This window comes from Halalkalibacter sp. HAAS-P013 (genome assembly GCF_056619925.1).
This window is the reverse complement of record NZ_JBWQTU010000001.1, coordinates 1-57,671: the sequence shown is the minus strand read 5'-3', so window position 1 is coordinate 57,671 and position 57,671 is coordinate 1. Positions and strand designations below refer to the sequence as shown.

General features: G+C 36.5%; 62 protein-coding genes, 3 pseudogenes and 1 riboswitch (1 of these 66 running past the window's edge). Of the genes and pseudogenes, 19 read left to right on the top strand and 46 right to left on the bottom strand.

Annotation, left to right across the window (positions count from 1 at the left end):
• Nucleotides 1-410, top strand: the 3' end of a protein-coding gene (locus AC1FXP_RS00325; RefSeq protein WP_480057956.1) for a 2-hydroxyacid dehydrogenase. Its footprint begins 571 nt before the window's first position; only the last 410 of its 981 coding nucleotides appear in the window; its start codon lies beyond the left edge, outside the window; it ends in the stop codon at nt 408-410.
• A 79-nt stretch (nt 411-489) separates the two neighbouring features.
• Here AC1FXP_RS00325 and AC1FXP_RS00320 read toward each other — a convergent pair whose 3' ends face one another.
• Both AC1FXP_RS00320 and ssuE read right to left on the bottom strand, forming a co-directional pair.
• Complete coding sequence (locus AC1FXP_RS00320; protein ID WP_480057955.1) at nt 490-804, bottom strand: hypothetical protein; 315 nt, start codon at nt 802-804, stop codon at nt 490-492.
• A 140-nt stretch (nt 805-944) separates the two neighbouring features.
• Nucleotides 945-1,487, bottom strand: coding sequence for an NADPH-dependent FMN reductase (gene ssuE / locus AC1FXP_RS00315; protein WP_480057954.1), 543 nt, complete (start codon nt 1,485-1,487; stop codon nt 945-947).
• A gap of 376 nt (nt 1,488-1,863) precedes the next feature.
• Between ssuE and AC1FXP_RS00310 the strand changes: the two genes are divergently transcribed.
• From AC1FXP_RS00310 to AC1FXP_RS00295, 4 genes are all read left to right on the top strand, one after another.
• Nucleotides 1,864-2,421 (top strand): CBO0543 family protein, encoded by a 558-nt coding sequence (locus tag AC1FXP_RS00310; protein ID WP_480057953.1) that lies wholly within the window; start codon nt 1,864-1,866, stop codon nt 2,419-2,421.
• Nucleotides 2,422-2,648: 227 nt separating this feature from the next.
• Entirely contained in the window at nt 2,649-3,497 is an 849-nt protein-coding gene (proC, locus tag AC1FXP_RS00305; protein WP_480057952.1) for a pyrroline-5-carboxylate reductase, read from the top strand.
• Between the two features lie 32 nt (nt 3,498-3,529).
• Nucleotides 3,530-4,669, top strand: a complete 1,140-nt coding sequence (gene proB, locus AC1FXP_RS00300; protein WP_480057951.1) for a glutamate 5-kinase — start codon at nt 3,530-3,532, stop codon at nt 4,667-4,669.
• Between the two features lie 21 nt (nt 4,670-4,690).
• Nucleotides 4,691-5,956 carry a glutamate-5-semialdehyde dehydrogenase gene (locus AC1FXP_RS00295; RefSeq protein ID WP_480057950.1) on the top strand — a complete coding sequence of 422 codons (1,266 nt, stop codon included), beginning with the start codon at nt 4,691-4,693 and terminating at the stop codon, nt 5,954-5,956.
• 100 nt (nt 5,957-6,056) lie between these two features.
• Here the strand turns inward: AC1FXP_RS00295 and AC1FXP_RS00290 are convergent, their stop codons facing one another.
• The 6 genes and pseudogenes from AC1FXP_RS00290 to AC1FXP_RS00265 form a co-directional block, all read right to left on the bottom strand.
• A complete protein-coding gene (locus AC1FXP_RS00290; protein ID WP_480057949.1) occupies nt 6,057-6,284 on the bottom strand; it encodes an alpha/beta hydrolase in 228 nt (75 codons plus the stop codon).
• Entirely contained in the window at nt 6,269-6,436 is a 168-nt protein-coding gene (locus tag AC1FXP_RS00285; RefSeq protein ID WP_480057948.1) for a hypothetical protein, read from the bottom strand. The genes AC1FXP_RS00290 and AC1FXP_RS00285 overlap by 16 nt, the downstream gene beginning before the upstream one ends.
• Nucleotides 6,437-6,549: 113 nt before the next feature.
• A pseudogene (locus AC1FXP_RS00280) lies at nt 6,550-6,699 on the bottom strand (IS110 family RNA-guided transposase); the annotation flags it as partial.
• 212 nt (nt 6,700-6,911) lie between these two features.
• A complete protein-coding gene (locus AC1FXP_RS00275; RefSeq protein WP_480057947.1) occupies nt 6,912-9,719 on the bottom strand; it encodes a PAS domain S-box protein in 2,808 nt (935 codons plus the stop codon).
• 123 nt (nt 9,720-9,842) lie between these two features.
• Nucleotides 9,843-9,929: riboswitch (cyclic di-GMP riboswitch) on the bottom strand.
• Nucleotides 9,930-10,232: 303 nt separating this feature from the next.
• On the bottom strand, nt 10,233-10,619 hold the full coding sequence (locus AC1FXP_RS00270) for a restriction endonuclease (protein WP_480057946.1): 387 nt from the start codon (nt 10,617-10,619) through the stop codon (nt 10,233-10,235).
• A 219-nt stretch (nt 10,620-10,838) separates the two neighbouring features.
• Nucleotides 10,839-11,894: a DUF3900 domain-containing protein gene (locus AC1FXP_RS00265; RefSeq protein ID WP_480057945.1), complete on the bottom strand. Its 1,056-nt coding sequence runs from the start codon at nt 11,892-11,894 to the stop codon at nt 10,839-10,841.
• Nucleotides 11,895-12,069: 175 nt separating this feature from the next.
• Here AC1FXP_RS00265 and AC1FXP_RS00260 point away from each other — a divergent pair, with 175 nt between their 5' ends.
• Nucleotides 12,070-13,497 carry a hypothetical protein gene (locus tag AC1FXP_RS00260; protein WP_480057944.1) on the top strand — a complete coding sequence of 476 codons (1,428 nt, stop codon included), beginning with the start codon at nt 12,070-12,072 and terminating at the stop codon, nt 13,495-13,497.
• Between the two features lie 97 nt (nt 13,498-13,594).
• On the opposite strand, the gene AC1FXP_RS00255 is transcribed toward AC1FXP_RS00260, so the two are convergent.
• From AC1FXP_RS00255 to AC1FXP_RS00245, 3 genes are all read right to left on the bottom strand, one after another.
• Entirely contained in the window at nt 13,595-14,650 is a 1,056-nt protein-coding gene (locus AC1FXP_RS00255) for an ion channel (protein WP_480057943.1), read from the bottom strand.
• A 72-nt stretch (nt 14,651-14,722) separates the two neighbouring features.
• Nucleotides 14,723-15,385: a potassium channel family protein gene (locus AC1FXP_RS00250; RefSeq protein WP_480057942.1), complete on the bottom strand. Its 663-nt coding sequence runs from the start codon at nt 15,383-15,385 to the stop codon at nt 14,723-14,725.
• Between the two features lie 65 nt (nt 15,386-15,450).
• Nucleotides 15,451-16,101, bottom strand: coding sequence for a hypothetical protein (locus tag AC1FXP_RS00245; RefSeq protein WP_480057941.1), 651 nt, complete (start codon nt 16,099-16,101; stop codon nt 15,451-15,453).
• A gap of 83 nt (nt 16,102-16,184) precedes the next feature.
• Between AC1FXP_RS00245 and AC1FXP_RS00240 the strand changes: the two genes are divergently transcribed.
• The gene (locus AC1FXP_RS00240) at nt 16,185-16,616 is read left to right on the top strand and encodes a CBS domain-containing protein (protein ID WP_480057940.1); all 432 of its coding nucleotides are present in this window, start codon (nt 16,185-16,187) and stop codon (nt 16,614-16,616) included.
• A gap of 111 nt (nt 16,617-16,727) precedes the next feature.
• Here the strand turns inward: AC1FXP_RS00240 and AC1FXP_RS00235 are convergent, their stop codons facing one another.
• The gene (locus tag AC1FXP_RS00235; protein ID WP_480057939.1) at nt 16,728-16,928 is read right to left on the bottom strand and encodes an alpha/beta-type small acid-soluble spore protein; all 201 of its coding nucleotides are present in this window, start codon (nt 16,926-16,928) and stop codon (nt 16,728-16,730) included.
• Nucleotides 16,929-17,089: 161 nt separating this feature from the next.
• Nucleotides 17,090-17,227 (bottom strand): hypothetical protein, encoded by a 138-nt coding sequence (locus AC1FXP_RS00230; protein ID WP_480057938.1) that lies wholly within the window; start codon nt 17,225-17,227, stop codon nt 17,090-17,092.
• A gap of 155 nt (nt 17,228-17,382) precedes the next feature.
• On the opposite strand from AC1FXP_RS00230, the gene AC1FXP_RS00225 reads away from it, so the two are divergent.
• Nucleotides 17,383-17,787 carry a DUF4395 domain-containing protein gene (locus AC1FXP_RS00225; protein ID WP_480057937.1) on the top strand — a complete coding sequence of 135 codons (405 nt, stop codon included), beginning with the start codon at nt 17,383-17,385 and terminating at the stop codon, nt 17,785-17,787.
• A 453-nt stretch (nt 17,788-18,240) separates the two neighbouring features.
• Here the strand turns inward: AC1FXP_RS00225 and AC1FXP_RS00220 are convergent, their stop codons facing one another.
• Complete coding sequence (locus AC1FXP_RS00220) at nt 18,241-19,164, bottom strand: acyl-ACP desaturase (RefSeq protein WP_480057936.1); 924 nt, start codon at nt 19,162-19,164, stop codon at nt 18,241-18,243.
• 236 nt (nt 19,165-19,400) lie between these two features.
• On the opposite strand from AC1FXP_RS00220, the pseudogene AC1FXP_RS00215 reads away from it, so the two are divergent.
• Nucleotides 19,401-20,438 (top strand): annotated as a pseudogene (locus AC1FXP_RS00215) (IS1380 family transposase); the annotation flags it as partial.
• A 33-nt stretch (nt 20,439-20,471) separates the two neighbouring features.
• Here AC1FXP_RS00215 and AC1FXP_RS00210 read toward each other — a convergent pair.
• Nucleotides 20,472-20,621: pseudogene (locus AC1FXP_RS00210) on the bottom strand (IS5/IS1182 family transposase); the annotation flags it as partial.
• Nucleotides 20,622-20,957: 336 nt separating this feature from the next.
• Here AC1FXP_RS00210 and AC1FXP_RS00205 point away from each other — a divergent pair.
• Nucleotides 20,958-22,193: an MFS transporter gene (locus AC1FXP_RS00205; protein ID WP_480057935.1), complete on the top strand. Its 1,236-nt coding sequence runs from the start codon at nt 20,958-20,960 to the stop codon at nt 22,191-22,193.
• A gap of 57 nt (nt 22,194-22,250) precedes the next feature.
• On the opposite strand, the gene AC1FXP_RS00200 is transcribed toward AC1FXP_RS00205, so the two are convergent.
• The 3 genes from AC1FXP_RS00200 to AC1FXP_RS00190 form a co-directional block, all read right to left on the bottom strand.
• Nucleotides 22,251-23,117: a 5'-3' exonuclease gene (locus AC1FXP_RS00200; RefSeq protein WP_480057934.1), complete on the bottom strand. Its 867-nt coding sequence runs from the start codon at nt 23,115-23,117 to the stop codon at nt 22,251-22,253.
• A 218-nt stretch (nt 23,118-23,335) separates the two neighbouring features.
• Entirely contained in the window at nt 23,336-24,820 is a 1,485-nt protein-coding gene (zwf, locus tag AC1FXP_RS00195) for a glucose-6-phosphate dehydrogenase (protein WP_480057933.1), read from the bottom strand.
• 1,074 nt (nt 24,821-25,894) lie between these two features.
• Nucleotides 25,895-26,599 carry a class I SAM-dependent methyltransferase gene (locus tag AC1FXP_RS00190; protein ID WP_480057932.1) on the bottom strand — a complete coding sequence of 235 codons (705 nt, stop codon included), beginning with the start codon at nt 26,597-26,599 and terminating at the stop codon, nt 25,895-25,897.
• A gap of 157 nt (nt 26,600-26,756) precedes the next feature.
• On the opposite strand from AC1FXP_RS00190, the gene AC1FXP_RS00185 reads away from it, so the two are divergent.
• Nucleotides 26,757-27,008, top strand: a complete 252-nt coding sequence (locus AC1FXP_RS00185; RefSeq protein WP_480057931.1) for a hypothetical protein — start codon at nt 26,757-26,759, stop codon at nt 27,006-27,008.
• A gap of 79 nt (nt 27,009-27,087) precedes the next feature.
• Here AC1FXP_RS00185 and AC1FXP_RS00180 read toward each other — a convergent pair whose 3' ends face one another.
• Nucleotides 27,088-27,216: a YjcZ family sporulation protein gene (locus AC1FXP_RS00180; RefSeq protein ID WP_480057930.1), complete on the bottom strand. Its 129-nt coding sequence runs from the start codon at nt 27,214-27,216 to the stop codon at nt 27,088-27,090.
• Between the two features lie 197 nt (nt 27,217-27,413).
• Between AC1FXP_RS00180 and AC1FXP_RS00175 the strand changes: the two genes are divergently transcribed.
• Nucleotides 27,414-27,692, top strand: coding sequence for a hypothetical protein (locus tag AC1FXP_RS00175; RefSeq protein WP_480057929.1), 279 nt, complete (start codon nt 27,414-27,416; stop codon nt 27,690-27,692).
• Nucleotides 27,693-27,821: 129 nt separating this feature from the next.
• Here the strand turns inward: AC1FXP_RS00175 and AC1FXP_RS00170 are convergent, their stop codons facing one another.
• The 5 genes from AC1FXP_RS00170 to helD form a co-directional block, all read right to left on the bottom strand.
• Nucleotides 27,822-28,517, bottom strand: coding sequence for an MgtC/SapB family protein (locus tag AC1FXP_RS00170; protein ID WP_480057928.1), 696 nt, complete (start codon nt 28,515-28,517; stop codon nt 27,822-27,824).
• A 155-nt stretch (nt 28,518-28,672) separates the two neighbouring features.
• On the bottom strand, nt 28,673-29,305 hold the full coding sequence (locus AC1FXP_RS00165; RefSeq protein WP_480057927.1) for a CAP domain-containing protein: 633 nt from the start codon (nt 29,303-29,305) through the stop codon (nt 28,673-28,675).
• Nucleotides 29,306-29,406: 101 nt separating this feature from the next.
• Nucleotides 29,407-30,390: an aldo/keto reductase gene (locus AC1FXP_RS00160; protein ID WP_480057926.1), complete on the bottom strand. Its 984-nt coding sequence runs from the start codon at nt 30,388-30,390 to the stop codon at nt 29,407-29,409.
• 72 nt (nt 30,391-30,462) lie between these two features.
• Nucleotides 30,463-31,296, bottom strand: a complete 834-nt coding sequence (locus AC1FXP_RS00155) for an aldo/keto reductase (protein ID WP_480057925.1) — start codon at nt 31,294-31,296, stop codon at nt 30,463-30,465.
• A gap of 49 nt (nt 31,297-31,345) precedes the next feature.
• Nucleotides 31,346-33,637, bottom strand: a complete 2,292-nt coding sequence (gene helD / locus AC1FXP_RS00150) for an RNA polymerase recycling motor HelD (protein WP_480057924.1) — start codon at nt 33,635-33,637, stop codon at nt 31,346-31,348.
• Between the two features lie 151 nt (nt 33,638-33,788).
• Between helD and AC1FXP_RS00145 the strand changes: the two genes are divergently transcribed.
• Nucleotides 33,789-34,040 carry a hypothetical protein gene (locus tag AC1FXP_RS00145; protein ID WP_480057923.1) on the top strand — a complete coding sequence of 84 codons (252 nt, stop codon included), beginning with the start codon at nt 33,789-33,791 and terminating at the stop codon, nt 34,038-34,040.
• Between the two features lie 74 nt (nt 34,041-34,114).
• Here AC1FXP_RS00145 and AC1FXP_RS00140 read toward each other — a convergent pair whose 3' ends face one another.
• The 8 genes from AC1FXP_RS00140 to AC1FXP_RS00105 form a co-directional block, all read right to left on the bottom strand.
• A complete protein-coding gene (locus AC1FXP_RS00140; RefSeq protein ID WP_480057922.1) occupies nt 34,115-34,726 on the bottom strand; it encodes an alpha/beta hydrolase in 612 nt (203 codons plus the stop codon).
• A 6-nt stretch (nt 34,727-34,732) separates the two neighbouring features.
• Entirely contained in the window at nt 34,733-35,713 is a 981-nt protein-coding gene (locus tag AC1FXP_RS00135) for a ring-cleaving dioxygenase (protein ID WP_480057921.1), read from the bottom strand.
• Nucleotides 35,714-35,741: 28 nt separating this feature from the next.
• A complete protein-coding gene (locus AC1FXP_RS00130; RefSeq protein WP_480057920.1) occupies nt 35,742-36,182 on the bottom strand; it encodes a MarR family winged helix-turn-helix transcriptional regulator in 441 nt (146 codons plus the stop codon).
• 198 nt (nt 36,183-36,380) lie between these two features.
• On the bottom strand, nt 36,381-37,169 hold the full coding sequence (locus AC1FXP_RS00125; RefSeq protein WP_480057919.1) for an HAD family hydrolase: 789 nt from the start codon (nt 37,167-37,169) through the stop codon (nt 36,381-36,383).
• A gap of 126 nt (nt 37,170-37,295) precedes the next feature.
• Entirely contained in the window at nt 37,296-39,245 is a 1,950-nt protein-coding gene (locus tag AC1FXP_RS00120) for an ATP-dependent DNA helicase (protein ID WP_480057918.1), read from the bottom strand.
• A gap of 125 nt (nt 39,246-39,370) precedes the next feature.
• A complete protein-coding gene (locus AC1FXP_RS00115) occupies nt 39,371-39,634 on the bottom strand; it encodes a YciI family protein (RefSeq protein ID WP_480057917.1) in 264 nt (87 codons plus the stop codon).
• Between the two features lie 18 nt (nt 39,635-39,652).
• Nucleotides 39,653-40,087: a CBS domain-containing protein gene (locus AC1FXP_RS00110; RefSeq protein ID WP_480057916.1), complete on the bottom strand. Its 435-nt coding sequence runs from the start codon at nt 40,085-40,087 to the stop codon at nt 39,653-39,655.
• Nucleotides 40,088-40,204: 117 nt separating this feature from the next.
• On the bottom strand, nt 40,205-40,456 hold the full coding sequence (locus AC1FXP_RS00105) for a sporulation protein (RefSeq protein WP_332629038.1): 252 nt from the start codon (nt 40,454-40,456) through the stop codon (nt 40,205-40,207).
• A gap of 438 nt (nt 40,457-40,894) precedes the next feature.
• Between AC1FXP_RS00105 and AC1FXP_RS00100 the strand changes: the two genes are divergently transcribed.
• The gene (locus tag AC1FXP_RS00100; protein WP_480057915.1) at nt 40,895-41,893 is read left to right on the top strand and encodes a DoxX family membrane protein; all 999 of its coding nucleotides are present in this window, start codon (nt 40,895-40,897) and stop codon (nt 41,891-41,893) included.
• A 105-nt stretch (nt 41,894-41,998) separates the two neighbouring features.
• Here the strand turns inward: AC1FXP_RS00100 and AC1FXP_RS00095 are convergent, their stop codons facing one another.
• The 7 genes from AC1FXP_RS00095 to AC1FXP_RS00065 form a co-directional block, all read right to left on the bottom strand.
• On the bottom strand, nt 41,999-43,072 hold the full coding sequence (locus AC1FXP_RS00095; protein WP_480057914.1) for a branched-chain amino acid aminotransferase: 1,074 nt from the start codon (nt 43,070-43,072) through the stop codon (nt 41,999-42,001).
• A gap of 124 nt (nt 43,073-43,196) precedes the next feature.
• On the bottom strand, nt 43,197-43,697 hold the full coding sequence (locus tag AC1FXP_RS00090; RefSeq protein ID WP_480057913.1) for a hypothetical protein: 501 nt from the start codon (nt 43,695-43,697) through the stop codon (nt 43,197-43,199).
• Nucleotides 43,698-43,975: 278 nt separating this feature from the next.
• Nucleotides 43,976-44,443 (bottom strand): SMI1/KNR4 family protein, encoded by a 468-nt coding sequence (locus AC1FXP_RS00085; protein WP_480057912.1) that lies wholly within the window; start codon nt 44,441-44,443, stop codon nt 43,976-43,978.
• A gap of 115 nt (nt 44,444-44,558) precedes the next feature.
• On the bottom strand, nt 44,559-45,608 hold the full coding sequence (locus AC1FXP_RS00080) for an FUSC family protein (RefSeq protein WP_480057911.1): 1,050 nt from the start codon (nt 45,606-45,608) through the stop codon (nt 44,559-44,561).
• Nucleotides 45,609-45,702: 94 nt separating this feature from the next.
• The gene (locus AC1FXP_RS00075; RefSeq protein WP_480057910.1) at nt 45,703-46,317 is read right to left on the bottom strand and encodes a hypothetical protein; all 615 of its coding nucleotides are present in this window, start codon (nt 46,315-46,317) and stop codon (nt 45,703-45,705) included.
• Between the two features lie 261 nt (nt 46,318-46,578).
• A complete protein-coding gene (locus AC1FXP_RS00070) occupies nt 46,579-47,496 on the bottom strand; it encodes a DMT family transporter (RefSeq protein ID WP_480057909.1) in 918 nt (305 codons plus the stop codon).
• 94 nt (nt 47,497-47,590) lie between these two features.
• A complete protein-coding gene (locus tag AC1FXP_RS00065; protein WP_480057908.1) occupies nt 47,591-48,271 on the bottom strand; it encodes an SIMPL domain-containing protein in 681 nt (226 codons plus the stop codon).
• A gap of 138 nt (nt 48,272-48,409) precedes the next feature.
• Here AC1FXP_RS00065 and AC1FXP_RS00060 point away from each other — a divergent pair, with 138 nt between their 5' ends.
• The gene (locus tag AC1FXP_RS00060; RefSeq protein ID WP_480057907.1) at nt 48,410-49,177 is read left to right on the top strand and encodes a PRC-barrel domain-containing protein; all 768 of its coding nucleotides are present in this window, start codon (nt 48,410-48,412) and stop codon (nt 49,175-49,177) included.
• A gap of 207 nt (nt 49,178-49,384) precedes the next feature.
• On the opposite strand, the gene ltaE is transcribed toward AC1FXP_RS00060, so the two are convergent.
• Nucleotides 49,385-50,401: a low-specificity L-threonine aldolase gene (gene ltaE, locus AC1FXP_RS00055; protein ID WP_480057906.1), complete on the bottom strand. Its 1,017-nt coding sequence runs from the start codon at nt 50,399-50,401 to the stop codon at nt 49,385-49,387.
• A 124-nt stretch (nt 50,402-50,525) separates the two neighbouring features.
• On the bottom strand, nt 50,526-51,317 hold the full coding sequence (locus AC1FXP_RS00050) for an SDR family oxidoreductase (RefSeq protein WP_480057905.1): 792 nt from the start codon (nt 51,315-51,317) through the stop codon (nt 50,526-50,528).
• A gap of 181 nt (nt 51,318-51,498) precedes the next feature.
• On the opposite strand from AC1FXP_RS00050, the gene AC1FXP_RS00045 reads away from it, so the two are divergent.
• Together AC1FXP_RS00045 and AC1FXP_RS00040 are read left to right on the top strand one after the other, a co-directional pair.
• A complete protein-coding gene (locus AC1FXP_RS00045) occupies nt 51,499-52,674 on the top strand; it encodes an MBL fold metallo-hydrolase (protein ID WP_480057904.1) in 1,176 nt (391 codons plus the stop codon).
• Between the two features lie 3 nt (nt 52,675-52,677).
• A complete protein-coding gene (locus AC1FXP_RS00040) occupies nt 52,678-52,950 on the top strand; it encodes a DUF3006 domain-containing protein (RefSeq protein ID WP_480057903.1) in 273 nt (90 codons plus the stop codon).
• A gap of 73 nt (nt 52,951-53,023) precedes the next feature.
• Here the strand turns inward: AC1FXP_RS00040 and AC1FXP_RS00035 are convergent, their stop codons facing one another.
• The 5 genes from AC1FXP_RS00035 to AC1FXP_RS00015 form a co-directional block, all read right to left on the bottom strand.
• Nucleotides 53,024-53,794, bottom strand: a complete 771-nt coding sequence (locus AC1FXP_RS00035) for a fumarylacetoacetate hydrolase family protein (protein WP_480057902.1) — start codon at nt 53,792-53,794, stop codon at nt 53,024-53,026.
• A 5-nt stretch (nt 53,795-53,799) separates the two neighbouring features.
• Nucleotides 53,800-53,925 (bottom strand): hypothetical protein, encoded by a 126-nt coding sequence (locus tag AC1FXP_RS00030; RefSeq protein ID WP_480057901.1) that lies wholly within the window; start codon nt 53,923-53,925, stop codon nt 53,800-53,802.
• 151 nt (nt 53,926-54,076) lie between these two features.
• On the bottom strand, nt 54,077-54,403 hold the full coding sequence (locus tag AC1FXP_RS00025; RefSeq protein ID WP_480057900.1) for a P1 family peptidase: 327 nt from the start codon (nt 54,401-54,403) through the stop codon (nt 54,077-54,079).
• A 247-nt stretch (nt 54,404-54,650) separates the two neighbouring features.
• On the bottom strand, nt 54,651-55,820 hold the full coding sequence (locus AC1FXP_RS00020) for a M20 peptidase aminoacylase family protein (protein WP_480057899.1): 1,170 nt from the start codon (nt 55,818-55,820) through the stop codon (nt 54,651-54,653).
• Nucleotides 55,821-55,954: 134 nt separating this feature from the next.
• Entirely contained in the window at nt 55,955-56,821 is an 867-nt protein-coding gene (locus AC1FXP_RS00015; protein WP_480057898.1) for a LysR family transcriptional regulator, read from the bottom strand.
• Between the two features lie 170 nt (nt 56,822-56,991).
• On the opposite strand from AC1FXP_RS00015, the gene AC1FXP_RS00010 reads away from it, so the two are divergent.
• Together AC1FXP_RS00010 and AC1FXP_RS00005 are read left to right on the top strand one after the other, a co-directional pair.
• Nucleotides 56,992-57,207 carry a hypothetical protein gene (locus tag AC1FXP_RS00010; protein WP_480057897.1) on the top strand — a complete coding sequence of 72 codons (216 nt, stop codon included), beginning with the start codon at nt 56,992-56,994 and terminating at the stop codon, nt 57,205-57,207.
• A 94-nt stretch (nt 57,208-57,301) separates the two neighbouring features.
• On the top strand, nt 57,302-57,671 hold a 370-nt coding region (locus AC1FXP_RS00005), incomplete at its 3' end, for a transposase (RefSeq protein ID WP_480057896.1).

The following is a 57,671-nucleotide window of genomic DNA, read 5'->3' as shown; positions in this document are numbered from 1 at the left end:
ATTGTGAATTAGATGATCTTCTTGCGCAATCAGATTTTGTTTGTTTGATGGTTCCAGCTACGAAAGAAACGGAAAAAATGATGGGAGTAAAAGAGTTTCAGAAAATGAAAAAAAGTGCTATTTTCATAAATGGATCACGTGGACAAAATGTCGATGAAGAGGCTCTTTATCATGCTTTAGTCAAAAAAGAAATCCATGCAGCTGGTATCGATGTGTTCGCAAAGGAACCAACCAATCCAGATAATTCCCTTTTAACTTTAAAAAATATTGTTACTTTGCCACATATCGGTTCTTCAACAACGGAGTGTGAATATAACATGTCAAAACTAGCGGCTAAAAATTTACGAGCCACTTTGAGAGGAGAAAAACCACCGAGCTTGCTAAATGAAAAGTCTTGGTCGGATAAATAAGAAAATGAGGTTGTCTCAAAATTAAGTTTCAGACCCCAAGCACTTTATGGTACTCACAATGGGGTCTGATTTTTTTGATTTAGCGGTTTTGCAAATAAGCATCAAGAATTTGTTTTATTCGCTCTGATTCCTCTGAACGAATAATATAATGGTCTCCATCTAATTGAGCCGAAACTTGCTGCACTCCTTGTTGTTTTAAAAAACTAACAACATCATCTACATTTTCAGATTCGGTGAGGAGTAGCTTTTTCCCAACAAATTCTTCATTTACATATATGTCGTAAGCATCATGCTCACCTTTTATATCTCCATCGAAATCAGCGTCAAATAATCCTAAAAAAGGGAACTGATAACTACCCGTACTAGCACCTGACTGTCCGAAAAACATCGGCATTTTCTTCTTCAACTCCTTTTTTGAATCTTTAATTTTATGGTTCTTCTACTTTTAGTATGTACAATACACAATAATACTTTCCGCACAACATGAAAAAGAACGAACTTCCTTTTTGAAGTTCGCTCCTATTATGAAGTAACCTATTGTCTTTTTAGTTCTTTCACCAATTTATGGAAGGAATCCTCTAATCGTTCTTTCGCTTCCTCCTCAATTGTTGTACTTCCACCCTCTCCTCTAGTTACACACGTATCAAGCGTAAAGACACCTTTAATAATATTTTCTGCTCCTAAAGAAGCTAGAACTGGTTTCAAACTATAGTCAATTGCTAATAAATGCGAAATCGTACCACCTAGCATAAGCGGTAAGACAATTTTATTTTCCAGTCCTTTTTGTGGGAGTAAATCTAAGTATGTTTTTAAAATACCTGTAAACGAAGCCTTGTAAACTTGACTAGCGACAATAACAGCGTCGGCCTCTTCCACTTTTTTATTCGCTGCTAAAATAGCTTCACTGTTATATTTAGCTAAAATTAAGTCCTCAGCAGGAATGTCAATTACATGTAATTCGTCTACGTTTAATCCTTTTTCACTCAGAAAGTTGTTTGCGTAATCAATAATTCCTTTTAACCTTGTTGTTTTTGAAGGACCACCTGAAATAATAACGATTTTTGCCAATCCAATCACACTCCTATCTTTATCATGCCAACTTCTTTAGATTTCACAAAGGAAATAACTTACTTTCAACTGTATGTTACTTGCATTTTAATTGTCAAATATTACGTCTTCTATAAAATTCCTTAATTATGCTTGGGATCCAAATGCAGAATTCAAATCTAATTCTCTTCGGGGCTTTTCCTGGAGCACTTAGAAATTGATCTTGAATCGACAGTAGCAAGAGAATTTTAAAAAAAGAGGATGGATGGATAGAGCGATAATGTGCATAAATTGACTCCTATAGTAAAACATTTACTATGGGGATCAAGCATTTTACCCATCAAATAATCACCGTTATACAAAGTCAAAGTCCAAATACCCTCTTAAAGTAACTAAGGAGCATATCATGCATGATCCAAAAGACGAAAAACAATTAGAAGAACTATATGATCAAGTCAGTGATCTCACTATTGAAAAGCTTTCAATATGGTTGGACAGCGTTCTCTTTACTTGGCAATGGTGGATAGGAGTGGCTCTTAGCATCATTCCTTGGATTTTATGGTTTATATTTAGACAGAAAGACAGTACCTTACGTTTGTTGACTGTTGGTTTTTTTGTTATGTTTCTTTCAACTTTTCTAGATTCTCTTGGCGTTCAATTGGGTTTTTGGTATTATAAACATTCTGTTTTACCATTAATTCCTGCATTCCTTCCTTGGGATACAACTCTAATGCCTATTACCCTTATGACCTTACTTCAGCTGAAGCCTAAGCTTAACCACTACCTTAAAGGTCTAATCTTTGCACTTGCAACGTCCTACATTATTGAACCATTTTTTATTTGGATTGAACTATATCAGCCAACTGGTTGGAAACATATTTACTCCTTGCCCATTTATTTTATTATTTATCTAATTTGTCATTATATCTTTTACGGAAAATCATTCAAGAAATTTACAAAATAGCACCAACCTACTTTTCGTTTTTTGCACCTGTGTAACATCTTGTGTTAACGTTGTATTAACGTTTGGCTCACCATATCAATGTCTTTCCAACGTAAACCTAAATAGTAATATATTCATTCATATTTATCGACTTAGACTCTTATCCAATTCCTATTGACCGGGCAGAATAATTTATGACGACTTAACAAAAGATGTTAAAAACAATTACCAATTGGAGATGATATTTAGTGACACAACACCACAAGTTAGCTTTTATTGGCGCAGGATCTATGGCTGAAGCAATTATTTCAGGTTTAATTCAGCAAAAGAAAATGCCCCCCAAAAATATATATGTTACAAACCGTCAAAACGAAGCACGACTTCTTGAATTGAAAGGAAAATATGGTGTACAAGTAAGCTCAAGCAATGAACAGGTCTTAGCAGAAGCTGATGTTGTCATACTCGCAATGAAACCAGCTGGAGTTCAAGAAGCTATTAAAACTATTCGATCGTACACATCAGAAAAACAACTAATCCTTTCAGTGCTCGCCGGAATCACAACTGATTATATTTCATATTTACTAGGTCATAAAGCCCCAGTTATTCGCGTGATGCCTAATACATCAGCAGCGGTCGGCTCTTCAGCAACTGTTATCTCTCCAGGTATATACGTCAGCGATGAACACCTAGCAATCACAGAATCGTTGTTTAAAGCAGTTGGCATCGTAAAACAAGTACTAGAAAAAGATGTGGACAGTGTCACTGCTATAGCTGGAAGCGGTCCTGCCTACATGTATTATTTAGTTGAAGGCATGTTTCATTCGTTAGAAGAACTTCATTTAGAGCAAGAGTTGGGGAAAGAATTAATTTTGCAAATGATACAGGGAGCTATCGACTTGTTAAAATCCTCAAACCAAACACCAAAAGAGTTATATCTCAATGTGAAAAGTCCAGGAGGTACCACAGAAGCTGGATTAAATGTATTAGAAAATAACCAATTTCAGGAAATTATAATTGAATGCATTAAACAAGCAGCTGAACGTTCAAAAGAAATTTCTAAAGAGATTTCTACGATACCCGAAAACACACTAAGATGATATTTTTTAAAAATAAATAGAGGTGAATACAATTGGGAGAAGGTCAACAAAAGAAACGGATTGTTGTCAAAATTGGCAGTAGTTCATTAACGAGTCGAAACGGTGAAATTAGTATAAGGAAATTAGTCCGCTTAGTGGATGAAATTGCGCTTATTTTAGATGATGGTCATGAACTTGTATTGGTCTCTTCAGGGGCTGTTGCGGCAGGATATCGAAAACTTGGTTTTGTAGAACGCCCTCATAACTTGGCTGAAAAACAAGCTGCAGCTTCCATCGGACAATGCCTTTTGATGGAAGCATATTCTGAAAGATTTGGATCTCATGGATATGTAGCTTCACAAATACTAATTACTCGAAGTGATTTTTTGGATCAAAAACGCTATATGAATGCCCGAAACACGATACAAGTCCTCCTAGAACGAGGAGCTGTGCCAATTGTTAACGAAAACGACACCATTACCATTAAGCAATTGAAATTTGGCGATAATGATACATTATCAGCTAAAGTGGCAGGGTTGGTTGAAGCAGACCAATTGATTATTTTATCTGATATAGATGGGCTTTACGATGACAACCCTCACACAAATCCAGATGCTAAGCTCTTAGAAGTTGTGAATGAGATTACACCGGAGATTGAAGCAGCTGCTGGTGACTCAAGTAGTGATGTGGGAACAGGTGGGATGAGCTCTAAAATTGAGGCCGTCAAAATATCATTAGCTGCAGGAATCGAAACATTTATAGGTGATGCTACAAAGCCTAATATTCTCTTTGACGCTGTGAACCATAAAGCAAAAGGAACCTACTTTAAACCGAACGCGGAGCAAGATGATCTAGATGTAAGACAGCACTGGATCGCGTTTAATTCTGGTACCAAAGGTGAAGTCATCATTGATGAAGGAGCCCGAATCGCTATTACAGAAGAGCAAAGCCATTTACTTCCACAAGGCGTTCGGGAAGTGAAAGGAACGTTTGATTGTGGCGATGTTGTTGTTATACGTCATATGAATGGAGACGAAGTCGGACGTGGTGTCATTAATTACTCTGCTGAGCAGCTAAGGGAAATCAGAAGACTCAAACTAAAGGAAATTCCAGACCATATAAAAGTGACAAAAAATGAAGCCATTAGTCAAAGTGACTTCGTTTGCTATACAAATATAACTACACCAAACTAACAATTAAAGGAGAGAATCTGCTTGAGTACAAAAGTTAGTAGTGAAATAAATGTGAAAGAGCAAGCAAAGAAGGCCCAAATAGCAGGCAAAGCATTAAGTATTTTGTCTACAAATGATAAAAACGAAGCTTTACTTATCATTGCAGATGAATTAGAAAAGAATTACTCATTCTTATTAAGTGAGAATCAAAAGGATCTGGATAAAGGAAAAGAAAAAAACTTCGATCGTGCCTTTATGGACCGCCTCCTCCTAACGAAAGAACGTGTATATGACTTTGCCAATGGTCTAAGAGAGGTTGTTAAATTGAACGACCCTACAGGTGAAATTGTATCTGAATGGACATTAGAAAATGGACTGATAGTAAAAAATATGCGCGTTCCTCTCGGAGTAATAGGTATGATTTATGAAGCTAGACCGAATGTAACGGTCGATGCAACAGGACTTGCATTAAAATCAGGAAACGCCATCATCTTAAAAGGCGGTTCCTCTGCTCTATCTTCAAACAAAGCAATCATCTCTATCATTCATGAAGCACTCAATAAAACGAAAATACCAGTAGACGCAGTTCAATTTATCGCTAGTACAGACAGAAAAGCGACTGAACAACTGTTTACCTTAAAACAATATATCGATGTCCTCATCCCAAGAGGTGGTGGTTCATTAATTGAGACCGTCGTAACAAAAGCAACCATTCCTGTTCTTGAGACAGGAGTTGGTAACGTCCATATCTATGTAGACAAAGAAGCTGATGTAGAAAAAGCGTTAAATATCATTATTAATGCGAAGACAGATCGACCTGCTGTTTGTAATGCCTTAGAAACAGTACTTATTCAAAAAGATTGGTTTATGAATCATAAGGATGTGCTGATTTCTAAGCTTAACGAATATAACATTATTGTTCATGGTGATAAGGAAGCTGTAAAGATGATCCCTGGTTCTGTTGATGCTGAGGAAAAAGATTGGGCAGAAGAATATTTAAGTTTAGATCTAGCTGTTAAAATTGTGAATGATGTTCACGAAGCCATTGGTCATATCGAACAATACGGAACAAAGCACTCTGAGGCAATCATTACAGAAAATCAAAACATTGCAGATCAATTTTTACAGGAAGTTGATGCTGCTGCCGTTTATCATAATGCCTCAACACGCTTTACGGATGGGAGCGCTTTAGGTTACGGAGCAGAAATTGGAATTTCGACACAAAAACTACATGCTCGTGGGCCAATGGGCTTGCCAGCTTTAACAACAACAAAATTACAAATTTCAGGAAATGGACAAATTAGGTAGTTGTCAGAAAAATTCTTAAAGCCAAAATGTTATCCAATGGATGAAGAAACCTTCATCCATTTCTTATTTAGGCAATATCTTTACCTACCTTCCCACCCATTTAAATATTCTTCAATCGGCTTCGGCTATCAGTTACTGCAAGATGACCACCTGCTAAAAATCCAAGAATCGCTAGTTTGTCGGGGTTAATTCTGTAATTTTTTGCTTGGTAGCGAATCATCCGAATGGCTCGCTGCACATCAATCAGGGCGCATGGATATTGATATGGAGCGACACGATAACGGAGACAAAAAGCAGATATACCGATCGAATTTAGGCCATTTTGCAATCGGCTCCTTCATGATTTGCTCTTTTTCCATATCCTCCACCTGAACAAACAATGACAGCTGGATTGCTTTCTCCTTCTAACAAATATGGTGAAATGGCCGGTTTATCTTCATCACAGTATTCCCTTGAGCATAAGGGGCTCCTTCCTGCCATAATAATATTTCCATCGTAAATCAATCCTCTCTTTTACTTTACAATCACAAAATTTCCAAATGTGGTCAATTCGCACCTTGGCAATCAATCCATTTTCAAGAAAAAATTTTTTCAAAAGTGAGAGGATCACCGACGACAATACCACGGAAATTTACAGCTCGTGCAACATGAACATGCTGAGCTATATCCACACCAACAACAAGATGTTTATCAGAAATTCTTTCAATTAGTTGATTTTGTTTGTCTTGCATTTTAAACTTCATATAAGAGCTCCTCCTTAGATTTGAGCTTTAGAGTAGTGTCTATACTCTTATCTTACTGAGGGGCTCTATTTTTTTCAAAGTCGAAATTAACGCACTACAGGAATGCTGCGCAGCAAATTACAATATACACACCTTTTTCCCTCAAGTCACGAACTGAAGTGACCGTTCTTAATAGGACATTTAATAAGCACTTTACACTTTTTCCACTTCTTTTAATAATTGAGTTTCTTGCCATTTTGTAGATAGTGTTCCAGTTTCTCTGGGGAAACAGGAGGACTATAGTAGTAGCCCTGCATTTCTTTACAGTTATCTTTATATAGTGCCTGTAATTGCTCTTGTTTTTCAATTCCTTCTGCTATGGTATTTAACTGCAGTTGGCTAGCTAATCCAATAATGGACTTCACAATGGCATGACTGGTTTCGTTTGAATCCATATCGCTGACGAAGGAGCGATCAATTTTCAATGTATTGACCGAAAAGTTCTTTAAATGACTCATGGACGAGTATCCTGTGCCAAAATCATCAATGGATATGCTGATGCCCATCTTTTTAATTTGCTCTAAAATATCGATTAATGCTTCTTCATTTTGCATTAAGACGGTTTCTGTTATCTCTAAATCTAAATAGTGTGGATCGAGTTTCGTTTGATCAAGAATTTTTTCAATTGTATGAATAAACTTTTGACCTTGCTGTAGTTGTAAGACCGAAACATTAACCGAAACTTTAAGTGGGGAGAATCCCTTGTCATGCCAATCCTTGCACTGCTGGCAGGCTGTCCTTAAGATCCATTCTCCGAGTGGGATAATTAAACCTTTTTCTTCTGCTAGTGGAATAAATTCAGCTGGCGAAATAAGATCTAAACTACAATGATTCCATCGAACGAGTGCCTCCATGGAAACCATTTCCCCTGATGTAATATCTACAATAGGCTGATACTCTAGCACAAAGTCCTTTTTCACTAATGCTTGGCGGAAATCATTTTCTAAGATGGCTTTTCTTAACGATTGCTGATCCAACTCTTGTTTAAACACCGCATAATTATTCTTTCCCCGTTCCTTAACATGGTACATCGCGGTATCTGCTTGCTTAATGATTGTCTCAACATCGAGATCATCTTCTCCATTATAAAAGGAAAGTCCAATACTAACAGTTAAATGAAACTCAATATCTTGAAAAACAAACGGTTCTTTTAACGCATGAATGATTTTTTGGGCTACATCTGTAGCATCTTCTATTTCCTTTATCTCAGGAAGCAGTATTGTAAATTCATCCCCTCCCAGTCGAGCAACCGTATGATCACTGTCAACAAATCCATGCAGCCTAGTTGACAGTTCATTTAATAATTGATCCCCAGTTTGATGTCCCAGTGAATCATTCACCGATTTAAAGCCATCTAAATCTAAAAATAGGACAGCCATTAAATCCTTTTCTTTTTGACAGTGCTTCCATGCTTGATGGAGTCGATCACGAAATAATGTTCGATTTGGAAGTCCTGTCAGTTGATCATAGTATGCCATATATTCAATTTCTTTTTCCTGTTTCTTTTGTTCTGTAATGTCTTTTGCAATTCCAAAAATACCGACAACCTCACCATCGACATAAATAGGAACATTCGTTACATTAATATAAACTTTTTGTCGCTGCTTATTAATAATTGCACTTTCATAATTTTGCGGTGATCCCTCTTTGGTCTTTTCAAAGTACTGAAGTGTTTTTTGTAAATCCTCTACTGAAATCATGGAATGAAAAGACATGTTCTGTATTTCTTGGGTGGTATAGCCTGTTAACTTCTCACAGGATGGATTTGCCTCTATAAAATGACCTTCTAAATCCATTGAGTAAACGGTATCATAGTTATATTCATAAAGGGACTTATAACGTTGTTCACTTTCAATGAGCTGATTCTGTAATTTTTTCTGTTCCGTAATATCTTTATAAATAGCAATTGCCACAGCCTCAGGGTGCTTAACAGCCTTATAGGAAGCTAAAATATCAATGTTCTTTCCATTTTTATGAACTCGCTGAACCTCATGATCAGAAATAGATTCTCCGTCTTTGAACTTACGAAGCAGCGCCTGTTGATCTTTTTTAAAATGTTCAGGTATAATCGTATGCTCGGGAGATTGCCTGAGCTCATCTTCTGTCCAACCAAACATTTTGACAAATTGACTATTCGCTTTTATGATGCTGCCATCGTGGGCAATCATAAAGATGGCATCCGATGTATTTTGAAAGATTAACTCTAATTCATCGTGTTTTTCACGCAGTTGTTGTTCTGTCTGCTTCTGCTTGGTAATATCTTTAGCATTGCCGTAAACCCCAACAATCTGTCCATCGACATACATTGGCGAATTGGTCACATGAATGTCAAGACACTGACCTTTCTTGTTAAAGAATTGAATCTCATAGTTTTGAGTCATTCCTTGCTTTGCTTTTTCGAAATACGCGATCGTTTTTTCTAGATCTTTTGGTGCAATGAGAGAATGAAAAGAACCTTCTACCATTTCTTTTTCCGTGTAACCTGTAAGTCTTTCACCTGACGGATTCATTTCAAGGTAATTTCCTTTTAGATCCATAGAGTAAATCGCATCTTTATTATCATACAAAAGGGACTTGTAGCGTTGCTCACTATCTGATAACTTCTTTAGAAACTCTCTTTGATGGGTCATCTCCATCACTGTTCCGATAATAACTTGTTCTCCATCCAGCTCTGCTGTTGTTCCATGCATATCGACATCAACAAAACTTCCATCCTTCTTTATTCCACAAGCCTGATATCGAACGCTCTTTATTTCTTGATTGATTCTCTTAGTGAGCTGTCTTTGAATGAAAGGAATATCCTCAGAGGAAAATAAATCATATATCGTAAATTCTTTTTCCAAAATTTCTTCTTTTGAATAACCAAAAAGAGAGGAAAAGGCTTTATTTACATAAACTAATTTTCCATCTTGATAAATATAATGACCTGTATCTAAATATTCAAGAACCATATTTGAATAACTTTTTTCATCTTTCAACATTGTAGTAATATCCTCCTAAAACGAATAAAGAGTTTGAAATAATGACCATTTATAACCGTTTTACCATAAAAAAAGCTGCTATTTATTAAACAGCAACTGTCAAAAATATTAAATTCTAACATTTATGGCAGCCTGGCAATCCTAGTTATTACAAACCTTAGACTCATAGCTTTACGCCCTTACCTTTCGATAAGTTTGCCATATCAGGCATGCGGAAAAGCCTATGAAATAGCTTTTAGCTGAGACCAGAGATGGAAGTTTAGAGTCCCTAAGAAATTCATTGATAATCCGGATTGAACCTATATTCAGAACAGGTCCTAAAAAGAACAAAGTACCGGTAATCCCGGCAAATAATTTTCGCGTTCCAAAGGAACTCTAAAAAACATGTGTATATGGTTCGATTCTCCACTTTAAAGCTCATATGGGAACGATAAAAAGTACCTAGTATAAAAACTTCCCTATCCTTACAACCTCTAATTTTCAGTAATATGGTTCATGAAATTATACTTCTTATTATTCATCCTTGAAATAATCATAGTCAATAGACTTCACAACAAATGTATTACTAATATCTACCCCAACATTATGATCAATCATTAATTTTGCCAATTCTGTTCCATCTATTAATATAATTTTCTTTGCTTCTAATCGTTCAGCATATTGTCTGGAATTTTCTGTAAAGTAAGAGGTTGTAATAAACACACCCTTTCTTGCAGCATAACGTTTAGCTTGAACATAGATATTATCAAGACCTAGTTTATCTTCTTTGATAACACCATCTAGCCCTTCGTCGTTTGATCTTTGTGTAACTTTTCCATCCCCATATCCCATTTCTGTTAGCAACTCAACAACTATATCCTCAAATTTCATCCAGTGAACTTCCCTTAACTTCTTTAACAAATTATCTGCAAGTTCATTTTTTAATTCATTTAGTTTTTCTTTAACAACCGTTAAAGGATCAACAACTTTCTCTAATTCTTCAAAGCGGAGGATTTACACTCACATATTGAGTGCCTTGTAATATAGGAAACCTTTTCAATTGATTTTTTTGATCAAACAGCGGTCATAATTGGGGTCACAATTGGGCTCAAAAACCTTTATTTTAAGCGCTATTTCTCCCTACTTCCCAATCTTCCTCAACACGTCCTCCAAGCTCTCAGGCTTCAAAAACTCCACTGGCGAATGCCCCTTCTCAAAATTTAGGCTGAACCCTTCCACTAACAACACATACTTCCCATTCACCTTCGCAATGTGAATGTTTTCACCAAAGTCAGATAATAGCCCCTTCACTTGAACCTCATCTAATTTAAAGCTAAGACTAATTTCCGGGGCTTGCTCGACAAGGTGGGCAGAGGCTTCTACCACCTGCTCTGTCGTCCATTTCTCCTGTAATTCACGCTTTGGTGTGTTTGCCCATGCTTCAATGTATTCCTCTTCCTTCACCCGTTCTTCACTTTCTTCTTGATACGTTTCAGCGATGTGCTGTTGGGCGAATTGTATGACCTGTTCTCTCATAATTTCTGGCATTGATTGGTGATACTCAACGAATTTCAAGAAATCTTCGAAGTAGCGTGCATGAGAAGATTGGTGGATTTTCAGCTCCCATTCTTCAAGCATACCCTCTTCCGGCATGTAGGGGTATTGGATTGATTTCATGTTTTTTGTTGTGATCGCTCGTTCAACGTTACGAATCATCGTTTTTTCATCTGTAATGGTTGCTACTTTTTGTTCAAAATCACATTTTAAAACAAAGACAAATGGTTCATCAAAGTATTTATTAAATTTAGCTCGAAGAACAAGTAGTGCTCCTCCCCTTATCGCACTTGTATCCATATAAGCTTGAACCAACTCTTCACTGCTATTTTTAAAATCATCTATTGAAGCAGCTGAACGAATTCGATGAAACATATTATAATTAGGGTTTGTTTCTAGATCATATCCTGGTTCCACAATAAACCGACCGATTTTCGTTGGGACTGAATCTGACTTTGGGTTCCGGTCTACTTTTCTTTTCGCGACTTTCATTAATTCGCCATCAAGAAATTCTTTTAACGCACTATCTATGTACATCACTTCATCTAATGTTTGATAATGCTTAAAGCGCTTATCTGCTTGCTCTCCTTGTCCGTCGACTTGAACGACAAAGAAGGATAAATAATTAATCGTAAAATCCATAAAATCACCTAGTTCCTCAAATTAAGCACTATAAAATTAACGTACAAATTATATCATTGTTTTTCTATAATGTCTTTTATTCAAGTGTACGTATATGACCGCTTTCACATCATGTTGGGCTCCTGCATAGGATGGTATCGTTTCTTCTAAAATCCGTATAAAGGAGATTAGAACAATGGAATTAACAATTGCACACTGGTTATATTTAGCCGGAACATGCTTAATTATTTTAACAATGTTATTTAGGCAAAATGTAGTTGTTCCAGCCATATTAATGAGTTTTCTAATTGGGTGGGTGTACAACGGATCTTTTTTAAGCGGTGTTCAAGCGATCTTTAATGCAAGTTTAACTGCAGCCGGAGAGCTATTTCATATTTTTTTAATTATCGCTATAATGACCGCTTTACTACAGTCGTTAAAATCGATTGGATCTGACGAACAAATGGTCATACCTTTTCAAAAAGTCATGAAAAACGGACATCTTTCTTTTTGGATTCTTGTTTTAGTAACTTATTCAATTTCGTTATTTTTCTGGCCCGCCCCGGCCGTACCACTAATCGGAGCATTGCTAATTCCTGTTGCGATCAAAGCTGGTTTGCCGCCAGTTGGTGCAGCATTAGCTATTTCGTTAGCTGGTCACGGAATGGCTTTATCATCCGACTTTGTACTTCAAGTCGCTCCAGGATTAACTGCCTCGACTTCAGGGATTGAAGCAGCAGCAGTTGCCGACCGAGCCCTAATCTTATCCATCGTCGCAGGTACGATCGCATTAACGATTGCCTATTTTTTGATTCGAAAATCGATCGTTCCTCCTGCTAAGAAAAATCTGACCGAGTGGGAAAAAAGCGGAGATAGTGATGTTACGTTACAATCAAATGAATTGGATGTAAAAAAAGGGAAATATAGCAAACTCTTTGCCTTTCTCGTTCCTTCTACCTTTTTAGCAATTGTTGCATATGTTGTTCTAGCTACGTTTTCTGATGCTATTCCAGCCATTGCAGACGGAGCAGGTGCTTCGATAATTGGAGGTATTGCGGTCCTATTATTAATCACTATATCTCTATTCCGTGATTATCGAAGATCTTTAAAAGAAGTCAGTGACCATATCGTCAAAGGGTTCGTTTTTGCTTTTAAAGTCATGGGGTTAGTCATTCCAATAGCAGGTTTTTTCTTTATGGGAAGTGGAGAGTTTTCTTCAAGTATTTTAGGAGTAAACGATCCGGATCATGCACCTGCCTTTTTATTTGATTTAGTAGAGTCAAGTCAACACGCTATCCCAGATAATGCTTTTATTACAGGTTTTGGAATCCTTATACTTGGAATGATTTCAGGTCTAGACGGATCCGGATTCTCAGGTCTGCCGTTAATTGGTTCCCTCTCTGATGCTTTTGCCACAACTGTCGGCGTTGCCCCTGCCACTTTGGCAGCAATTGGTCAAATGGGAGCGATTTGGGTAGGCGGTGGGACATTGGTTGCATGGTCACCTATTATTGCCATTGCTGGATTTGCCAAAATATCAGTTTTAGATCTCGTTCGAAAAAGTTTCATACCCGTAATCATTGGTTTAACAGTTACAACGATTTTTGGATTGCTATTCCTATAGTTCATTACAAAAAAGGGGGTTATCCAATAGGTTATTGACCTTTTTGAACTGCCCCTTAATCTGTTCAAGGCTTTTAAAACAGTTGGTCATGGACTTCTCAAGATGTAGCCATTTTCTCATACGCTTCTTTGCTACAAATGACATACAGTTCCGCTTCATTTGGTATCGGTTCCTCTAATTTTGTTAACAAATTAAAATCATTACGGTCAGAAATAAGTGTAGCCCCAAGTTGCTTTAATTCTTCAAATGCATCATTATATGTTTCCCAAACTGGCTGCTTTTTTATTTTCCTAATATCAACTCCACTTTTTCTACTTAGTAATTTCATAATTAATTTACTTGAACCTTTATCAACGGCTGATTTGGCCATTAAATCAGAAAGTGCCTCATCTGCAATGACAAATTCATCGACATTTGCATGCTTAAAATTGGCGATATGTTTCTCCTTAAGGATTTCAACAATTGTATAGATTTCCTGTTTCATTTCAACTGCATAGCCTTCAATTGCTGATACGGTTAGTAAAGATTGGCCATCAGCTGCTGTGGGATTAAATTCATTGTCCTGTGTGAAAATCAATACAGCCCTTGCCTGTAATATATTCGCTTTTTCTAATGTTTCTTTATCAGTTGGGTCTCCTTGAATATAACTCAATTTCTCATGTTCAAAAGGAGTCTTTTCCCTTGAATCAATTACTAAAATCTTTGCATGATCATCTATTTCTAGAATTTCATTCATTGTATGTTTCGCTTTACTTGACCATCCTATGATTACATAGTGACCTTGCCCTTTGTAACTCAATCTCCCTTCCTCCTTTAGCTTTCTGTATATCCCAAATCCTTCTACGATTTTTCCAATTACAATACCAATTAATCCAATACCGACAAAATAGAGAAATAAGCCAAACAAACGACCTAATGTCGTCTCTGGCACGAAATCACCATAGCCTGTTGTTGTGACAGTTGTCATTACATACCAAAATCCAATAAAAGGGTCAGGAAACATTTCAGGCTCTAACCAATGAATGACAAAGGCACTACAGATTAGAAAAATGAGAGTTAGCAAAAGCAAAGTTAACTTTTTTATTTTAACTGTTATTCTCATAATTTCAAAAATAAACAGCATATTTCCCCCTCCTCCTTGAACTAACTTCAATTATTGTTTCCCATTTCTTACACATTATGAAAAGCTCCTCAGCACAGCACTGAGAAGCTTTTTCGATACACATTACATACCTTCGTCTTCAAAACGTTTCAAGTCATTTTTATGACCAATAACCACTAACATATCGCCTTCATGAATGATCTCACCCGGCAATGGAGAAACATTAATGCTTTCTTTTCTTTTTATTGCTAAAATTGTACAACCGTATCTTGCTCGAACATTTAGATCAACTAATGATTTATTGTGAATTTTCCTAGTCGCTAATAATTCAACAATGCTATATTCATCCGATAATTCAATATAGTCTACGATTTTCTCAGAATTCAAATGTTGAGCAATCCTAATTCCCATATCATGCTCTGGATGTATAATGCGATCTGCCCCTATTTTTTCTAGTACTTTATGGTGATAGGCATCTTGAGCTTTCACCCATACATTCTTAACATCCATTTCTTTTAATAGAAGTGTTGTCAAAATACTTGTTTGTATATCATCTCCAATTGCGACAATGACATATTCAAAGTTTCTTATACCTAAAGATTTTAAAGCTTTTTCATCAGTTGAATTGGCAATAACTGCATGAGTTGCAAACGATGCAAATTCATTTACTTTGTGGTCTCGATTATCAATAGCTAAGACTTGATGGCCCATATTGTATAGCTCTTTACAAATACTCCCACCAAAGCGACCCAAGCCAATTACAGCAAACTGCTTTTTTACTGCCATATTCCCCACTCCTTTTTTGTGCATAAAAAAAGACCACTTTTAGTTACAGCGAACTTCCTATATGGCTATGCTAAACTTACACGTTCCAGAATCTGCTCTAAAAATGCTGATGATGACATCATAGCATCTCCACCACCTTGAACAAGTGAATCATTTCCCCCACCTTTTCCGCAAATAACCGGTAATGCAGCCAATACAGGCTCCTTACAGTTTACATGCGATTCTTTTCCTTTTGCAGCCACAACTTGTAATCGATTCTCATTTTTTGAAACGAAGAACACAGCACATTTTGGGGCTTGGACTGTTATAATTTGAGCTAGCTTCTGTAATTCCTTTATCGATCTATCTTCGTATGTACGCCCAATAGTCAACTCGTCTAAACTGATTAATTCTTTCGCCTCATAAGAAAGCAATTCTCCCTTGAGCGTTTCAACTGATTTTTCCAATTCTTTTTCTTTTACAAGTCTTTGTTTTATTACGTGCACAAGATCTTGTTCTGGTGCACTCATTAAATCGGTTAATGCCAGTAAGACAGATTGCTTTTGATCAAACTGATTTAACACACGGTTTCCGCAAATGAACTGTACTCGTATGTTTTTCTTTTGCCTCTCCCAATTTAGGACTTTAATCACTTGAACTTCACCAGTTGACCTTGAATGCGTTCCGCCACAAGTGTTATAGTCAAAGTTAGGTATTATGACCTCATGTAAAATCAATTATATTAATTATCATACCATTTCATCATACATGCATAAATAACTCCTCTTAACAGATACTTCTTTTGAAAGGAGTGTTTATAATGGCACAAAACTTAAATGAAATCATGTCAACAGATGTAATCACAATCGAAGCTTCTCAGTCTATTCAAGAAGCCGCTTCAATGATGAAATCAAAGGATATCGGTTCAATCCCTGTTGTAAAAAATGGCGAACTAGTAGGGATTATTACAGACAGAGATATTACGATTCGCGCTACAGCAGATGGAGACGATACACATGCTTCTGTTGAAGAATGCATGTCAACAAATCTAACTGTAGCATCCCCAACAACTGATCCTCACGAAGCCGCAAACATGATGGCCGAGCACCAAATTCGTCGATTGCCAGTTGTAGAAAACGGAAAAATAATTGGTATGGTAGCAATTGGCGATTTAGCTACTCAAAACATTTATGAAAACGAAGCCGGAGAAGCACTTTCTGAGATCTCAGAAAAAGATCACGGTCTATCGTAAGAAGGAGAGGGCCAATGCCCTCTTTTTTTGTATCAAGCATTACTGCCTTTACATGTGAACTATTAAAAAAGCAGCTTAAACATTTTGTTTAAGCTGCATGCCATCTATTTATTATTTTTGATAACCACCAAACTGTTGTTCAGCTTGTTGGACAAGCCGCTTTGTGATCTCTCCACCAACAGACCCATTTGAACGAGATGTTGCCTCCGAGCCTAGTTGAACACCAAACTCCTGTGCGATCTCATATTTCATTTGATCTAATGCTTGTTCTACTCCTGGTACGACAAGCTTATTACTGCTGTTGTTTGCCATTTCATATCACCTCGCTTTTTTCTTTGTACTAACTATCGTGTGTAATCTTGTTTCACTTATGTATTTTCCTTACTGGTAATGTTTACATTCTAAAAAAAGACCCTAGTTATTTGACTAGGATCTTCATTCGTACTATGTGTAAAATCAAAACAGCAGCTATGTTATTTATTGTTCTTACGATTCTTACGGTTGTTGCGGTTGTTTAATTGTTGTGCATCATTTTCTTCTGCAAATTCAACATTTGCATTTTCTGCTTCAACATTGTTATTATTATTTTTGTTTTTGTTACGCTTTGCCATTGCTATCACCTCCTAGCCAAGTATATTATTGCCTTACGTTAGAAAAAGCATTCCTCCAATTATTGTCTTTTTTTGAAGATTGCATCATTCGAAGTCTAAATAAATGCACAGTTGAAATGTTTGTTATATAATATATAAGTAAGGAGGTTGTTTTAATGGGAATTCCAAAACCACTCGTGCAGACAAATCAAGCGTTTATCGTTATTACTGTCCTTTTGAGCTTGCTGCTTTCTAATTGGATATTACTTATGCCATTTATCATTGGAGTTATTACACTTGTAACGAAGCGTAATATAATTATGGTAATAGGTAGAAAATTTCTAAAGAAGCCGAAGGATAAGTACATTTTAGAAGATCCTGATCAACAAATTTTCAATCAATGGATCGCAACTATTTGTTTAGGTTTATCTTTGTTGTTTTTCAATGTTGGATTAGTAGCTCTTGGTTATGTATTTAGCATTATGGTCCTGTTAGCAGCAGGCATTGCTATACTTGGCTTTTGTATCGGTTGCACAATTCGCTACCGTTACATGATGTGGAAGCACAAACGAATCAATTAAACAAAAGAGGGTATTGAAAAAAGGAAGACCACCTTTTCATAAGTAGTTCCGTTTTCTTGGAGAAACACTGCAAATAGCATACGAATTTTCATACCTTTTAGCATGGCAATTCGCATACCTTATATTGTTGATATATCCACGTTTTATAGAAATTCAACCCTACTAACATAGAAAATAGCACCCCGAATGACATCTTGACAATGACTATTGTCTTTGTGTAAGAGAGGGTGCTATTTTCTATGTTATTTGACGTAGAGATCAAACATTTTTATGGCATGAGCGAAACGGCTATTCAAAATCAAATCTTCCTTGCGCTCATTGCTTACTGCTAAATCTCATTTAACTTATTTTTGTTTTGATATCAAAAAAAGAAATCAATTTTGTTATAAAATTGATTTCTACAACATATAGGCACCCTTTAATTTTGAACAATTACAAAGTTTTTCCTCTTTATTAATAATAATTTTTGCCCATTATTGGTTCTTCATTTTGTTTTTTATAAAAACGATCCCGGACTCGTTTTAATCGATCTCTATACTTCAAAATATCCAACCTAGCCTCTTCCGCTTCTGGAGCAATCGGTCTTAATTTCTCAAGTTCCCAATAGTCAACAATTACATCGATTACTTGATCAAAATATTCTAACGGTCCATAATTGGCTTCTTTTGCTATAATTGCCATACGGTCTTCAAAATCCGGCATAACGGTACCTGGCATTTGAAAGTTTTTAATGACATGACCTAAGTAATAGCAATAATTCGGCTCCAATTGTAAATGATATTTAATGACGTCACGATAAAAAGCGTAATGTAAAATTTCATCTTTCGCCAAACGCCTTAATAAAGTGGATAAGTCTCGATCGTATTTACCGGCTACTTTTGCCACATTGTTGTAAAAGACCATTGTTGCTAATTCTTGCAATGTCGTGTAGACCATTGTTTCGAACGGACTATGAAAGTCAGGCTCCCACCCTCCCTCTACCGTCATCTTATGCAACTGGTGAAGTCTTTTGGGTTCCACATTTCGTGTAATTAATAAATAATTTTCTAATAAATTCGAGTGCTGGTCTTCTTCTGCTGTCCAAGTGTGTACGAAATCTTTAAGAACTGTAAGAGAACCTTTAAATGTTTGTTCTAAGTGACTTGTGAACCAAGGTAAATTTACTTCTGTTAATAAAGCGGTTTCCACCGCAGTTATGATAGATAGCGGTAACGTAACCTGAGATGGATCCCAAGGAACTCGTTTAAAATCCATGGCTTTATCCCAAGGTAGGTATTCATAATAACCCCAATCTATTTTTTCAGATCTGATTTTATGCTCGTCATACATCTCAATCAATTTTGGTTCGAGTCTAAAATCCAAATGATTTGTTAACAATATCATCCCCCCTTTGGTTCTCTTTTTAGTATGTAGTTTCTGTTTCTATAAATAAGTGGTAGTTCTTAACGAATTGAACAACAACAATTTTATTTTTCATATATCGTTATTGCACCCTTTTACAACTATATTACGTTATCTCGTTTGTTTCAATAAATTTCAACTTTAGATTCTCTATTCTCACTCGCAAGATTTTCATATTATTCCTGAATTATTCATAGAAAACCTTTAATGTTCATTCGATTGAAAACTTACTTCGTCAAAAGATTTATCAAATCATTGCTGGTTATTCCGAAGATGATGCAGCCGACCAATTAACGAAAGACCCCGTATTTACTCAGATTATCGGTACGGATGCGCTAGCTTCGTAGCCTAGCCTATTCCGTTTCTTTAGACGTTTTGATAACCAATCGATTGAAGAATTAAATCAAGCTAATCAAGAACTTACCGACAAAGTGCATCAATTCAGAGATTCAAAAAGCACTCATCTTTGATTTGGATTCTACCCATTCAGATACGTATGGAAACCAAGAATCAGCGGCTTACAATGCACATTATGGGACAGTCGGCTTTCACCCATTGGTTGCCTTCGACGGAATAACAGGTGATTATCTTAAAGCACAGCTACGTCCTGGAAATGTCTATACTTCTAACGGTGTTGTGGAGTTTATACACCCCTCATTGCTCATTACAATGAAAAATTCCCAAATACACCGTTTATTCGTGGCGATAGTGGTTTTGCGGTACCTGCTTTGTATGAATTATGTGAAAAAGAATCGGTTTACTATGTGATTCGATTGAAATCGAATGCAAATCTACAACGGATTGCGGATGAGCTACTTCCATCGTCTATTTCTTCCAATGTGACGCGAGCAGAATGTTATTATGAAGAAACCATTTATCAAGCGAAGTCGTGGTCAAAGCCTAGGAAAGTCATTATAAAATCGATACGTCCTGCTGGCGAATTACTGTTTACCCATTCTTTCTTTGTGACAAGTTTAGGTGATACCTTCTCCCCTAAAGCGATTCCCCTCAGTTATCAAAAAAGAGGAACGATGGAGAACTACATCAAAGAAGCTAAGAATGGATTTGGATTTGATAAAATGAACAGTCATTCCTACCAAGTAAACGAAGTAAAGATGATGTTGAGTTTATTGCCTTATAATTTAACGAACTGGTTGCGCACGCTTTGTTTTCCAGAAGAACAAAAGGTCATGCAAATCGATACCATCCGTACACGAATCATTAAAGTTGCTAGTAAAGTAGTGAAATCATGACGATCTCTGTACTTCAAACTAGCTTCCAGTTTCGTGTAAAATCGGAAGAGCTGCTTCACGTTTGGCTTGTTCTTGAAGCCATTTCTCTTGTTCTTCTTTCGATTTGCGTCCACGTTTCTTTGGTTCTTGCTTCGGCTTTTCTTCTTTCGTTGGTGCTTGGTCTCGAGCTTCGATATGAGTGGGTAGGTTCTAAATCATATAAATCTTGCAGGTCAAATAGGCTTCTTTGTCGTATAATAGTCATAAGGGAGTCTTCCTCCAGTCGTTAGTATTGTGTGGTAACTTACTAATTCGACTTTTGGGGAGGTACTCCTTTTTTCGTGTCTTGAAAGCCTTACGAGACTAAGGGTTCAAATTATGAAATTCATTCAATTATAAACGTTTATTAAAAAATATGAGGAAAAACAACAACGTTTGCAAAAAGAGCCTTAATTTTACATGATTTAAGTTCTAACTAACATCTAACATGATATAATTTATGTAACTATTTAGTGTATAGAAAGAAGGACGAACAGAATGCAAGCTCAACAAAAACAAATCGATACTCAAGCACCTGAACAAAAAACAGCGTATCGTATTTTACTCATTATTGGTTTTGTCCACCTCTTAAACGACACGATTCAATCTCTCGTTCCTGCAATGTTTCCTATCTTACAGCAATCGATGGGATTGACTTTTACACAGCTCGGGCTTATTGCTTTTTCCTTAAACCTTACTTCATCACTTATTCAACCAGTAGTCGGGACATTTACGGATAGAAAGCCATCTCCTTACGCTTTACCTATTGGCCTTTGTTTTACTTTTATAGGTGTGCTTGGAATTGCTTTTGCTCCTTCGTTTTTATTTGTCGTCCTTTCAGTCATTTTTATTGGACTCGGTTCAGCAACCTTTCACCCTGAAGGTTCTCGAGTAGCTTATATGGCAGCTGGCAGCAGGCGCGGCCTCGCTCAATCAATTTATCAAGTTGGTGGAAATGCAGGTCAAGCACTAGCTCCTTTAATTACAGCGCTTATTCTTGTTCCTTTAGGGCAATTTGGCTCAATCTGGTTTACAATTTTAGCTGCTATAGCTATTGGTCTTCTTTTTTATATTGCAAGATGGTATTCCGTTCAAATTAACACAAACACGATATTTACTGCTCCGAAAAAAGCGAAAAACAAAGCAGAGAATACTAGCAAAAAGAAGAAGACAATTATTATAGCCATTTGTTTGCTTGTTTTCCTAGTCTTTGCCCGTTCTTGGTTTCAAGCTGGTATGACAAACTTCTATGCTTTTTATTTGATTGAACAATATAGTATGTCAATTGGGCAAGCACAAGTTTACTTATTTATCTTTTTAGCTTTTGGAGCAATCGGAACATTTGCTGGCGGACCTTTAGCAGATCGCTTTGGAAAGCGCAATATCATCATGCTGTCGATGCTCGGTTCAGCTCCGCTCACCCTGTTACTTCCACATGTTGGAACTATTTTCATCTATCCTTTGATTGCAATCATTGGTTTTATCATTTTATCAAGCTTTTCTGTATCTGTCGTCTATGCGCAAGAACTCGTCCCAGGAAGAATTGGAATGGTATCTGGACTTATTGTCGGCCTTGCATTTGGGATGGGGGCTGTAGGTTCTGTCGGCCTTGGCCTCATGGCCGATGCGATCGGGTTAACAAACACGATATTGTTTACAGTAACACTTCCACTAATTGGCATCTTAACTTTCTTTTTACCTTCTGATAAATGGATTGAGGAAAACAACTCATGAAAAAAACAGCTTGAACAAATCCTTAATGGTTTGTTCAAGCTGTTTTTGAAGAAATGCTTACTGCAAGATTTGGTCTAAGTTTTTAAGCTCTAACTCTTCGAATTTCTTTAACATTTTACCCTTATTGATGTTAAAGATGGACTCTTCAAGCGTACATTGAATATCTACCTCACAATGAATCGTTGCGAGTTTTCTACACAAATGCAGCATCTCAATTTCTTCTTCTATTTTTTTCCGCTGTGTTTTTGTAAGCAATTCAATATTTTCTAAAATGCCTTCAACAGAATCATGAGATTGCAGTAGTCGCAATGCCGTTTTTTCACCAATCCCTTTGACACCAGGATAATTATCACTACTATCACCCATTAATGCTTTTAAATCAATCATTTGTGCGGCGCGTATCCCTTTTTCGGTATGAAATCTTTCTTCATTAAACACATCGTAATTTCCGTATCCTTTTTTTAAGAGAATAACAGACACATTTTTATCTAACAATTGTAACATGTCTTGATCGCCAGTTAAGATAGCAACCTCTGAATGTTGCCCCATCTTCTTTGCCAATGTTCCAATACAGTCATCAGCTTCAAACCCTTTCAAGCCAATATTTGGAATGTCTAGCTCTCGGACAACTTCCTTCACTAAATCAAATTGAGGAATCAACTCTACTGGTGGTTCTCCTCTGTTTGCCTTATATTCTGGATATAACTCAGTTCGATATGTCTTGCTTCCCATATCCCAGCAACAAATGACATGCGTCGGCTCGTGTTCATTTACAGCTGTAAATAAATGTTTCACAAAGCCATGGATAGCATTAGTCGGAACACCTTTGCTATTGACCATAAAATACCCACTCATTGCCGTCGCATAAAAAGAACGAAACAATAATGCCATTCCATCTACGAGTAAAATCTTCTTTTTATCCATAGCTCATCTCCTTATCAAACAACATAAAAGGGGTTATGCCAAAAGGTCTGATTTTGACCTTTTGGCATAACCCTGAAGCAATGAGCGGAGTCGCTACATCTTTTAAAAGCCTTGAGAGGAGTGGGTTTCTCCTCTCAAGGCGCGTAGCGAACGAAGTCATTGCCACGTCTTTACAGGCTTTTAGACAAACCCTTTTCTAATTATATACTTTTTATGGCTTAACCTCTAGTTGTAATAGGCCACCAATGAAATCCATCTTCTGCAAGTAATTTATCTGCTTGTTTAGGACCCATAGAACCAGCCTCATACGTGGCTACTTCGATGTCCCTGCTTTCCCATGCTTTAGAAATGGTATCAATAAATGTCCAAGATAAATCAACTTCATCCCAATGAGCAAAGTTCGTTGCATCCCCTAAAATACAATCATAAATTAAGCGTTCATATGCTTCAGGCGTATTAGATGTATCAACACAATCATGGCAATAATCAAGTTGAACTGGTGTTGTTTCACCTGTGGTCCCAACTTTTTTCCCATTAAGCTGCAAAGTAATTCCTTCATCTGGCTGAATGGAAATTTCCAATAAATTAGAGTACCTTTGTGAGTCTTCATTATAATAAAGATTCATAGGTCTGTCTTTAAATTGAATAACAATCTTAGTTGATTTCTGAGTCATTCTTTTTCCTGTTCGGATGTAGAATGGGACTCCTGCCCAGCGATGATTATCTATCAAAATTTTACCAGCAACATATGTCTCAGTAATTGAATTAGGATCTACATTTTTTTCTTCTCTATACCCTTTAACTTCCTCCCCTTGGATTACACCCGTTTCGTATTGACCTCTTACGAAATAGTTTGGTGTATCCTCAATAGAGAAATTTCTTAACGCACGAAGAACTTTAATCTTCTCACTTCTAATTTCATCTGTTGTTAGACGTATAGGCGGATCCATGGCAAGCAATGAGACCATTTGAAGCATATGATTTTGTACCATATCACGAAGGGCTCCAGATGTTTCATAATATCCACCACGATCTTCGACACCTAATGTTTCACTTGAAGTGATCTGAATGTTTGATATGTATTGATTGTTCCATAATGGTTCAAAGATCGCATTAGCGAATCTGATAACCTCAATATTTTGTACCATATCTTTTCCTAAATAGTGATCAATACGGTAAATCTCATCTTCTGAAAAAGCTTGGCGTATCTCATTGTTTAACTTTTCAGCAGATGGAAGATCCCTACCAAATGGCTTCTCGATAATAAGCCTTGTCCAGCCACTTGTCTCAGTTACTTTTTCCGATTTCAGATTTGAAGCAATTGTTCCGAAATACTCTGGCGACATTGCCATATAGAAAATGCGATTTCCAGGGATTTCGTATTTTTCATCGAATTGTTTCAACTTTGAATCTAATTCATGATACGACTCTTTATTAGTCACATCAAAAGGAAGGTAGTAGAAATGGGAACAAAATTTTTGAACCAATTCAGCGTCCTCACCTTGAGGTAAAGAATTCGTAACATTTTCACGTAAAATTTCATCTGACCAATCTCTTCTTGCTACACCGATAACGGCGAAGTTTTCTGATAATTTTCCCGCTTTATATAATTTATAAATGGACGGAAATAATTTTCTTTTTGCTAAATCTCCTGTTACTCCAAAAATAACAAAAGCTGTTTTAGGGTTCTCTATGTTTTTCATTCGTCCAGCCTCTCTTTACGTAGTTCTCTCTTCTCCTATTAAAAAAGTAACGCAAACTTACTCAATAAGTCAACTTCCGAAACTCATTATCTTCATTTTTGCCATCAAAAAGATAAAATAACCGCATTAGATTTTTTATTAAATCTAATTGATAATACCTTATTTCGGGAAGGATAAACAGAAAAAAGCAGAAATGATTTCTTTTTCCTGATATTTTTTGACTTAATTTTTCGACTTTTTATAATATTATACGAAATGATAAATCTAGTCCAGTTCATTTTTCCATTCAGGTAAAAAAATATGTCTATTTATTGAATTTATTAACTAATATTAAAAATAAAATTAGCCTACTAAATCATCGAAAAGTCAACAGTTTAAATCATCTAATATTCAAATTAAAAGGCTGTTTTCGCATACTTTGTTGTTTTTATGAGCAGTCACACCTCCACATGTTCGTTGCATTACGCTCCATTTCACTTTGAGGAAAACTACCTTTATAGCAACAATCTTTACGAAAAGAGCCAATAAAAAAGACTTTATACTTACCTATGTGATTAGTCCTAGAATGATTTGAATAACATATTAAATTGTTTTTATAAACTTTTAAATATATAAACATACTCAAATAGAATTGATTTTGCAACTCACCTTTAAAATTTTCGTCAAAAAACATTTCAATTAATTTCTTTGATTAAAAACCTTACCATTCGTATAAAATATTCTATCTCTAACAACTCATAATTTTTAGTTGTCCTGCATTTCCTTTCAAGTCGTGAAATAGGCGACTATAAGTACTACACAGAACAATTCACTAGATAAAAAACCATACGAATAGACTATTTTAATTTTATAGATTCTAGTCTTTTATTCCCATAAATAGTTATTTTTTCACATACGAAACCACTCTTGTGTGTCTTTCCAAGTAGCTTTCGTCCAAGAGAAAATTATATCAAAATATTGACCGAGTGATCAGAATACAATATCTGTTATAAACGGATTTGCGTGACAAAAATGACTGAATTGAATAGGATAAGTTTACTTAAATCAGTATATTCGACTAAAAGAGTCATCCTGTTATTTTTGACACCTTAATACAATACTTCCTACCTTCCCATCTAATTCTTGTTGTAACCGTTGATGCTCATCTAACATGTCTAATAAGTTTGGATCGATATTTGGAGAAAGTGAAATTTCAATCGGTTGGCTTTCTATAACTGTGGAATTTATTAATAAATCTATTTTCTTGAACCCTGTTAGCTCAAGCTTTTCTTTCCACTGATTTTCTGTATTACATTCTTGTAGTTGGTAAAATTCTTTAAAGCGTTTGAGCTCATTTTCATTTAATGGCTCTACAAGAGACATTTCGTTTAAGAGTAGAATTCCTTTGTCTTTTAAAACCCTGTAACATTCGCTCAATGCACGGTTCGCATCAACAAAGGCTAATACTGATTCACAAATAATGTAATCATATGTGTTGTTTGAAAAAGGCATATGTTCCACGGACCCTTCGACCACGTTTAAAGTTGCCCCTTCTCTTTTGCATCTATTTTTTATTTTTTCTAGCATTCTTGGATGGTTTTCAATTGCATCTACTTTGCAATGATAAGATTCTCTTAAAAAGAGTGCTGTATCACCTGTCCCACATCCAACATCTAATACTTTCATTTCTTTCTTAAGTTGCTCTTTTTGAAAAATGTATTTTGTACAATCCACTCCTCCTGGATGAGCACTTCCGATTCCGATATCACTTAAAAAGTCTAAATAGCTGTAATGACACATTTATTTCCTCCTCTTTTTTGTATTATATGAATTCTATATTGACTTGGCTTTAGGTTAAGCGCGTAATTTTCTTTATGATAGGCCGATTAATAAACAACTTTCTTCTAGACAAATAGAATAAAGTGAACAAGTTATTTTTATGAAAGGAGAGTAACGAATGGGATATTATGAACTTTGTTGCCGTTACGCAGGAAGAGATGTAACGATTACTTGTATAGACGGAAAGAAATACTCAGGAAGAATTACTCATGTAACAGACACTCATGTATACCTTCAACCGACTAATTCTCATTTTGGTGGCTTTGGCTACGGTTATGGATATGGATATGGCAGACGAAGATTTGGATTCCCAATTGCATTAGCTGCAATTACAGGATTTGTTTTAGGCGCAGCATTATGGTGGATCTAACAAATAAGATGAGGATGGGCTTTAGTCCGATCCTCATCTGTAATTTTAAAAGCTCTGTAAGCCTTTCAAAACATAATCATTAACACCCACAATCATATCCATATCCGTACGTTGGTACAGCTTTTGTATACCCTGGACCAAACCAGCTAGCTCCCACAATTACTAGTAAAATAAATAATACAACGATTATAGAAAATCCCTCTGCCATCTCTAACACTCCTTTCAATGGTCGTAAAGCTAAAACTTCACAATTATATTCCTATGTTAAATGGTTTTTTTGATTGGGCTAATTACCTTGTATACCATTTCTTTACGAATTATTTATTCTTTTATAGGTATTGATACATGCATAAGCATTCATATAGGAATAAGCTATCAATAGAGGAGTTGTGAGGAGGTCATCCAATGGATGATATGGAGCAAAAACAGAAAGAATTAGAGTTAAAAATAAAAGAATTAGAAGCAAAAATCGAGGCACTTCGTGTAACAAATGAACAACAAATAAATCAAACAGATATTTCAGAAATTGTTGATAACATCTTGTCTGAGAAAGAATTTGCCTTGGCGCAAGAAGTAGAAAACAAAATGCAGCAACAACAATTGCAGCTAATTAAATGGTCAGCAGGAACGGGAATTAGTGTCATTGCAGTTGTTATCAGTATTTTCAGAATCTTTTTTATGTGAATAGAACAGGGCATAAGCTAAGGAGCTTTTTTTTGTTGTTTTACCCTCCATTTAGAAGCTCCTTTAATGCCCCTAAACAAGTTTAATTCCAGGTAATGATAAGATAAGATGCACGAAGTATTCGGCATCTTATCTTGATTCAAGCTCCACCCCAATAACATACTGCATTTTTTTTAATGTATAATAAATGTCAGTAGTATAAACCTTCTCATCAACTAATAATAGTAATTCCATTTGCTGTGAATCTGAATCACGCAAATCTTTTACCCTGACTTTTCTAGCTTTCATTTGTTGTTTTCTCAATTCTTTTAGAATAACTGTAAGCTTCTCTTCAGAATTAACCGTTATTTTCACTTTGATTTCCTTTTGCCTTAGTGCTTTTGGTCCAATAAATTTAATAATAAATGGCAAAAACTCAACACTTATGAGCAAAAGAACTGTTGCAACAATAGCTTCGATCCAAAAACCTGCTCCACATGCAATACCAATGCCTCCAGCTCCCCAAATCATCGCTGCAGTTGTCAGACCTGAGATCATGTCATTATTTCGTCTTAGAATGACACCAGCTCCAAGGAAGCCAATCCCCGAAACAATTTGTGCTGCAAGTCGTAACGGATCCATCGGTTTGCTATGAGCTGTCGCATAGTTTTCTGCACCAACAATTGAAACATAAGTGAGCAAACAACTCATAATCCCAATAACTAAACATGTTTTTAGCCCTAAAGGCTTTCTTTTCAATTCTCTCTCTAACCCAATAACTGTACATAAAATTGTTGCAATAGCTAAATTAAAAAGAAAACTATTAGGCTCAATGATGACTAACATAGCATTCCTCCATTATAATCCCTTTCGTTTCTATTTTCGCTATTTCTTTAGTAATCTCCTCTTTTCAATCAAGAACAAGCAAAAAGGTGTCTTATAAGAGTAAGAACTCTATTAAGACACCTCGCCTTTAATATTCCCTATTTCAATAAACAGAATTATCTAGCTTTAATAAACATTTGTACCCACGCACCGTGATAAAATCCAACACCAATTGTATCGTACTGTGAGTTTAAAATGTTTTGTCTGTGACCGGGGGAGTTCATCCAATCCCTCATCACTTGTTCAGGGGTTGTTTGCCCTTTAGCAATATTTTCTCCCGCCGCTTGGTAACTGATCCCATACGTACGCAACATATCAAATGGTGAACCATAGTTTGGACTATTGTGGGAGAAATAATTGGAATTGATCATATCCTCAGCTTTTTTATGTGCTACATTTTTAACATCTGCTCTATGCTGCACTGGATTTAAGCCACGTTGTCTTCTTTCTTGGTTCACTAGAGCTACAACTTGGTCCTCAAATGCGCTATGGTGAGAGGCTTCCGGCTTCAAACGAATGACTTCCCCAACGTGCATGTTTGTAGGAACCACATCCGGATTTAATCTCATTAGTTCACGATAATCTAAACCATACCGTTGGGCAATAAACCAAAACGAATCTCCGCGTGACACCTTATAATGAGAGAAAGGTGGCTCATTAAACATTTTCACCTCTGCATTTGCAGCAGGTTGAATAGAAAACATCGACATAAGAACGACAGCTACCATTAATACATGAAATCGTTTCATTTCTAACCTCCGAGAATTATGTTTTACAAACTTTATTGTCTCTAGGTTTTGTGAAACGATACATGAATTTGTCATTTATGTATGGGAACTTTGATACCGTTCTAATACACACCACGAATGTGGGAATGAACCTCATTTTGATAAAAACCTTTTAATTTCGCTAACTCTTCATTACTAAATGATGGAACGTCTACAGCTTTCAAGCTATCTTCTACTTGTTTGACAGTTTTAAATCCCGGAATTGCACAAGTAATAGAATCTTGATCAAGAATATATCGTAATGCAGCTCTTGTCATATTCCCGCGACCTTCTTCGACCCACTTTAGTTCATTACTTAACTCAACACCTTTGTTAAATTCAAGTCCACCAAACGTCTCACCGACATTGAAAGCAGCCCCATCTCGATTAAAATTTCGATGATCATCTTCTTCAAAGCTAGCACTTTTCGTAAACTTCCCAGTTAATAGGCCGCTTGCTAATGGAACACGGGCTAAAATTCCGACTCCTTTTTCTATAGCTTTTGGAAAGAGATCATCTAATGGCTTTTGCCTTAACATATTAAAAATTACTTGCAATGCTTTCACATTAGGAATATCCAAGCAGTATAGCCCTTCTTCAACAGTCTCTACGCTTACTCCGTAGTGTCGAATCTTCCCTTCTTGTTGAAGCTGATCTAATACTTCAAAGACTCCTCCATGTTTGATAATCTCAAGTGGAGGGCAATGAATTTGGAATAAATCGATTCTCTCCTTTTGTAAACGCTTTAAACTCGCTTCACAATAAGCCCTAACGCTTTTTTCCGAGTAAGTTTCTAAATCATGAATGTCCCCCGCTCTACAAAACTTCGTAGCAATATAGATTTGATCTTCCTTGCCTTTTGTTGCTCTACCTAGCAATTCTTCAGCGTGACCATCTCCATATACATCCGCTGTATCAAAGAAATTCACTCCAGCATCCATCGCATGTTCTAAACCTCGTAACGCTTCTTGATCGTTCGATTTTCCCCATGAACCACCAATCGCCCATGTACCAAAACTTAACTCACTCACCTTTAAATCTGTATCCCCTAATTGACGATATTTCAAAAGTCTCTCCTCCATATCTATATTGAGTAAAAAGAGCCAGAAAAGCCCTTTTACTCAATTAATTCCTATTAATTAAAAATCAAAATTATCAGGGTCTGGTCCTACACGTTCATCCTTATTTAACCGATTGATTGCTTCCATGTCTTCTTCTGATAACGCAAAATCAAAAATATTTGCATTATCGATAATGCGTTGTTCTTTGACGGATTTGGGAATGGTAACTACTTCATTTTGCAAATCCCACCGTAAAATCACTTGTGCAGGTGATTTGCCATACTTTATTGCAATAGCATTAATTGTTTTATCTGTCAAAAGCTCACCTTGCTTAAGTGGCGACCATGCTTCTAATTGAATCCCCTGCTCTTTACAGAAATCTCGCAAGTCTACTTGAGCTAAATGTGGATGATACTCAACTTGGTTAACCATCGGCTTGATTTTAGCTTCCTTTAGTAAGTCTTCAAGATGATGAATATGGAAGTTACTAACACCAATTGCTTTTACACGACCTTCACTATAAAGCCTCTCTAGAGCCTTCCATGTGTCCTTATATTTTCCAGCTGTTGGCCAATGAATTAAATATAGATCTAAATAATCAAGACCAAGCTTCTGCAAACTTGTATCAAATGCTTTTAATGTTGTTTCATATCCTTGATCTGCATTCCACACTTTAGACGTAATAAACAAGTTGCTGCGGTCGACACCTGATTCTTTGATCGCTTGGCCAACCCCCTCTTCATTCCCGTAAATAGCAGCGGTATCGATACTGCGATAACCTGCTTTGATCGCAGCTAAAACCGAATCAACAACCGCTTGACCGTCCTCTACTTGAAAAACGCCTAAACCAAACCACGGCATCTGTACACCATTATGTAATGTTACTGTAGACCGTAAACTTGTCACCATCATGATCCCCTCCTATTTTTCATTATCTACCATTTTTCTAAAATAATTTGACTCATAGGCACTGAATATATGTTTCTTTCGAAATACTTGAAAGCAGAATACTTTTCTCTTTTTCATACAGTAAATCTAATGAATGCATAGCTCGAGTACAAATCGTGTACAACAGCTTGCGCTCCGTCTCTTTGTTATATGAAGACTGTGATGCATTATAGACAACAACAGCATCAAATTCTACCCCTTTAGCTAAATAAGATGGGATAATTAATACTGTTGATTCATATCCAGTTGAATCTTTCTTCATTAACCGAACGTCGAGTTTTGCTTTGATCTCATCATATAACGTTTCACTTTCTAACGCCGTTTTACAAATAATTGCTATTGTTGAATAGGATTTTTTCAGTTCCTCAATTCGTTTAATTAGCGTTTCATTCATGTGGTCATAAGAATCTGTCTTCCAACATTTAGGACTTTCACCTTCTCGATTAAATGGCTCAATATACGCATCAATTATTTGTTTTGCAAAATTAATAATTTGTTTTGTGGATCTATAACTCTGCGTTAATTCATACCTTTCGATTTCCGCTTCATCATATAGTGATTCCAAAGCAGAAAAGCTACTAATTTTTGAATGTGCATAAATCGATTGGTTTTTATCACCTAATACAGTAAGCTTAGCTCGTGGGAACATATTTTTAATGAAAGCAAATTGAAATGGTGAATAATCTTGAGCTTCGTCAATAAATACATGACGTATATTTGTATTTACTTGAAACCCTTCAAGCTTTCCTTTCAAATATAAATAAGGAGTTGCATCCTCGTATGGAAAAATCGATTGCTTTATTTTATCCATTGATTGATCTTGTAGCCTAACAGGTAAGGTTGTTTCCATTAAATTTAAATATATTGATTGAACATCAATAAACCGAAGTTCGCTTATATCTTCTTTCACTTTTTTAAATCTTCTCTTTACGACAAGAGCTCGTAATATTTCTTGTTCTCGTTCGTATTCATAAAACGAATCCGAATCCTTCTTTATTTCGTTCTCAACTTTGTGATGAACCTTCATTAAAACTTCATTATCGAGAAGATCAATTTCTTGCTCGACCCATTCCTTTTCCCGCTCTTGGATTTCAATTTTTCTTACTTCTTTCAAAAGAAGCTCAACAATCATTTGAAAACGATTAGGAATCGACACTGAATTATCTAACTGGTAAAAATAGTTATAAATCCGTTCACTCGAAATTAGTGTTTCTCCCTTAAAGATAATATCTTTAAACAAAAGCCCTTCTTTTTCAAGTGAATCGATGAAATCATCCATTATTTTCATATAGTTTAATGAAGATTTCAATTTTATGCTCTCAATTTTTTCTTGATATCCTTGGTCATTTTTCGCTGAAAAGACATATTCAATTTGATTAAAAGGATCTTCAAGCTTCCATTCATCACCTAATCGATAATCTAAATAAGCTTGAAACGTAGTTTGCTGCATATTTTCTTCCCCTAATTCGGGCAAAACTGTTGAAATATAGCTGTTAAATAAAGGGTTTGGAGAAAATAAGACAATTTGATCAGCGTCAAGTGTTTTTCTGAAGCGATATAGTAAATAGGCAACACGTTGTAACGCTGCTGATGTTTTCCCACTACCAGCAACACCTTGAACAATTAAGAGCTTCCCTCTATCATTACGAATAATCTGATTCTGCTCTTTCTGGATGGTAGCAACAATGTTCTTCATTTGGGAATCAGACTGGCCGCCTAATACTTCCTGAAGCATTTCATCTCCAATAGTAATTCCCGTATTAAACATATGCTCAATACACCCTTGGCGAATAATATACTGTTTTTTCACCTCAATTTCTCCCGAGATAGATCCGGTTGGAGTTTCATACGTACCAGGTCCAGGTCCATAATCATAATACAAACTAGAAATGGGAGCACGCCAATCATAGACGTAAAAATCCACACCGTTTTTGTCGACGAAGGATGCCGTGCCAATATACACAGATTCCGCCTCTGTTTCCCCTTCTTCTAAAAAGTCAATTCTCCCGAAATAAGGAGACTCCTTTAGCTTATGTAAGCTTTTCAATTGTTTTATATCATGCTGATGACTTCTTTCTCTTTCAGACATAAGTTCTGCCTGTTGCTTAATGCTAGCATGTGTTTCAGCTGCATCATCAGCAGTATCAAAATTAACAGTAACGTCATCCCAAAATCTCTTACGGATGTCAAGGACATCTGCTTTGACATCCCCTAAGTTTTCTTTTAGCCCTTTCTCTCTTTTCTTCACTTCTTCAACAACAAAATTTACTCGCTGTTGTTCCTCTTGCCATTCGTTACGACTCATTTGCCCACTCCTCAACCACATATTATTGCTTACTAGCTGGTGTATACATATTTCAATAAGGATATGCATGTATCCTCTTTTCTTTCCGTATAAAAGGGGAACATTGACGTAAATAATAATTACATAATCATAGAGGAAAAAGGAGAAAATTATGGCATCTGAGGACTATATTGAAGAGTGTTTATATCGAGTACAAAATTTAATCGACCGTGCACTAACGGAATTGATGGAAGTAAAAATGATTCGCGAAAACGATCCGACGGAATACGCATTCATTCAAAAAGAGCTAGGTGATTTACAAGGTGAAGTCGATCAACTTGTAGATGAAGGCCAAGACCCTCGCTTAGAGGAGGCAGAGAAACGATTAAATGAGGTACGTGAAATTATGGTGAAAGGGATATAAAAGAATTTCTTTTGAAAAAGGCTATCGAAAAGCTCATTTCAGCTTTTCGATAGCCTTTACTTTATAAGCCATAATTAAGAACGGTAATTAAGATCAAACCATTCTTTTGCTTGTTCTACTTCTTCTCTAACAAGTTGATGACCTCCATCAACCCAATACTCTGTTACTTCGGCATTAGCTTTCTCTAAATCACGTGCTAATTCTTTCGTTTCTTCTAATGGAATGAGCGGATCACGTTTTCCAGCTCCGATAAATACAGATGTCCCAGATAGTTCAGGAATATCTACACCCCGACGTGGAACCATAGCATGAAATAGAATTGCTCCATTTAATGCCTTTTTATGATGATACATCATACTCGCTGCGATATTCGCCCCATTTGAATATCCGATGGCAACCACGTTGTCACGATCAAATTCATAAGTCTTTGCACTTTCATTGACAAATTCAGTCAATTCCTTTGTTCGGAAAATTAAATCTTCTTCATCAAAGACTCCTTCTGCTAATCTTCTGAAAAAGCGTGGCATTCCATTTTCCAATATATTTCCTCGTACACTTAAAATGTTTGCATCTGGAGCAATCATATTTGCTAAAGGCAATAGATCCTGTTCATTTCCACCAGTGCCATGTAACAACAATAAAGTTGGTGCGTTCTTGTTTGTCCCTTTAGTAAAGATATGTTTCATCGTGCATTACTCCTTTGTATTTAACGGTTTTAATTTTGCTTCAATTTCAGCACGTTGGTTTTCAAAGTATGGTGGCAAAGAAAGGTTTTCTCCTAGATGCTCAAACGATTCATCCCCTTCAAAACCTGGTCCATCTGTAGCAAGTTCAAATAATATTCCATTTGGCTCACGGAAATAAAGTGAACGGAAATAATACCTTTCAACAAAGCCTGAATTTGGTAAACGAAGCTGCTTTAAATAATCGACCCATCTTTTAAGCTCTTCTTCACTCTCTACTCGAAAAGCTACATGATGAACACTTCCTCGACCAGGACGCTCCCTCGATAGATCAGAACGCTCTTCGAGATATACTTCAGCCCCTGTACCTCCTTCACCTGTTTCGAAGATACGAACTGGCGGCTGACCAACTACTAATGATGGATAAAAACCCTTCTCACGGTAGCCCATTACCTCTGTTAGTATTTTGGCAGTAATATCTGACTTAGGAACGGTTAACTGCACTGGCCCCAAGCCGACAACACCAAATTCCACTGGTATAGGGCTTTGATCCCACGGTTTCCCTCCCGGTACTCCTTGATTTGTCTCATCTGACACAAGTTCCAGTCGTTGTCCTTCGAAATCACAAAATGAAAGGACTTTACGACCATATCTTGTAAATATGTCATCATGCTCGACATCAAATTCTTCGAAACGTTTTTTCCAATATTGGATCGCTTCATCACTAGCTACACGTAGTGATGTTAATGAAATACTGTTGTTGCCATAATACGTCGTTCCAGCATGGGGGATCTCAAAAAACGTTAAATCAGTTCCAGGGTTCCCTCGCTCATCAGCATAAAATAGATGATAGACAGACGTATCGTCTTGATTTATTGACTTTTTGACTAAACGAAGCCCAAGGACTTTTGTATAAAAACGATAATTCTCTTTTGCATTTGCTGTAATGGCCGAAACATGATGTTGACCTAATAACGGTTTTAATTCCATCAGCTTTCTCTCCTATTCGTTTTATATTTTACGATTTATCATTTAACTTTTTTAAAATAGACAATAATTGTTTCTTTTCTGTTCGGTCTAGCTTTTCAAATTGGGCTGCTTGGAATGACTCTTGTAACGGGATCACTTCTTCATAAAGCTGTTTGCCTTTAGTAGTTAATGATATCCGTTTCGTTCTCCATTCTTGCTTTCGTATAATGAGGTCAAGCTTCTCCATTTTAGCAAGCATTTGTGTAATATTTCCTTTGCTCACTAACAATTTATCGGCTAACTCTTGTTGTGATATTGGTTGGAGTGCCCCCACCTGTGCTAATAAATCAAATTGGGCTATTGTCAATCCCCATTTTTTCAAATGCTGGTTCGACAAGCGATTACTTTTGTTATAAAAGCGTGCTAAGCGGAACCATAGTAATAACCCTAGTCTTATATCTTTTGTTTTTCCAAAGGCTTCCTTGGTCAAGGAATTCTCACTCCTTCAGTGATTCTTATTATCAGTTTACAACTAAACCGATAACTTGTAAAGAGTTTATAACTAACTTTTTTAAAGTGACTTTTATCTTTTTGAGTTCTATCTATCATTTTGATCATTTATCCCTCTAATAATTACAAAAAAAGAGGCTGCCTCAAAAGTAAGACAACCTCTTTTCCATACGCTCATTTAGTTATTAATCGTATCTAGAATATTATACAATTCTTCTAAATGTGTAATTTCAAAATCCGGAATGACTTCATTTCTTTCTTTATTATGACGGTTAATCCAAACAGATTTCATTCCAACGCGTGACGCACCTAAAATATCTGTCATCAAATTGTCACCTACCATGATCGCTTCATCTTTCGTAAGTTCCATTTTCTCTAGTGCGTGTTCGAAGATAGTTGGATCCGGCTTGCCTCTTCCAAACGCACCAGAGATGATAATTTGATCAAAATAAGGAACAAGTTCTGGTGTAATCTCTAACTTCGTATTTTGTAAGTCTGGGGACCCATTTGTTAAAAGTAATAACTTGTACTTCCCTTTTAATTCATCTAATACTTGGAATGATTCATCATAAACAAAAGGATGCTTGCGTCTTTCAACAGGGAAGCGCTCCGCTAACTCGTAACCAAATTCTGGATCATCGACTCCGAGTACCTTTAATCCTCTTGTCCATGCTTCTTTACGATAAGTTGGAACAATTTCTTTCATCTTTCGGAAGTTCTCTTCATCATCTAAAAAGTTACCCCATAAACCCTCAAATGGATTAATTCCAATCATTTTTGTGAAATCATACGTCTCATAGTTAGCGTACAACTCACTTGCTTCCTTGCGAACTGCTTCTTCTAATGCATCAACATCAAGATTGTATTTGTCAGCTGCTACTTGACATGTTGCTTCAAATGCCTTTTTAACACTGCGTTGATCCCAAAGCAATGTATCATCAAGATCAAAAAAGATTGCTTTTATCATTTCCAAATCCTCTCCTACCACAATTTATTCACTTACTAGATTACCGAACTCGCTCTCATAAGTAAATAGAATCCGTAATCGAATGGTAGTGAAAAAGGTGGTTTTCACCTTTTTCAGTGGCTTCCATTATCGTTTTGTCTGTAGTTCTACGCCTTCTGGTAAAATTTCTTTAACGAGAGCTAATAAGTTACAATCCTCGTATAACTGTTCATCCAAAATAGTCGCAATACCCTTATCTTGATGTGTTCGAATTAACCGTCCTAACCCTTGTCGCAAACGAAGTAACATATACGGAATATCCACTTCCTTAAAAGAATCTTGCGCTACATTTCTTTTCGCCGCAAAAACTGGGTCATTTGGCGGGAATGGTAGGGACCAAATAATAACATTTGATAATGATTCACCTGGTATATCGAGACCTTCCCATAAACTGAGGGCACAGAGAACAGAATTTGTTTCTTGTTGGAAATTCGATATCAGCTGACTAATTTCCTGATCTCCCTCAAACAACAGGTCCCATTTGGCAAAGTCATGGTCTTCAATTGTCATTTGCTTAAACTGCTTAAGCTCCTCTTCACTTCTAAAAAGGAGTAGTGCTTTCCCGTCCGTCTCTTTGAGTAAAGTTTTCGCATAATGAACTTTATCTTTTACTGATTGAACAATAGGTGCAAACAATTCCATTTGTTCACTGTACTCAAATGGAGACTCAACAGAAAATGATAAATAATCCTTAACCCCTATGCTGCTTGCCAAATAATCAAATGAACCATTCGTAGACAACGTGGCTGACGTAAATAAAAATGGTGATTTTTTTGAAAACACCTTTTCTTTTAATACTTCTTCTACTAGTCTTGGCATTATAACTAGAGTGACACCTAGTTCTCCTTCTTCAACCCAGGAAATCGCATTTTCAACACTCACAAAAGTCTTTAGCGCATGATGAATCATATCAAGATGCTCTTCAACAATCTTTAGCTGATATGCATCAATTGTATACATTTCACTTTCAAAGACAATTTCATCTTCTAACCTTGCAATCAATTCGACCAATCGATTTGCTTCCCCAATAAGCTCTTTTGAAAAACTGATTACTTTTCGATCAGACCCTTCCACTTTTTTGGAATGGTCTCGTAATACATACGAAAAATGAAAGCTTTGTGAAATAAGCTCCTCCACAAGTACCGCAAATTCTTCTCTTACATCATTTTCTAATAAGCGTGTTAAAAGCTCCTCAATGACATCATGTCGCATCTTGTATGTAAGTGCTTTTTGCGCAGCAACTTCAAGCAAATGACCCTCATCAAAAATAACCGTACTCGCTTCAGGTAAAAGAGGAAGTTGACCTTCACGAACTCTAGAATCATATGTCCAAACATGCTCCATGTAAAAATCATGAGAACAAATTAACAAATCTGTAGATTTACGATAGTGCTCGCGTGAAAGTGTCTGTCCACAGCGATGACGTTTATCGCAAACGAAGCAATCTTGAAACGAATCCCATCCGATTCTATTCCATTCTTGATCACTTAAATGTGCGTATTCTTTACGATCACCATAATGGTGAAATGATTGCAACGTTTGATTTGAATGGACGAAAGCAGGAAGGTCCACATGAATGTCATCATATATTTCATCATACTCGTCTTTTGATCGTTCCTTATCGAGCTTTTGCAAGCAAAGATATTGACCTTTTGACTTCGCCAATCTCACATCAATGGTTAAACCTAAAATGTTAGAAAGCTTATCAATGTCCCCACCCTTTTTGACTAACTGCTCAATGAGTGATTCATCAGCACAAGCAATAATCGCCGGCTTTCTCATGTATCTAGCATAACAAAGCGCATAGAGAAGATAGGCGATTGTTTTACCTGTCCCTACACCTGCTTCAGCAAACATGATCTTCTTATCGATAAATGCTTTCTCAATTTGAAATGCCATATAGATTTGTTCGTCCCTAAGCTCTAGTCCAGCTTCGGGCAAAATATCATAAAATACATCTCCAATCCATTCATTTAACTTCTCAAAAAATGGCTGGCTCCTATCGTAGGAAAATGGTAACTGAGTATTTGTTTTCAAAAAAAGGCCTCCGTATCATAAATAAGTCAATAGATAATTATCTTAAAAAAAACATGATTTGTCAAAGGTGACTTAATTAGAAAAGGCAACCAATTTTTGATTGGTTACCTTTTACGTGTATCACATTAAACTTGAACCATTCCCCATTCATGTAAATGTAAGCTCCTCACGCCTTTTATTACATAAGGATCTTTTTCAGCTAATTGTTTAGCCTCTTCCAATGAATCGGCCTTATATATAACAAGTCCCCCTGCACCATCTGTAAAAGGACCCTTTGCAAAGATTTTCCCTTCTCCTTCGAGCTTTTCAAGAAACTCTAAATGTTCAGCACGATATGTAGCATTCAATTCTGGTTTTTCCATTAATAAAATAGCAGCAAAATAAGACACGAACATCCTCCCTCTCTTCTAATTTATTATATTATCGTTACCAGTGTTCCCTTGTTCAACAGAGTTTGCATAATATTCGATAATTTCTCTTCTTCTAATAATTCCGATAAAGATTCCATGGTCATCCACCACTGGGATAAAATTTTGTGATATGGCTAGTGTTAATAGATCTTTCATTTTAGATTCAATTCGAACAGGTTTGTTTTTCATTTTTCTTGCAATATCTTTTAACTGAATTTGTTCAGCAAGCTCTAACGTAAACGATTGGATATCCTTTACTTGCCACAGTAGATCACCTTCTGTTAAAGTACCAACGTACTTTCCGTGACGATCAATAATAGGGACAGCAGAGTACTTGTGAAATTCCATTTTCTCTAACGCTTGTCTCATCGTTGAGTCTAAATCTAAATAGGCTACTTCTGCTTTTGGCACTAAGAAAAATGAGATATTCATAGACGTTCTTCCCTTTCACAACTTTGTCTACTCTATTATACTCGATTTCAGAACAATTTACCAAAAGCTAGATTAAACATGTAACCCATGTAAAAAAGCAACGCGAATAGCGTCGCTTCAAATTAATAATTCATAAACACCATTTAATTGTTCGACCCGTTTTTCATCTTGTTCATTCTTAGCATAATCCAATTCATATTGCAAAACTAAATTCAAAATCGTCGCTTCGTTATCTTCAAGATCCCTTACAAATTCATCTTCATCTTTGTATTGTTTCGTTTCTAACTTATGATAAATTCTTTGACAAATTTGATGATTATCAAGATGGTTGGATAATGATTCACGTAAATACCCTAAGTTAGAGTCCAATGTCGTCATCCTTTCTGTTTCAACGTGCTTACAATATTAGGATGTGGAATCACTTGAAAAAAATGCATGTGATGGTGAATTCTTTTACCCATTTAATTTATCCTTCTTTTGATTTCTTATAATAAAAAGCAAAGGTAATAAATGATAACAACAATAATATCGAAAACCCTAACCAAATATTTCGATAGCTCATTTCAGGAACAAGGTGTTTTTTCCAAACGAGCATTACCCCAGTTAGTGCAACTCCAAAGGCTCTAGTATTTATTCTTATTATCGCACCTAACTGAAAATATGACAAAATTAAGTGTAAGTTATCTTAAGCCCCACCAAAACTTTGTTAAACACTTCACAAAGTTAAATGTTCTATGTTATCCTATGAAAGTCTTCAAAATAACGAGCTTTCATTATTACACTATTTTTTTTCTAAAGAGGTGCAACATGACTAAAAAAATCATCTTTGCTCTATTACTTATTATATTTGTTCTAACTCCTTTTTTTGCAGAAGCTCATGTGAAATGGTTCACAGAATTAGAGCCACAAAAAGAATCGATTGAAAATATTATTAACCCGTTGTTTATGTTTATCACTATTATTACAGCAGTTGTTTTAGCTATTCTTCCTCAAGTATTGCCAAAGTTAATGGTTTGGAGACAGCTACAAAAGATTGATATTAAATTAGAAAGTTATCGTAAATACTCTACGTCTATTTTACAGTATGGAACTGCCGTAGCATTGACCATTCAAGTACTTACTGGGTCTCTATTTGCACCCGAGCTCACTCACTATTCAACTTTAATAACTGTTATAAGTTGGATGGCCATTGCCTTTTTACTATTACCTCACCAATTGGGAACCAAGTTAGGTGCAGCTACAATGATGATCCTATTTAGCATTATGCTTGTAGAATACGGACTTTTTCATATGCTTGACTACGCTTTTTATTTAGCGATTATTTTCGTTCTTTTCATGACTAAGACGAAATACGAAATATGGAGCTTTCCTTTTTTGTATTTAGCAACAGGTCTTTCTCTTTGCTGGGTAGCCGTTGAAAAATGGGTGTACCCTGAAATGTCTGTTGATATTGTAAATAACCATCAAGTTCCAACTTTTTTCCTTTCACCGGAAGTATTCGTTTCATTAAGTGCTTTTATCGAATTTGTAGTCGGTTATTTACTAATCGTCGGAATTTTAAACCGATTGCTTTCTTTTATCTTAACTGGCATTTTTATTATGACGACAACTTTATTTGGAATGGTTGAAGTCGTTGGTCATTTCATGATTCATATTATCTTAATAATCTTCATTATTGAAGGGGTCTCATTTTACAAACCACCAGTTAAAATTCACAAAACTGTCCTTGATCAGATGATATTTGTTTTCTTGAACTTTTTATTTGTACTAGCTACTATTTTGCTGCTTTATTATCGATTTGCTTAATTATTAGCAATACGCTCTACCTTTTGGCTCATTTTAATTTTCTATCCTTTTCCTAACAACAAACAAAAACAGGCGTCTCGCTAAAAATCAAGAGACGCCCTTTTTTTACTCTACTTCTATTGTCCAATTATATGTATCTTCAATCTTCCCTGTTTGTATACCTGTTAATGTATCGTATAGGCGCTGTGATAATTCACCAATTTCTCCCTTATTGATTTGCATTTTTCTTGCGCCCCAATTTAACTCGCCAACGGGCGAAATAACTGCAGCGGTTCCTGTTCCAAATGCCTCTTCTAGTTGTCCTTGCTCGTATGCTTCATATAGTTCTTCTAGTGATAGCTTTCGTTCTGTTACAGGAATTCCCCAATCTTTTAATACCTCAATGATTGACATGCGGGTAATCCCTTCAAGAATGCTTCCATTTAGCTCTGGTGTAATGATTTCACCATTGACTTTGAAAAACACATTCATGCTTCCAACTTCTTCGATATACTTCTTTTCAACTCCATCTAACCAAAGAACTTGAGAATATCCTTCTTTTGTAGCTCGTTCTTGGGCCTTATAAGCAGCTGCATAGTTTCCAGCTGTTTTCGCTGTCCCTGTTCCACCACGAACTGCTCGCGTATATTCGTCTTCGACATGAATCCGAACAGGCTGAATCCCCTCTTTGTAATAAGAACCAACAGGAGATAAAATGATGATGAATTGATATGTTTGTGAAGGTGCAAGACTTAAATTCGATTCTGTCGCAATAATAAATGGACGAATGTATAATGAATTCCCTTCTGCCTTTGGTACCCACTCTTTTTCCACTTCAAGTAGCTGTTTTAAACAATTTAGTGCTAACTCTTCGTCTATTGCTGGAATACTCAATCGATCACTTGATAAATTTAACCGTCTAAAGTTTTTCTCAGGGCGAAACAAGAGAACCCGATCCCGAGGTGTACGGTACGCTTTTAATCCTTCAAAAACGGTTTGTCCATAATGAAAGATCATGGCAGCCGGGTCTAATGTGATCGGTTCATATGGGACGATACGCGGGTCATGCCATCCTTTATTTGCTTGATAATCCATGACAAACATATGATCAGAAAAATGCCTCCCGAAAGCAATCTTATCAGCATTTGGCTTAGGCTTTTTGTTGTTGTTTTCGATAAAATTTACAGTTACATTCACCAAAATCATTACACTCCTTTGTAATCTCATATGTAATTATTGTAAATAGTTCCCTTAAGGAATACAAGAATACAGTACCATTTTATAGAAAAAGCGAGAGTGGTGCTTGTCCACTCCCGCTACAATCTTATTTTTTCGCTCTTTTTTCTAGTTCTGCCTTTACGTCACTTTGATAAGCTAATAATTCATTTGAATCGAGGTTATTCGAACTGTTTTCAATTACTTGCTCCAATAATTTCTTGTTTTTATAAAACTCTTCTTTCTCTGCATTATAGTAGAATCTAACAACATCTTCATCTTTCAAGTATTTTTTTCCTAGTTTTAAAAGAAATGTTACCGGAAGACCACGTACAGATACATGAGACTCAGTTTTTACTACAGACTGAACGTCTGCTTGTTCTTCTTGCTTACTTTCTTCCTGACCTCCTTGCACCATCAATAATATCTCTTTCGCAACTTCATTTTGAGTGAACGCTCTCTTTAATGCTTTTTGTCGAATACGCTTCTTTTTAGACTTCACATTCATTTTTTCAAGGCTCATCGTCGCAAACTCACGTAGCTCTAATCCACTCTTTTCGATAGCCTGCTTTAATTCTCCATTCTTGATGTCATATGTTCGTTTTAACAAATTCAAAACCCCTTACTTATTAATATCTTAAGATGTCTAGTAAATTGAGAATGCCACTGACTGATTATCTCCATTTACTATATTACCAAAAACCAAGATAAAATTGTGTATTATTCTACTTTTTTGTAGAAACGACTTAGTTAGTGACTCTTTTAATAGTATAATGCCATCTATTTAAAAAAGGTGTCGTAAATTGTTAAAGGCACTGAAAAAAGTACAATCAAAAATCACCTTTCCTACAAAGAGTAGAAAAGGTGATTTTTGATGAACGAGCGGTTTTATTTTTGAAAAAGTCGTCCTAGAAATTGATCAAAATTCTTAGCGATAATATGTTCTTGCCACAACCCATTCCCTGACTCATCTTCCACTACATACAAAACCGCAGGCTCTGACCTTCCATTCCGGTAATCTAGCGCGAGCCATGAATGAAAATCTCCAGTTAATAAAACTAGATGATCAGGCAAGCCGCATTCTTCAACAAAGATTAATGATAACCCGACGCCGCGATCCATTTCCAATTCATGAAAATACGGAACAACCGCCGCATCGCCATCTTCAAAGAGCACATAGCGGTATGCTAACTCTCCTCCATTTTGCTCTTGCATTAATTCTACATATTTCCTTGGTAACGAAACACCAAGCAACTGCTCAACTTCAGAAACTTGTGCATCTGTTACTTGTTCTCCAGGCTTGTATCCCGATGGCGACTTCCAAAAATACTTACCATTATAAAATTGTAAACTCATAATAAGTTCCTCCATATTATCATAACCAACTTGGTTATTACTTCAAATCATTATAATATGATATCCACCTATTATTTTAAAGCCCTTGATGAGTCACAAAACATTACTACCTATTTTATGATTGAGTGTCAATCTGATGTCTAGAAAATCGTTCAATTTCTTCAAGTACATCATGAATAGAAAGAATCACAAATAAAATAACCGTCTCTGGTGTAAAGTGATGATAATATTTTTGCGTTTCCTGTTTAGCTTGCTCATTCGGATGCCAAAACAGGTGATCAAGTTCTCTAATTTTTTTTATGTGATCTGGAGAAAGCTTTGCACCAGATGATTCTAAAAATTGGACGGTTGAATTCACCGTTTGTTTTAACAATTCTTTATCAGAGTTGTTGAACATATTTTCGTTTATATGAACAGAAATTAAATGACCTAAATGATAATGAATTTGCTGCAATCCATCCAGTTTTTTTGTTTCATAAGTAAAGCTTCTTAATTCCTTCCATGTATGACGATGATATTTCCATTCTTCTCGTTGAAACTGACATAATTGAAAGGATCTTGATAGTTCACTTGTAATTCGTTGATATTCTTTTTGGCATTCCTTAGATTCTGCTTTTTGTTCATTAACTATTTCATTAATTCTCTTCTTTAATAGCTTAGCCGTTTCTTTATATAATCGATCATTCCGCTCCATTATTTCAGTAGAGAACTTAGCTGGTAATATAAAGAAATTAACAAGCGTTGAGATGATTAATCCAATTGTTGTTGTACCGACTCTTTCAACAAAGGTTAAAAAGTAATGATCATATGTTATAGGTATCATCGCAACCGCCGTAATGGTAGCAATTAAAGCACCCGCTTCTAATTTACACTTTATACAAATAAAAATGGTCAAAACAGCCGCAAGTGTGAACGTCAAAGGAGTTTGTCCAAACCAATAAGTAAATGTCATCGCAAGACCTGCACCTATTAATGCAGCTGGAAAACGAATCATTCCTTTTCTAATTGAATCGGAAGCTGTTGGCTCAATCGTTGCAATTGCAATAATGACGGCAAATACTACTGGCAAATCAAATAAGTAGCAAATCTTCGCTGTTAAAAACACAGCTATTCCCGTTTTAATTAATCTCGCACCGAAAAATTTAAACAATTTTCGTTCTCTCATTTAACATCCCTACCTGCTATTCATCTATAAATCTAGCATAAAGCATTAAAGGGAGTCGTTTCTAGCCAAACATGGCTTTTAAAAGTATAAATCGTTACTCATTTCGCTCATTAGATAAGTAAGAAAGTAACTGATCTTGTTCTGATTGATTCCCAAAAGCATGTGTAACATTCCAAATCTTATCTACCTCTTGATCATTGATCTCTGCATCTAGATCATGAAAAATTCGATGAAGGTACAGCAATGATTTGGAATCACCTGAACTTGCTACATTCATAAATTCTTTCGCATTGTTCATGTCGGTTAAAACAACTGATTTAGCAAACCCACTTTCTTGTAACCATTCGATGTCTTCTCTGAGCTGCTGCCACTCTCGATCATTTTGTAGCACTTCGTAATCAAGAGTGTCTGCATTTCCCCATCCAGCCAAATTATTTAAATAATGGTGTTGTTTTGCAATGATCTCTTTTACAGTCTTTTCCTGATTTTGCTGATATGCAACTGGTTGTTCAACGATCGATTCTATCTCTTCTTCATTCAATAGTTCAGCCTCAGTAGATTCTTTTGCCTCTTCATTTTTCTCCTCTGCATCAAGGTCTTCTACTTCAAGTTCTGCTGTTGCACCTTCATCTCCATTACTAAAAGCTATGTAATATAAACTTATCCCTACTACGATTACACCTAAAATGGAAATAAGAATTCGATTCATAGTAAGTCATCTCCTCTAACATATCAGTTTATGAAAAGACTACTATGAAATGAACTACACAATCAAGCACATGACAAAACTAGAAGAAACTCGTTTTTATATGTCAATTTTTCATTATTTTATTCGAGAAGATCTACTAAGAACAAACAAAAAAAAGCATCCCTACAATGATTTGTAGAATGCTTTTTCCTTTTACTACTCTAGTAACGACAATCTATAATTTCAGCTACTATGTTAACTAGTAACCGTTGCTGCACATAGTTATGCGCCCTTAGAGTATTCATTTTTGTTCTTGGTATGAGCAGCATGATTCACAAGCATTCCAGATGTTAAATAGACACCAATAAACACAAGCAATCCGCCAATCATTTGTTCAGCTAAAATGGATTCTCCTAATGCCAAACTAATCAGTGCTGTAAAGACAGGAATGAGATTCAAAAAGATTCCAGCCTGACTGGCTCCAATTTTACGTACAGACATATTCCAAAATACAAAGGAACAGACAGAAGAAAAAATGAACATATACAGAATTCCATAGATCGAAATCGAGCTTACCTTTGATAATTCAAGTCCCTCCCAAAAAGCAAAAGGAGCAAGAACCAGTACCGCTAAAAGAGTAGACACTGCCGTAGCTGTAATAGGTGGAACGGATATTCGTTTGCCAATAATTGAATAAAATGTCCATACAACAACGGCTCCAATCATCAATAAGTCCCCACGGTTGTACTCCATTTGAAAGATTCCTAACAAATTTCCTTGCGTAATAATAATAAGTGCACCAATAAAAGAAACAAACAAACCAACGACTTGAACTTTCGACAATGATTCTTTTAACAGGAAAACAGAAAACAAGACGATGAATCCTGGATTAACTGCACTAATTAACGCCGCATTGGTTGGAGAGGTATAGCCTAATGCTGTGTAAAGAATAATATTATACCCTATAATTCCGAGAAGTCCTAAAAGTAATAGAGGGACCCATGATTCCCTAACTTTCTTCCAGTCTGGTTTCTCTACGAAAATAGCGATCGGCAATAAAATAAATAACGCTAGTACCCATCTGGAAAATGTAATCCAAACGGGCGTGAGCTCAGCAACAACATACTTTCCAAACACATAGTTACCAGCCCAAAATAATGTAGCTAATATTAGTAACACCCATACTCTAACTTGATTCACAAAACATCACCCACTGGTATCTTTTTAGTCTGATTATAAAGATACCAGTAGTTCCCATTGATTGACAATCTTTAATTTTTCTAAGGCACTTGATTTAAGAAAAGTACGTAAATTCTACCTCGACCGTAGCTATTATCGTCATCTCTCCTTCTTGTATCGGTGTAACCGCAGCTTGAGCTGACAACACGGCTGGATAAGGAATAGCAGCTTGCTTATTAATTTCAGTCACTTTTAAAGGAATTGGATTCAGCGAGACTCCCATTGTATTGCTCATCACTGCAGCTTTTTGGTTGGCATTTTCTATTGCTTCAACAAGTGCCTCTTGATAGAAGGTAGAGGGATCTTGAAACGTGAAGTTGATGGAAGGAACCGTATTGGCTCCCTGTTGTACAGCCGCATCAATGATCGCCCCTGACTGCTCAACTTGATCTAATGTAATTTGAAGAATGTGTGCCACCCGATACCCTCGAAAAACTTGTTCTCCTTCAATGAAATCATATTGTGGATCAATTCGATACGTCGATGTTTGAATCCTTTCCTGAGGAACCCCTAACCCAGTGATTTCCTCGATTACAGCTGAGATGATAGCGGAATTTTCTTGTTGTGCACGTTGAACCGTCGACTCTTCAGTAATTGCTCCCAACAGAATCTGAACTCGGTCTGGAGCGGCTGTTACACTCCCTTCTCCAATTACTCTAAGGAGCGCTAGTTGTTGATAATTGACGTTTCTTTCTGTTCTATACGACATCGGAGCATTGTAGGAATTCCTATACATAAAATGGTCCCACCTCTCTACTTATAAGCTATATATATATGTATTTTTAAAATTCTTTTAACATACATTGAATCTTTTCGGTTTAAAAATCTTCTCTCTTGGGAATAAGTAAACAACTTCTTAAAAGGGGAGATTCCAATGCATCTCAAGTCTAATAATCTCACTACTTTTACACTCATCACAAAAGATGGCGACCTAGGATCCATTGACGATTTTTATTTCGACCCTCACCATTTCTCCATTCGCTATATAATTTGTGATACGAGAAGATGGTTTTTCGGAGGAAAAGTGCTTTTAAGTCCTGCTGCAATTGCAACCATAAATACGGAAGAACGAATCATTAATCTTAACGTTACGAAAGAACAAATAAAAAATAGTCCAAAACCAAAGCAACATTCACCGATCTCTTTTGCATTTGATAATAAATTATCTACCTATTATGGTTGGAACGAAAGCGAGCAAGACTTTGGCATTTCTTCTGTAAACGGAGGAGATCTGAGTGGCACTCCTATAACAGGGATAGGAGCGGGATTGAAAGATGGAGTTCCTATAGCGAGCGAAAACAAGATTCTATCTACTAAGTTAAGAAGTTTAAAGATCCTTAAAGGCTTTGATATCTATGCTCAAAATGATAAGGTCGGAGCAGTTTCTGATCTCATCGTTGATTATGAAACGTGGGCCATCGACTTACTCGAAATTGAAATGGGTGGGTTACTTTCTAAACAATTTGCTCCGCTTTCAACTTCATGGATAACGGAAATAAACTGGGATGAAGGAAAAGTTCTTATGAATAAGGAAAAAATTGATATGAGTGAACAATCTCATGGGAGATCTTTATTTGCAGAGAACGAACTCCGCTTTCATGTCGAAGCAGGACAACCTCCTTCATCTGAATGTTGTAAATAAAAAATATAACAAAAGGCACAGAAAAGGTTAGTTTTGAGGGCAATGAAAAAGTCTCTTTTAGCAAATTTGAGGAATCAGCAATGGTTCCACACGTTGTGCGCCTGCTATGAGAAACCCACTTATAGCATTAAGACAAAGCAAAGGTTCCGCTCATTGTTTAAAGGCCACTGAAAAAGGTGAAAACCGTACCTTTTTCAATGGCCTCTTCTATATCTTTTGCATAGTTACTAATGCTTCGTCGATCTGCTCTTTAGTTACATCATAATGCGTAGTCAATCTAACCGTTGTCGGCCCAAAGGAAACAGCTAACACCCCTGCCTCCTTCAATTTTTCCACATATGTTTTCGAAGAAATTCCTTTTTCTGATGTGTCAACTAAGACAATATTTGTATCAACAGAGTTTGCAACTGATAACCCTGGAATGTTTTTTATCCCTTCTGCTAAATGCTTTGCATTCTCATGGTCGATTGCTAAACGATCAACCATTTCTGTTAATGCAATGATGCCCGGCGCAGCTAATACCCCTGCTTGGCGAAGACCTCCCCCTAATCGCTTTCTCCATTTTCTTGCCTTGGCAATAAACTCATTGCTTCCTGCAATAATTGAACCAACCGGGGCTCCAAGACCTTTTGATAAACAAATTTGAACCGTATTCGTATACTGTGTAAATTCTTTAACTGATTTACGCTCTGCTACAGCCGCATTAAAAAGGCGTGCTCCATCTAAATGAATCGGAACATAGGCATGTGAAGCAACTTCAAAAATAGCTTGCATATTCGCTACAGGTACAATTGCTCCCCCCCAACGATTATGTGTATTTTCCAAACAGATTAAGCCTGTTTCTGGCTCATGTATATCATTTCCTCGTATAGCCGCTTGGATATCAGCTGGAGCCATTGCCCCTTTATCACTAGAAATCGTTCTTGTTTGAACTCCTGCAAACGCAGAAATAGCCCCACCTTCGTAATAGAATATATGCGAATCTTTTTCTAGTAATATCTCATTCCCAGAAACACAATGAGTCAGCACTGCAATTTGATTTCCTTGAGTTCCACTTGTGACAAACAAAGCGTTCTCTTTCCCTAACAAGTCTGCCGCTAACTCCTCTAATTTACTTATTGTTGGATCTTCCCTATAAACTTCATCACCAACTTCTGCTTCGTACATCGCTTTTCTCATATCTTCTGTTGGTTTAGTTACTGTATCGCTTCGTAAATCAATCATTTTTGGTAAAACTCCTAACTATTAATCTATAATCATTATACATGATTATAGATTAATAGAAAAAATGAATAACATTAAGAACCACCGAAATATTCAATCGATGATTCTTATCTACATATACCCGTTACAATAAAGATTCTGCTCCATCAATGAAGATTTGGCTTCCTGTAATATGGCTCGATGTATCAGAAGCTAGAAAATAGACTAAGTCCGCTACCTGTTCTGCTTTCCCAGCGTGATGCTCCAATGGTTGCGAGCCTTCTGGGTATTCGATAGGAATTTTAATTTTTTTTAATTCTTCATTATCTGGAAATGTATTTTCTCCAATATTTGTCTCAATTGCACCTGGACAAATGATATTGACACGAATCCGGTACTTAGCTAATTCCAATGCTGCCATTTTCCCAAATGCTACTTGTCCTGCTTTTGATGTGCTGTAAGCAGACATTCCAAAACTTTTAAACGTTCGCGTTCCGTTTATTGAGCTAGTAATAATCACACTGCCGCCAGTTTCTTTCATATGAGGAATAGCCAGTTTAACAGAGAGAAACGTACTCTTTAAATTGGTCGTTAGCGTTTCGTCCCAATCTTCAGCACTCAAATCTTCAATCGGTTCTACCTTTCCATTAATGCCAGCATTAGCAAAGACTATATCTAATCTTCCCCATTTCTTCACAACTTGATAATAACTCTCTTCCATTCTCTTTACATCAGAGACATCTGTATCTGTAACAATGGCTTCCCCGCCAAAGCTCTCTATTTCCTCCTTCACCTTTCCTGCATTCTTTTCCTTTAGATCAACCAGCGCAATCTTTGCTCCCTTTTTCGCTAGTTGAATGGCACTTGCTCTTCCTATTCCTGAAGAGCCACCTGTTACGATTGCAACTTTATCTTTCAATGTTTCATGTTCGCTCATTATGTAATACTCCTTACCTTTCAGCATTATTCCTACTGTATCCAACAAGTCAAATGTTATACTTTTGTAGCCAAAATGTAATCTCATTTACTAAAAAAATACTAACCTGAGCTAGTGCATCACAAAGAAATATTCGATATACTTAGAAGGGCGAAAGAGTCAGTCATCTAGGAGGTTACGTATGCTGAGAAAGATATTATTCATATTATGTTTTGTTGTTGTATTACTTGTAACTGCTTGTGGAACCCAACCATCAACGGAACAAAGTACAAATACCGCACCTGAGGTAAGTTCAAGTCATAACGATGGAGTCCAGTTTGACAACGACGAGCTGAATGAATTACTTGTTCATAATATTGATGTTGGTCAAGCCGATGCGACGCTGCTTGAGTTTTCAGATGAAAACGAATCCTACCATATTTTAATCGATGCCGGGAATTGGAATTCAGGTGATGTCGTTTCATATTTGCATAAAGAAGAAATCTCACATATTGATATTCTAATAGGTACTCACCCACATGCAGATCATATTGGACAAATGGATCAGATACTTGAACAATTTGACGTTACAGAAGTTTGGATGTCTGGAGATGAAACGACCTCACAAACCTTTGAAAGAGTAGTTGATGCCATTATTGAAAGTGGTGTTGATTATCACGAGCCACGAGCTGGAGAAGTGTATGACATCGGACCACTTGCTATTGAAGTGATTAACCCTGATCAATTAACAGGTGATGTCCATGAAGGATCGATTTCTCTTCGTGCAACATACGGCAATGTTTCTTTTCTTTTCACCGGAGATGCTGAGGAACAAACAGAGCAAGCAATGATTGATCGAGGTCATCAGTTGGATTCTACCGTTCTACAACTTGGACATCACGGTTCTAGTACATCAACGACTCCTGCGTTCTTACAAGCGGTGAATCCTGAGGTAGCCATTATTTCAGCAGGGAAAGACAACCAATATGGACACCCTCATGAAGAAGTCGTTTCAAGAGTTGAGAATGCCCAAATAGATTTATACGCCACCTTTGTCCATGGAACGATTATCATCTCAACTGATGGTCAAAACTATAATGTAACAACCGATAAAACCGAACAACCAATTGAATTACCAGCTGAATCAATCGATTCACCAAATGATACAGAAATCGCCAGCGAGTCAAATTGTATCGATATTAACACTGCATCTGCGTCTGAGTTAGAAGAGATTATCCATATTGGCACGGAACGAGCTTCTCAATTAATTGATTTGCGACCGTTTGGGGACATTTCAGAGTTAGCATATATAAACGGGATTGGTCCAGCTAGAATAGCTGAAATTAAAACAGAGAATCTAGCATGTATTGGAGGATAAAAAATGGTAAAAGGTGTGCTAGACCGTATAGTTGATCAACAAAAAGCAGTGATTTTAGTCGAAAGTATAGGAAAGGAGTTTGTCATTGACCTTGCACAATTACCGAAAGCAAGCAATGAAGGAACTTGGTTTACAATCGAAATAGATGGTAATACAATCCAACACATTAAAATTGATCATGAACAAACGTCAATTGCAAAGCAAAAAATAACTAATAAAATGCAGCAATTAAGAGCTAACAAAACAAGCAGTCGATTTAAAAGGAGCGAAAGATGAACTAGATCATCTTTCGCTCTTTTTTATAGCAATATAACGAATCTCTAAACGTTAATCGGCAGAGCTTACATCCTTATTCTGTCACTTTATTTTGCAGCGTACCAATTTGATCAATTTCTATCGTACACACATCTCCACCCTTTAAGAACACTTGAGGATTGCGAAATACTCCTACTCCATGAGGTGTCCCTGTTGCAATAATATCACCTGGCTCAAACGTGAAGCCTTTTGATAAATATGAAATGATATAGGGGATTGAAAAGATCATATGCTTTGTATTCGAATCTTGTAACACTTCTCCATTTACATCCAGTTTAATATGTAAATCTTGAGGATAATCAATTTCATCTTTGCTGAAAAGAACAGGGCCTAGCGGAGCAAAAGTATCAAAAGATTTTCCTCGTACCCACTGTCCATCACCAAATTGAACATCTCGAGCACTCACATCATTCATAATCGTATAGCCAAATATGTGGTCCTCTGCCTCTTCTTCGGATATATGTTTGCCTCCTTTACCGATTACAACAGCTAATTCTGCTTCAAAGTCCACTTGCTTTGATTCTCCTGGTAATTCAATTTCCTCACCATTTGCAATAATACATGACGGCCACTTTGAAAATATAAGCGGTTGTTTCGGAGGATCGATATTTTGCTCACGACAATGATCCATGTAATTATTGCGAACACAAACAACTTTCCCTGGGTTCTCAATTGGGGCGAGCAATTTTACATCTTCTACTTTTTTTAAGAAGCGAGCATTCATATTACCATTTTCCTCAAGTTTAGTTACTAAATTCGATACATAATAGAAAGCATCAGTCCCAGCTTGAATAAATGATTTCATATCCTTTAAGAAGTCTCTGGTGCAACTCCATTTTGGAACTCCTTTGAAAGTTCATATAAATCAATAACAGCGTCTTCCAATTTCAATCCAACCAACGTGTTACCATCTACTCCGTATGTCACAAATCGCATTTTTCATTCCACCCTTTCTTCACATAAATAAATGATAAGAAAATTATCTCGTCTATTTCCGTTCTGACCAACTATCGCCAACAACACCATTTACGGTTCCCGTAACACTACCGATATCGTCATTTTGTTCTATTAAATATCGAATCGTTCCCTATGTTACAGCTGGGACAGAAAGAGTGTTCGTAAGCATTATGGGACTTTCAATTACTCCTAATTCTTCAATCTGTATTGTCCCTGTTGTTTTTCCGAAGCCATTAATCACATAGGAACTGCCGATCACCTTTTCTTTTAATATATTGTTCGAATGAGGCAATATGGCTGTTACGCCTGTTCTTATTGAGTTTCCGTTATGCAAGTCTTCTACAATGGTCTTATGTCCCACTTTGACACCTTCAATGTCCATAATTGAGTTTAATTTGCCTGTCTCAAATCTCCCAATCTTGATACCTATATCGCGAAGTCTTCGTCTATGTTCCATTGTTCGTCCTTTCTCCTACACAAATGCATTAGTACATTCGTTTGTTCTTTCTATAGTTCCGCTTTTATTTATTCCTTTTCTCTCACTTTTACATATGATGTACTAACCTCAGCAATGAGGCAAGCTTTTTCGATCAGCATTGGTTGGGTGTTGCATTGCTCGCATCAACTAGACAAGCATCACGCTGATTCATTTTCCTCTCCTTTCTAGAAAGAGAGCGTCATGAAAATGACGCTCTCTTCGTATGTTATTTACGAACTTTCTCAAAGACCTTTTCTAGTGATCTTGCTAAAATAACGACGCCATCTTCTAGAGCTGATAAGTCAAACGTCATTTTAGGATGATGGAGTCCTGGTTCTAAGTTTGCTCCAAGACCAACCATTGTTGCCTGTATGTTCGACCTACAAACTGCATAAAAGTGAAAATCTTCTCCACCTGGTGTCACAAGTGGCAAAGTCACACCGTCCCGCCCTAATCCTTCTTCAATCGCCTCAGCTACTACTTCTTCCATAAAACGATTAGGGACTGCGGCTACAGTTGATGCCAATGTTTCCAGTTCTACCTCAGATCCATTTATACTAGCAGCAGCACTTACCGCCCTCTTTACTTTCTCAGCTAACACATTCATAGCTTCATTCGTCTCGGCACGTAAATCAATACCAATTAGCGCCTCATCAGGGATAATATTCATGTTCTTTCCTTCTGTCTGAACCATTGTAACTTTAGCTGAACTAGAGATCGTCGGATCTAGTTTAATGGAATTAATTGCGTAAATCATAGCCGCAATCGAATCAAGTACATTAATCCCAAGATGTGGTCTAGCCGCATGGGCTTGTATCCCTTTTACTTTTCCTTTTAACACCATCGTAGCCCCGTGATAAATCGCCGGTGACGCTTGTCTTACTCGTAATTCTTGAATGGGCCTAACATGAATTCCAACAAGATAAGTAACATCATCGACGACACCTTTTTCAATTAATGCCTTAGCCCCTTTTCCCGTTTCCTCAGCTGGTTGAAAAATAATCTTAATTGTACCGGGAGGACAAAATCCAAGCTCTTTTAACATTTTGATTGCATAAAGCACCATTGTTGAATGAGCATCATGCCCACAAGAATGATTAGCCTTCCAAGTTCCATCTACATTTTGCCATAAGGCATCAATATCTGCTCTTATCCCAACGACAGGTCCACCTTTATCACCTGTCCATGTAGCCACAACTCCCGTATGATCAGAAATAGTCGAGAACGGGATTCCTATTTCCTTTAATTGCTGGCATATAAATTCAGTTGTGTTTTTTTCTTCCCAACTAATTTCTGCAATCGAGTGGAGATGTTGATACGTTTCTATTAATTGTTCTTTATTCTTCTTCAGCCACTCACGATAAACAAAAATTGTACTCACCTTTCTTTCTGTCATGTTTTTCACTCTATACTATAGAGTATTCAAATGAACCTTAACAATCTAATGCTTCTAACTATGGAAATGCCTATTTGTCAAAAAAGGGCTCAACTCTCTATGGTGATTTACAATTAACAAACTAAAACATGATCTTAATTTGAATCAACCCAAGCCTTTACACTGCTAACAAACCTTTTTGTTGCTGGAGCCATTTGTTGGGCCGCAGCAATTCCAATGAGCCGATAACTTTCACGTTCTAATCCTAATAAGCGAATTTCTTTTGGTAACTCCGGCAACACCAATTCAGGAAGAACACTAATTCCTAAATTATTTTGAACCATTGAGACAATCGCATGATCGTCTGCTAACTCATATTTTATCGTTGGATGAATATTATGTTCGCTGAATATTCTACGAACATCATTATCTCCACCTACCTTTTGCATAATAAAAGGCTCTGTTTCAATTTGCTTAAACATCATCCGCTCTTGATCAGCAAACGGATGTTGCGCTGATATAACACAAAGCATTCGGTCTGTTTTTAGCGGAACGATCTGAAAGGTATCATGTGATGGCAGCGTAACAAAGCCACAATCAATCTTCCCAGTAAGCAGCCAATTTTCTATTTCATAATAGTTTCCTTCAAAAAGTTTCAATGTTATATTCGGATAGTCTTCTTGGAATTGTTTAATAATATCAGGAAGCCAATTGGTTGAAACACTTGTAAACGTTCCAATTCTAACCGTACCTACTTCAAGTCCATGAATAGCAGCTACCTCTTGTTGAAGTTTCTCATTCAAGGAAAGGACTTCACGCATATATTGAAGTGTCCGCTCTCCTTCCACCGTTAACGAAATACCAGAGCGGTTGCGAATCAAAAGTGGAAATCCAAATTCCTTTTCAAGATTTGATATAGCCTGACTTACTGCTGACTGGGTTAAACTTAAAGCTTCTCCAGCTCTTGTTAAACTTCCTAATTCGACCACTTTATTAAAAATCTCAAACCTTCCTATACTCAATTCTTCACCTACTTATCTTGTAATATATTTTTCTTATAATAATCAGTATCTAAAATCCATTTACATGAATTAAATTAATGTAAATGATCAAAAACATTCATTTCCCTTATCTTATTCCCCATTATATACTAACACATAACAACTTACACGCTTGAAAGGACGAAGGCACGATGAATGCAAAATATTTTATCACACATCAAATTGGAATTATTCTCACCGCTAGTTTCGTATGTTTTCTTTGGGGCAGTTCATTTCCATTAATCAAAATAACGTACGGAGTGTTAGATGTTAAAGCAACAGACTCATTTGTGCAAATTTTATTAGCTGGTTATCGCTTTTTCTTGGCTTCATTGTTACTTTTTCTTTTTCTTTATGACGAATTGTAATATTAAGTGCGACACCTAAAAATAAACACAAAAAAGCCCATGATACTTCGTGTAAAATGAAGTTACCACACAACCCTTACACGGAGGTTTTATCATGAGCTACTCCCATCTTACCACGTTTGAACGTGGACGACTAGAAGTCCTAAATAAACTGGGCTGGTCTGCTAGAAAAATTGCTTTAGAACTAAATCGACACCACTCTACTATTGCTCGAGAATTAAATCGAAATAGTAAAAAAGAATATGCTAGTGAAGTTGCTCAAGATAAATACGTAGAGCGTCGTAAAGCCTGTAAACCAACAGGTAAATGGTCTGCCTCATTGGCAGAGGTCATTGAAGAAAAACTTCAACTAACATGGTCTCCTGAACAGATCGCTGGACGGTTAGTTGAACTAAAACTATCATTCAAAACGATTTATCGTTGGCTCTATCTTGGACTGCTAAATAAGGTGGATATCACAGTCC

Coding starts and splice junctions, on each gene's coding strand:
- AC1FXP_RS00165 (WP_480057927.1), bottom strand. CDS start 29,305: ATGAAACGATTTCATGTATTAATGGTAGCTGTCGTTCTTATGTCGATG.
- AC1FXP_RS00170 (WP_480057928.1), bottom strand. CDS start 28,517: ATGTTAGTCATCATTGAGCCTAATAGTTTTCTTTTTAATTTAGCTATT.
- AC1FXP_RS00230 (WP_480057938.1), bottom strand. CDS start 17,227: ATGGCAAAGCGTAACAAAAACAAAAATAATAATAACAATGTTGAAGCA.
- AC1FXP_RS00060 (WP_480057907.1), top strand. CDS start 48,410: ATGCATCTCAAGTCTAATAATCTCACTACTTTTACACTCATCACAAAA.
- AC1FXP_RS00080 (WP_480057911.1), bottom strand. CDS start 45,608: ATGAGAGAACGAAAATTGTTTAAATTTTTCGGTGCGAGATTAATTAAA.
- AC1FXP_RS00025 (WP_480057900.1), bottom strand. CDS start 54,403: ATGGAACATAGACGAAGACTTCGCGATATAGGTATCAAGATTGGGAGA.
- AC1FXP_RS00030 (WP_480057901.1), bottom strand. CDS start 53,925: ATGCGATTTGTGACATACGGAGTAGATGGTAACACGTTGGTTGGATTG.
- AC1FXP_RS00240 (WP_480057940.1), top strand. CDS start 16,185: ATGGCACAAAACTTAAATGAAATCATGTCAACAGATGTAATCACAATC.
- AC1FXP_RS00010 (WP_480057897.1), top strand. CDS start 56,992: ATGAATGCAAAATATTTTATCACACATCAAATTGGAATTATTCTCACC.
- AC1FXP_RS00175 (WP_480057929.1), top strand. CDS start 27,414: ATGGATGATATGGAGCAAAAACAGAAAGAATTAGAGTTAAAAATAAAA.
- zwf (WP_480057933.1), bottom strand. CDS start 24,820: ATGAAAAACATAGAGAACCCTAAAACAGCTTTTGTTATTTTTGGAGTA.
- AC1FXP_RS00135 (WP_480057921.1), bottom strand. CDS start 35,713: ATGGAATTAAAACCGTTATTAGGTCAACATCATGTTTCGGCCATTACA.
- AC1FXP_RS00045 (WP_480057904.1), top strand. CDS start 51,499: ATGCTGAGAAAGATATTATTCATATTATGTTTTGTTGTTGTATTACTT.
- AC1FXP_RS00285 (WP_480057948.1), bottom strand. CDS start 6,436: ATGGCAGGAAGGAGCCCCTTATGCTCAAGGGAATACTGTGATGAAGAT.
- AC1FXP_RS00085 (WP_480057912.1), bottom strand. CDS start 44,443: ATGAGTTTACAATTTTATAATGGTAAGTATTTTTGGAAGTCGCCATCG.
- AC1FXP_RS00190 (WP_480057932.1), bottom strand. CDS start 26,599: ATGTGTCATTACAGCTATTTAGACTTTTTAAGTGATATCGGAATCGGA.
- AC1FXP_RS00140 (WP_480057922.1), bottom strand. CDS start 34,726: ATGAAACATATCTTTACTAAAGGGACAAACAAGAACGCACCAACTTTA.
- AC1FXP_RS00180 (WP_480057930.1), bottom strand. CDS start 27,216: ATGGCAGAGGGATTTTCTATAATCGTTGTATTATTTATTTTACTAGTA.
- AC1FXP_RS00265 (WP_480057945.1), bottom strand. CDS start 11,894: ATGGATTTTACGATTAATTATTTATCCTTCTTTGTCGTTCAAGTCGAC.
- AC1FXP_RS00310 (WP_480057953.1), top strand. CDS start 1,864: ATGCATGATCCAAAAGACGAAAAACAATTAGAAGAACTATATGATCAA.
- AC1FXP_RS00110 (WP_480057916.1), bottom strand. CDS start 40,087: ATGAATATCTCATTTTTCTTAGTGCCAAAAGCAGAAGTAGCCTATTTA.
- AC1FXP_RS00260 (WP_480057944.1), top strand. CDS start 12,070: ATGGAATTAACAATTGCACACTGGTTATATTTAGCCGGAACATGCTTA.
- AC1FXP_RS00075 (WP_480057910.1), bottom strand. CDS start 46,317: ATGAATCGAATTCTTATTTCCATTTTAGGTGTAATCGTAGTAGGGATA.
- AC1FXP_RS00155 (WP_480057925.1), bottom strand. CDS start 31,296: ATGATGGTGACAAGTTTACGGTCTACAGTAACATTACATAATGGTGTA.
- AC1FXP_RS00145 (WP_480057923.1), top strand. CDS start 33,789: ATGGCATCTGAGGACTATATTGAAGAGTGTTTATATCGAGTACAAAAT.
- AC1FXP_RS00200 (WP_480057934.1), bottom strand. CDS start 23,117: ATGGATAAAAAGAAGATTTTACTCGTAGATGGAATGGCATTATTGTTT.
- AC1FXP_RS00040 (WP_480057903.1), top strand. CDS start 52,678: ATGGTAAAAGGTGTGCTAGACCGTATAGTTGATCAACAAAAAGCAGTG.
- AC1FXP_RS00100 (WP_480057915.1), top strand. CDS start 40,895: ATGACTAAAAAAATCATCTTTGCTCTATTACTTATTATATTTGTTCTA.
- AC1FXP_RS00065 (WP_480057908.1), bottom strand. CDS start 48,271: ATGTATAGGAATTCCTACAATGCTCCGATGTCGTATAGAACAGAAAGA.
- AC1FXP_RS00250 (WP_480057942.1), bottom strand. CDS start 15,385: ATGGCAGTAAAAAAGCAGTTTGCTGTAATTGGCTTGGGTCGCTTTGGT.
- AC1FXP_RS00125 (WP_480057919.1), bottom strand. CDS start 37,169: ATGATAAAAGCAATCTTTTTTGATCTTGATGATACATTGCTTTGGGAT.
- AC1FXP_RS00035 (WP_480057902.1), bottom strand. CDS start 53,794: ATGAAATCATTTATTCAAGCTGGGACTGATGCTTTCTATTATGTATCG.
- AC1FXP_RS00275 (WP_480057947.1), bottom strand. CDS start 9,719: ATGTTGAAAGATGAAAAAAGTTATTCAAATATGGTTCTTGAATATTTA.
- AC1FXP_RS00205 (WP_480057935.1), top strand. CDS start 20,958: ATGCAAGCTCAACAAAAACAAATCGATACTCAAGCACCTGAACAAAAA.
- AC1FXP_RS00225 (WP_480057937.1), top strand. CDS start 17,383: ATGGGAATTCCAAAACCACTCGTGCAGACAAATCAAGCGTTTATCGTT.
- AC1FXP_RS00320 (WP_480057955.1), bottom strand. CDS start 804: ATGCCGATGTTTTTCGGACAGTCAGGTGCTAGTACGGGTAGTTATCAG.
- AC1FXP_RS00050 (WP_480057905.1), bottom strand. CDS start 51,317: ATGAGCGAACATGAAACATTGAAAGATAAAGTTGCAATCGTAACAGGT.
- AC1FXP_RS00185 (WP_480057931.1), top strand. CDS start 26,757: ATGGGATATTATGAACTTTGTTGCCGTTACGCAGGAAGAGATGTAACG.
- helD (WP_480057924.1), bottom strand. CDS start 33,637: ATGAGTCGTAACGAATGGCAAGAGGAACAACAGCGAGTAAATTTTGTT.
- AC1FXP_RS00020 (WP_480057899.1), bottom strand. CDS start 55,820: ATGACAGAAAGAAAGGTGAGTACAATTTTTGTTTATCGTGAGTGGCTG.
- AC1FXP_RS00235 (WP_480057939.1), bottom strand. CDS start 16,928: ATGGCAAACAACAGCAGTAATAAGCTTGTCGTACCAGGAGTAGAACAA.
- ltaE (WP_480057906.1), bottom strand. CDS start 50,401: ATGATTGATTTACGAAGCGATACAGTAACTAAACCAACAGAAGATATG.